The organism is Sorangium sp. So ce363 (genome assembly GCF_051520435.1).
Lineage (GTDB): Bacteria > Myxococcota_A > Polyangia > Polyangiales > Polyangiaceae > Sorangium > Sorangium cellulosum_B.
The window spans coordinates 10,307,501-10,365,171 of record NZ_CP150333.1 but is presented as its reverse complement, the minus strand read 5'-3'; the positions used below and the strand labels follow the sequence as shown (position 1 = coordinate 10,365,171).

The window sequence follows — 57,671 nt, the reverse complement described above, 5'->3', positions numbered from 1 at the left end:
CCTGCATTCCGACTGTGCCCGCGGTGGGCCATGAACGGGTATGGCTCGGCGCGCAGAGGGTGAGCGTCGAGGCGCCCGCCTCGGCCTACCTCGTCTCCGCCTACGGCGACCTCGCCACCGCGAGCCAACCCATCCCGGTCGATATGCCGAGCCATGGTCTCGAGGCGAGCGACGACACCCTCGTCCTATCGGGTCTCGATGGCGGCACGATCACCATCTACGACAGGAACAGCAATCAGGCCGGGGTGTTCGGCCTGACAACAGGCGGCGACGCGCCGTCGCTCGGTCAGATGTTTCCGGCCGGCGATAGCGCGGTCGGCGTGGCGTTCTTCGAGGTCAACACCCCGGAGGCGTGGATCTGGAACCGACAGACCCGCGCCGCCGAGCCGCTGCTCCGGGCGCCCTCGCCCCGGGTCATCGCCGACATCAAGAGCGACGGGCAGACGCTCGTGTGGCTGGAGGCGGGGCCGGCTTCGGACGACGAGCTCTACGGGCCGTCCACCCTCTGGACCAGCCCTTTCGCGGCGGCGAGCGAGGCCCTCGTCCCGAAGAGCCGCCGGCCAGGTCCCCGCATCGGATACCGGATCTCGGCCGCCGGGGAAGGCTTCTACGCGGTCTATGCGATCGGCGAAAACTTGATACATGTCTACCGCCTGTCCGACGCCCATCACTGGTCGTTCACGACGCCACCCGAGCTCTCCACCATCCTGGACATCGCTTACGTGGACGCCCGCGAGGTCTGGGTCTGGGTCCGGGGCGGGGTCGTGCGCCAGGCGATCTCGGAGCTCGGCCCAGGCGATCCCGCCCCCTGAGTTCAGCGCCTCCGCTGGCGCACACCACAGTCGTTGACGCGGCCACCGTGTAGGCAATTCGCGCATACACGCGGCGAGACACACGGCGAGATACGTGACAAACGCGACACGGCCGCATCACGACGTCACCCTTGTTGGCTGCCCAACAGGGAGCATACCAACGGCATCAGGAAGTTCTTGATTCCTCAAGGATAACCGTGCACTTCTACACTGAGGAGTCCTTTTGCCAAAGCCCCCTGGCAAGGAGGTCGGTATGCGCCCACATCGTGCACTGCGCTCCCAGAATCGCCTGCTCTTCACCGCCGCCACGCTCGTTTGCCTCGCTGTCGGACCAAGCGCGGAGGCGGCTCCGTCGTACACCCTCTTCGAGAGCGGTCAGGTCCGACCGCTCGCGCTCTCACCAAGCCGTCACCTGCTCTTCGCGGCCAATACACCCGACGGCCGTCTGGAGATCTTCTACGTCTCGTCGGGTGGTTTGACACACATTTCATCCGTGACCGTCGGCCTGGAGCCCGTCGCCGTCGCCGCGCGGAACGACGGCGAGGTATGGGTCGTCAATCACCTCTCCGATAGCGTCAGCGTCGTCGACGTCTCGTTCCCCTTGCGGCCGCGGGTCGTGCGCACGCTCCTCGTCGGGGACGAGCCGCGGGACATCGTCTTCGGCGGTCCCGGGCGGTCGCGCGCGTTCATCACCGCCGCCCACCGCGGCCAGAACGCGCCGTTCGATCCGCAGCTGACGACGCCCGGGGTCGGCCGCGCCGACGTGTGGGTGTTCAACGCGAGCGCCGTCGCGACCCAACCATCGCTCGGAGGCACGCCCCTCACGATCCTCTCCTTCTTCACCGACACGCCGAGGGCGCTCGCGGTCAGCCCGGACGGGACCTCGGTGTACGCCGCCGGCTTCCACACCGGCAACCGCACGACCGCCGTGCACCGCGCGATCGTGGAGGACGAGGGCGGGATGCTGCCGCCGTTCACCAACTACCTCGGGGAGCCGCAGCTGACGACGTCGCTCATCGTCCAGCACGACGGGACCCACTGGGTCGACGCCGGGGGCAACCCCTGGGACGACTCGGTCATGTTCTCGCTGCCCGACAAGGACGTCTTCGTCATCGACGCCACGGCCAATCCCCCTGTCCAGCGGCCCGGCAGCGCGGGCTTCTTCACCGGCGTCGGGACCGTCCTCTACAACATGGTCGTCAACCCGGCGAACGGGAAGGTCTACGTCTCCAACACCGAGGCGTTCAACCTCGATCGCTTCGAGGGCCCGGGCACCTTCGCCGGCACGAGCGTCCGGGGACACCTGCACGAGAGCCGGATCTCCGTGCTCGGCAGCGGCGGCTCGGTCCTGCCGCGGCACCTGAACAAACACATCGATTACTCGACGTGCTGCGCTCCGGTGCCCAACGCCGAGAACGCGAAGAGCCTGGCCACGCCGGTCGACATGGCGGTGACGAGCGACGGATCGAAGCTCTACGTCGCGGCGTTCGGGTCGAGCAAGGTCGGGGTCTTCCAGACGGCCCAGATCGAGAATGACACCTTCACGCCGAGCCTCGCGAGCCAGATCCAGGTCACCGGCGGAGGGCCGAGCGGGCTAGCGCTCGACCAGCCGCGCGGCCGGCTGTACGTGCTCACGCGCTTCGACAACTCCATCTCGGTCGTCAACACGACCACGAACGCCGAGACGGCGCACATCGCCCTCCACAACCCCGAGCCGGAGAGCGTGGTCCGCGGGCGGAAGTTCCTCCATGACGCGAGCTTCTCGTCGGCCCACGGCGACTCGTCGTGCGCGAGCTGCCACGTCTTCGGCGACCTCGATAGCCTGGCATGGGACCTCGGCAACCCCGACGGGGACACCGTGACGAACCCTGGGCCGTTCACGAACATCAACCCGCCGTTCCCCGCCGATACCTCGCTGAAGCCCATGAAAGGGCCGATGACGACCCAGAGCCTGCGCGGCATGGCCAACCACGGCCCGATGCACTGGCGCGGCGACCGCACGGGCGGCAACGACGCGTCCACCGCGCAGCCGGACAGCGGGGCCTTTGACGAGCGCGCGGCGTTCGAGAAATTCCAGGGCGGCTTCACCAACCTGCTCGGCCGGCACGCGCCCATCCCCGACGAGGACATGGAGGCGTTCACGGACTTCATCCTCCAGCTCTCGTATCCGCCGAACCCGATCCGGAACCTGGACAACTCGCTGAACACCGATCAACAGGCCGGGCGCGATCACTTCTTCCGCGAAGGCGGCGCCGGGACCTTCTCGTGCAATTCCTGCCATACCCTGGACCTGGACGGGAACGCCGGTACCAGCGATTTCCCTGGCTTCTTCGGGACGGACGGCGCGAGCATCGGCCAGGAGAACGGCCAGAGCTTCAAGATCCCCCACCTGCGCAACATGTACCAGAAGATCGGCATGTTCGGCATGGCCCCCGTCCCGAGCCTCTTCCACCTGGGAGACAACGACTTCAAGGGTGACCAGATCCGCGGCTTCGGGTTCATGCACGACGGCGTGATGGACACGCTCTTCCGCTTCCACCAGGCGATCGGGTTCGAGCAGAGCGTGTTCTCGCCGAACGGCTTCCCGCCCGGCGCGCCCGGCGAGCTCCTCCGCGAGCAGGCCGTGGAGTTCATGCTCGCGTTCGACACGAACCTCGCCCCCATCGTCGGGCAGCAGGTCACGCTCGGCTCGCACAACGCCACGGCGGCCTGGCCGCGCATCGACCTGCTCCGCCAGCGCGCCGAGGTCGGGGAGTGCGACCTCGTGGCGAAGCTCCCGTTCCTCCTCGAGGAGACGGGCCTCCTCTATATCGGAGGTGGCCAGTTCACCGCGGCGCGGGCCGCGGCCCCGCCCTTGAGCGATCTCGTCCTGCGCTCGCTCGCCGCGCTCACCGGGCACCCGGTGACGTACACCTGCGTGCCGCCGGGCTCGGGCGCGCGCATCGGCATCGACCGCGACGGCGACGGGTTCCTCGACGGCGATGAGTGCGACGCGGGCACGGATCCCGCGGATCCGACGAGCCACTGAGTCACCGCCGAGGCGGCGGAGTCGAGCCAGCGCCGCGCCGCACCGCCCTCCACGCGGCGCGGCCGGCGCGGCGCCTCAGCCGCGCTCCAGGCGGCGCGGCCGGCGCGGCGCCTCAGCGGCGGCGCGCGCCCATGCACCAGCGCAGCGCTTCCTTCAGGCTGCGCAGCGTCTTGACCTGCGAGAGATCGAAGCCGAGGCCGACCATCGTCTGCGCGACCGGCGGGCGGATGCCGGTGACCACGCCCTTGCAGCCGAGCAGCGTCAATCCATTGATGATCTTGATGAGGTGCTGCGCCGTCGTCGTGTCGACCGAATCGAGCCCGGTGAGGTCGAGGATGGCGAAGGCGGATTGCTTCTCCACCACGCTCGCGAGCAGCGACTCCATCACCATCGCCGCGCGATCCGCGTCGACCGAGCCGATCAAGGGGACGATGAGCACGTCCTGCCAGACCTCGATGATGGGGCTCGACAGCCGCGCGATCGACTCCTGCTGATCCTGCGTCAACCGCAGCTGCTCCCGGAGCTGCTGCTCGACGCGGAGCTGCTGCGTGATGTCCTCGCAGATGGCGCCGACGCCGGTCGTCTCCCCGAGGACGTCCTTCTGGGGAACGAACCTCGTCCGCCAGATCCTGTCTCGCCGGACCTGCTCGACCTGCGCGATCTCCCCGGAGAGGGCGTGCTCGAAGGCAGCGCGCACGTCCTCGGTGTCGCCGCACAGCTCGCGCATGTGCTTGCCCAGCTCGCCTCGCTCCGTACAACCGATCTGCGCGAGCGCCCCGCCCTGCGCGATCACGCAGAGGCCGGCCCTGTCGAACGCCAGGATGGCGATGGGCATGCTGTCGATGCAAGCGCGGAGCAGCTCCCCCTTCACGGCGAGCCTGACATCGTCGGCCAGGTTGATGCCGAACGTCTGGACGCCCACGATCTCGCCGTCATCGTCCCGGCGGGGCGCGTAGTGCACGATCCAGTGCACGCCCCCGGCCACGGTGTCCGTGCGGACCGGCTCTCCCTCGAGGACGCGCTTGCACAGGCCCATGATGTCCGCGTCCGCGCCGTAGAGATCGAACATGTTCATTCCGACGAGCTGATGTCGTTTGAGCCCCATGCTCTCGAGCCCGTTGCCGTCGGAGACGTGGAGCGTGCCCGCCCGGTCGCACCACCAGACGATCGCATCCATCGTCTGGAACACGTCGACGAGGATGCGCGCCTGGTCCTCCCACACCCCGCGATCGGGCTTCACGGCAGCCCAGAGCGCCGTGTCGTCGGCTCGCCACAGCGTCCAGTGCAGCGGGACGCTCTCCCCGCGGGCGCCCACGACGCGCGCCGCGGCGGAGACGCTGCCCGCGGCGGCGCGCGCGCCCGTGATCCGGGCTGACAGCTCGCCCCGATCGTCCTCGTGAACGCGCTCGAGGAGCCGCCCGGACGGGCCAACGCAGCGCTCCCAGGCCGCGTTGCAGGCCACCACCTCCCCCGCGCTGGAGAGCAACGCCAGCGGTGTGGGTGTGCCGTCGAGCAGTGTCTTACACGAGAGCGAAGCGAGCCTGTCGTCCATTGAATCCTTGCAACGGGCCAGAAGCGACGATCCTCGGCGCGCCAGCCCCAGGCCTGTCACGGTGGGTGAACAAACGCTCTGTGAGCGCCGTCCCGACACCGGGTGCGAAGAGGTGGGATGCTGCTCGGATTCTCGGCGCTGGGGTCATCGAGCCTGGCACCATGGCGAGCCGTAACGTGGTGATATCATTTGAGGGCGCCGAGACGCCAGCCTCATCGCTAGACGCGCTGCGGCGGATCGAGGCCCGCGCGACCCCGGTCGGATGGCGAGCGCCCGCTGCCCCACCACATCGCCCCTCCGCGCTCGGCATGAAGCGATGGCCGACAGCGGTTCTGGCGGAAGGAGCGTTCTGCTGCCTGTGCGAGGACGCGAGCGGGCGCGGCGCTCGGGGGGGGGCGCGTGCATCCGCCGAGAGGTCGGCGTGGAGCTCGCCGCGTGGAGAGCGGCCGCCGCTGCACGGCTGCCGAGCGCGAGGCGGGCGCGCGGACACTGGCGGTGACGTGCGCTGGGGGACGTCGTTTAACGCGTCGCGCTCGCCTTGTCGTGCGCGCCAGCGCGCGTTAGAGACCCTGCCGAATGGAACCCGAGGGCCACGAGAGATGCGCTGACTCGGACCCGAGTTTCCGACAACTCCATCCTTGCGAGCGCCTCATCAGCGTCGTGCAGGACCTCTCGCTGGCCCGCGACCTCCAGGCGATCATGCAGATTGTCGATCGGGCCGCCCGCGACCTCACGGGCGCCGACGGCGCTTCCTTCGTGCTCCGCGACGGCGACCTCTGTTACTACGCGCAGGAAGACTCGATCGCCCCGCTCTGGCAGGGGAAGCGGTTTCCGATGTCGGCGTGCGTCAGCGGCTGGGTGATGCTGAATCGGAGGCCAGCGGTCATCGGCGACATCACGCGCGATCCCCGCGTCCCGATCGACGCCTATCGGCCGACCTACGTGCGGAGCATGGCCATGGTGCCGATCCGCGCGCGCGCTCCGCTCGGGGCGATCGGGACCTACTGGAGCTCCATACGAGAGATCCCGCAGAGCGAAGTGTCGCTGCTCCAGGCGCTCGCCGGCAGCGCCGCCGTGGCCCTGGAGAACGTCGCGCTCCACGACGGCCTGGAGAAGGGCAAGGCGCGGACGCGCGAGGTCGAGGCGGCGAACCGCGACCTCGCGGAGAGGCAAAAGGCCCTGGAGGAGCTCCACCGGCAGAACGAGGCGCTGAGCGAGTTCCTCGCGCACGATCTCAGGAGCCCCGCCGCCGGCATCATCCTCGCCGCGCAGGCGCGCCTGAAAAAGCAGGATCTCCCGGAGCCGGAGCGGCGCCGATGGAATGCCGTCCTCACCTCGGCCGAGGTCATCCAGCGCACAGCGCTGAACCTGCTCGACGTCGCGAGCCGCCAGCACGGGATGTTCGTGCTGCGGCTCGCCGAGCTCGACCCGGCGTCGCTGTTCGAAGGTGTGGCCGAGATCCTGGCGCCGCTCGCCGCGTCGCGCGGGCAGCGAATCGAGCTCTGCCCCGCCATGCCGAGCTGTCTTCTCCGCGCCGATGAGGAGCTCGTGCGGCGCGTCCTGCTGAACCTCGTCGACAATGCGCTCCGTCATAGCCCGCCCCGCGGCGCAGTGCGCCTCGAGGCGCGGTGGCTCGACCCGGGCTGGGTCGAGCTCAACGTGTGCGATGAGGGCCTGGGGATCCCGGCCCACCTGCGCGACCGCATCTTCGACAAGTACGCGCGGCTCGCCGACGGGGGCGCGATCTCTGCGGCCGGCCGCGGCCTCGGGCTGACGTTCTGTCGGCTGGTCGTCGAGGCGCACGGCGGCAGGATCGACGTGAGGGACAACGAGGGGCGGGGGAGCCGATTCTGCGTCCAGCTGCCGGCAGGCTGACAGAACAGCATCGAGAGCGCCGAGAGCCGGTGTCGGGGGCCGCTCCTGAAGCATTTCTCGAATTTCTTCGGGAAAATTCACAGGGAGACGGGGAGGCGGGGAGTAAAATCCCACCCGTCTCCCCGTCTCCCTGTTCAAATTCCCCCTCTCTGCTCGAATTCCCGCCAAAGATGCCAGCGAGATGAGGGGGGTTGTCGGGGATCGCTCCACGACGACGAAGCGATGATGTCGTCGATGTCGTGTCATGTGATCTATCGATATCCCACCTCTTCCCGGGCGGCCGAGCGAGAGGCGCGCGCGGCCTCGCGTGCGCGCCTCTCGCTCGGCCGCCCGGCGATGCCTCTCGCGTCTTGCGATTCCGGAGGCGATCAGGTAGCGCAGGATCCACGGTGAGCTCTCCCGCGGACCCCGTGCACATCGCGACGCGCCCGCCGCGGGCGCCCTCCCTCGTGCTCGCGCCGCGGCCGCGAGGTGCCTCATGAGGGAGCGGCTCGAGAGCCTGCTCCTCGTCCTGGCCGTCGGCTCGGCGGTCGCGATCGGGGCGAAGCGCGTCGCGATTCCCTACAACGTCGCGCTCGTGCTCGTGGGGCTGCTGCTCGTCGTCGTCGACGTGCTCCCGAAGGCGCCGATGGACCCGGAGGTCATCCTCATCGCGTTCCTCCCGGTGCTCGTGTTCGAGGGCGCCCTGTTCGCCGACGCGGACAGCCTGAGGGGCGCGAGCCGGCCGATCCTCGCGCTCGCCGTTCCGGGCGTGCTCATCTCGCTGCTCGGCACCGCCGCGGTGGCGACGCAGCTGCTCGCGCTCCCGTTCGCGGCGGCGCTCCTCCTCGGCGCGCTGCTCTCGATCACCGACACCGTGAGCGTGCTGCTCGCCTTCCGCAGCGTCCGCGTGCCGCACCGGCTTGCGGCCATCATGGAAGGCGAGAGCCTCTTCAACGACGGCACGGCGCTCGTGCTCGTGGTGCTCGCGTCGCAGGTCCTCGCGAGCGGCACCTTCGACGGCGCCGAGACCTTCCGCGCGCTCGCCCTGGCCATGGCCGGCGGCGCGGCCGTCGGGGGCGCGTTCGGCGCCGTCGGCGCGTCCCTCCTCCGCCGCACGCCGGATCACCTGACCGCGATCCTCGCCTCCATCGTGCTCGTCTTCGCCACGGCCCTGCTCGCCGAGCGGCTCCACGCCTCGCCGGTCATCGCCGTCGTGGTCCTCGGGGTGATCGTCGGCAATGCCGCGCGCCGCATCCTCGAGCCATCGCGCGTGCTCGCGCTCCAGGGCTTCTGGGAGACGAGCGGCTTCTGCCTCAACGTGGTGCTCTTCGAGCTCGTCGGCATGCAGATCCAGGCGGAGATGCTCGTGCGCGAGGCGGCGTCCATCGGCCTCGCGCTGATCGCCCTGCACGGGGGCAGGGCGGTGGCCGTCTACGGCTGCTTCGGCGTGCTCCGGGCGCTCACGGGCGAGGTCGTGCCCTTCCGCTGGCAGCACGTGATGCTGGTCGGCAACATCAAGGGCGCGCTGTCGATGGCGGCGGTCCTCAGCCTCCCGAGCGGCCTGCCGTACCGCGACCGCCTGATCACGATCGTCTTCGGCGTCACCTTCGTCACGCTGGTCGCGCAGGCGCTGCCGTTCGCTCGGCTGCTCAAGTTCCTGCGGGTCGCGATCCCGACGACGGACAGCGCGCTCGACGCCGCGAAGGCCACGCTCATCGCGGCGCGGCGCGGCCAGTCCGAGCTCGACGATCTGCTCGCGTCGGGCCTCGTGTCCCGCAAGGAGCACGCCGAGCGCCGCGCCGCGTTCCAGCGGCAGGTCATCCACGCGGAGGTGGCGCTCCAGACGCCGCAGGGCGAGGTGGTCCGCGACCACCTCACCGATCTCGCCCTCCTCTCGGCGCAGAAGGCGGCGGTGCTCGACGCGGCGAGGCGCGGCCTCATCGCCGCCGACACCGCGCATGCCCACGTGAACCAGATCGACAGGGCCATGGTGGAGCTCCCCGGCGGACACGCGGCGCCCGCCGCGAACCCTCACGAGCACGAAGGAGAGAGCTGACATGCGCGTTCTCATCGCGGGCGCCGGGCGCGCAGGGCTCAGCGTCGCGGTCCACCTCGCGAAGATGGGCCACGACGTGACGACCGTCGATCGCGACGAGTCGATCGCCAACAGCGCGTTCGAGCGGCACGGCCTCGTCTCGCTCGTGGGCGACGCGACCGACGCCGGGCTCCTCCAGGAGGCCGAGGTGGCGCGCGCCGACGTGGTGGTGGCGATGCTCCGCCGCGACGCCGACAACCTCGCCGTGGCGCTCCTCGCGCAGGCCGGAGGGGCCAAGCGCGTCATGGTGCGCATGCGGGACCCCGCCTACCGGGGCGTGTACGTCCGCGCGGGCGTGGACCAGATCCTCTCCGAGATCGACGTCTTCATCGGCGCGATGGCCACCGCCATCGAGCACCCGGGCGTCCGCCACGCGATGGTGCTCGGCGCCGGCGAGTCGGTCGCGTTCGAGCTCGACGTCCCGGCCGACTCGGTGATCGCGGGCCGCACGGTGAGCACCATCGCGGGCAGCGCCAGCTTCCCTTCGTCGTGCGTCTTCGCCGGCGTCTACCGCCCGGATGGCCGCGTCGAGGCGCCGCGCGGCTCGTCCGTCGTCGCGGGGGGCGCCACGGTGCTCCTCGTGGCCGCGCGCGACGAGCTCGCCGAGGTCATCGCGTTCTTCCTCCGGCGCGAGCCCGCGAGCGGCGGGGTCCACGAGCGCCGCTGACACGAGGCAGGTGTTCTATGACGAGGTGCGCGGGGACCACGGGCTCATGGGCATGGCTTGCGGCGGCGATGGCCGTCCTCTCTGCCTGCGGCGGCGATGACGCCGGGGCCGCGGCGGGCGGCGGCGTCCAGGCCGCCGTCTCGTACTACCGGGACGTCAAACCCATCTTCGACGCGCGGTGCGCGGGGTGCCACAGCGACGGCGGCGTCGCGCCGTTCTCGCTCGAGGGCCACGAGACCGCGGTGTCCTGGGCCGCGCCCATCAAGCGGGCCGTCGTCGAGCGCACGATGCCCCCCTGGCCGGCCGACAACACCTGCGCCGAGTACGTGGGTGACCGCTCCCTGTCCGAGCAGCAGATCCAGACCATCGCCGCGTGGGTCGACGGCGGCGCGGCCCTGGGCGATCCGGCGGACGAGGGCCCGCCGATCGACCCGCCGGCGAGCGGCGCGCTCGCGCGGGTGGACCGCACGCTCGAGATGCCGGTCGAGTACACCCCGCAGACGGGGCCCGACGAGTACCGCTGCTTCGTGATCGACTGGCCGGAGGAGGCCGTGCGGTACGTCACCGGCTTCGGGATCAGGCCCGGCGAGCAGCGCGTCGTCCACCACGTGATCGCGTTCATCGCGGCGCCGGACCAGCTCGCCGAGCTCGACGCCCTCGACGCGGCCGACCCGGGCCCGGGTTATCCCTGCTACGGCGGCCCTGGGCTCAAGCCGCGCTGGCTCGGCGGCTGGGTGCCCGGCGGCGGGAGCATGATCTTCCCGCCGGGCGCGGGCACCCGGATCGAGCCTGGCTCCAGGCTGATCATGCAGGTCCACTACAACACGCTGACGGCGGGCAAGCTGCCGGATCGCACAGCGATCGACGTGATGCTGGAGAGCTCGGTCGAGCGGGAGGGCACGATGCAGCCGTGGGCGAACCCGGCCTGGCTCAGCGGCGACTCCATGCTGATCCCTGCCCTGGAGAGCGACGTCGTCCACCGCTGGGGGGCCGATCCCTCCCGGGCGCTCGCGGGCAGCGAGCCGATCGAGATCCACTGGGTGGGCCTCCACATGCACACGCTCGGCACGCGCGCGCGCCTCGAGATCGAGCGCGCCGGCGGCGGCTCGGAGTGTGTGCTCGACATCCCGCGCTGGGACTTCCACTGGCAGGGAAACTACAAGCTCGCCGAGCCCAAGGTGCTCGAGCCGGGCGACAAGCTGTCGATCGAGTGCCACTGGGACAACACGCCCGAGAAGCAGCCGATCATCGACGGACAGCCGCGGGTCCCCGGGGATGTCGTCTGGGGAGAGGGCACGACCGACGAGATGTGCCTCGGCACGTTCTACATGACCGGGCGCTGAGCGCGGGCTTCCCTGCAGTGGCCCTCGGCAGCGTCGACGAGCGCGAGCGTCGCCGGAGCGCGGAGGTGCGACGCGAGATCCACCTCGTCGGGGACGGCGACGCGCGCTTCCCAGGACGAGCGGGCATCCATGGCCAAGCGCCCCATGAGCTCCACCACGACGCACTCTCCCAGCGGCTCGCAGGCGAGCAGGACGTCGACGTCGCTCATCGCGCCCGCGCATCGGACTGCGCGCGGCGAAGCCGCATCCCCGGCGCACCCAGGCTCACGCAATTACGCGCGTCCTGCCGGAATCATCTCTCTATTTCTGCCGAGCAGAGTGGTTATTTCAAGTGCGCTTGTGCCCGAGCATCGATATCAGAGCCGTGTGGGAAAGCTGGACCGGTTCGCGAAGCAGACGTTCGCGGCGGAAGCGGCGCGGGTCACGGGCGGCGCCGCCGCATGGCAGGAGGCGCCCGAGGTTCGCCTCGATCGGGTGCAGGCCGACGGCTACCTCCGGGTGCTGCGGCCCGACGGCCTGGCTCCCCTGGCTGCGCCCTGGCCGGAGGCTCGGGGACATGACGAAACGCTCGTCGAGCTGAAGATGCCCGGCGATCACGTGGACGTGGTGGAGCTCAAGCGGGCGCTGCTGCGCCGGCAGGCGCGAGAGGTCGAGCGGGTCGAGGAGCGCGTGCCGCCGTGGATGGGGGAGGAGCCGCTGTGGTTCGTCGCTCCCCACGTACCGTCGTGGCTGCACGGCGTGCGGGTGCTGGAGCGGTTTGCGCCAGGCTGTTACCGCATCGGCCCCTCGCCGTTTCAGTTTCTCTGGATCGCGGCCAACGAGCTGCCGTTGCGGGACGAGCTGGTGCCGTTCCTGGTGGCGCGCTCGGGACGGGCCCTGGACGATTTCGCCCGGTGGGTCGCACCGCGGCGGGAAGTGGAATGGGTGCTCTCCATGCTACAGTACATGCCGATGTCACCGTGGACCCAGGAGGAATTGAAGCGGCGGTTCGCTCGCTCCGATGATCCGGAGATCGAGGCGCGCCGGCAGGGGATCCTGCGCACCTTGCTCGCGGATAGCCCGGAGGTGAAGGAGGAGCTCATCGAGGAGGGCCAGCAGGAAGGCCGGCTGACCGAGGCGCGCGCCGCGCTGCGCACGGTGCTGGCGCGGCGTGGGCTCGCGCTCAGTCCCGCGCTGGAGGCGCAGATCGACGGCTGCGTCGACATGCCCACGTTGCACCGATGGCTTGAGCAGGCCGTGACCGCGGCCGGCTCAGAGGAAGCGCTGACGTAGATCGCGACACCTCGCGGCAGCCGCCTCCTTCAGCGTGACGAGGGAGACACCGACTGCCCCATGGCGCGGGACAGCAATTGGGCCTTGCGACGCAGAGCCGCTCCTGAAAACTTTCGTGGGGGCGTTCACGAGACGCGACGATCTGGAGAGACCTGGCCCGGCGGCTTCGGTGGACCAATCGATTGATAGTTCGGTGGGCAGAGGCACCAGTGAAACGACGGTTTCGGGAGGAATACGATCACAGCCCGAGACCCATCACTCCGGGTTCGATGACGATCCTCCTCGTCGCTTGTCCGCGCTGCTGTGAACGTGCCGAGCTGGCCCGCCGCCATGAGCCACCCCAGGAGGTGCTGAGCTGCTCGCGATGCGGACACATCGAGCAGAACCCGAGCGGGTATCGGTACTGGCTCCGGGTCGCGTGCTGCGGCCACACCCTCTATGCGATCAACAGCCACCACCTCGCGCTCCTGGAAATCTACATCGCCTGTCCCCTGCGCGAGCGCCTGCGGATGCATTGGGCCGACCGCGACTACCTGGCCACGCTACCCCGGTGGATGTGTCTCGCCAAGAACCGCAAGAGGGTTCTCCGCGGTATACGGGCCTTGCGGAACAAAATCGTTGATTCATGATCGGGTCGATGGCTACGCGGTTGACGCGGCCTCATGAACCGAATTGAAAGATGCGCCTGTTCGCGCGCCCCGCGATGCGCCCCAAGGCCTTCGGACCCCCCAGGCCGCCGCCGTCCGATGCCCGCGATCCTGCCGGCGCCGTCCGCCACGCCCCACCTCGTCGCGGCCTGACTTCACCGTCGACGGCGTCAGGGCGCACGGGTAACACTGCGTGGAGCCGCGGACCTCCATGACCGACGAACACCCCGCCTTCGGGCAAGCCATCCGTGACGTCATGGAACGCCGCGCCCGCGCCCTGGTGAAGCGCGACCTCGCCGAGCTCGCGCTTCTCCTTGCAGACGACTTCTCGTACGTCAATTCCCAGGGGACCCTCTGGGGCAAGGCCGAGTACCTGACGGCGGTCGAGGGGGGCGCGCTGCACTGGAGCGCGCAGACCGCGGAGGAGGTCAGCGTGCGCAGCTACGGCGAGCTCGCCGTGGTGACCTGCGTGGTGCGCGACGAGGGGACCTGCCACGGCGAGCCGTTCAGCGCGCGGTTCCGCTCCACGCAGGTCTACGCGTGCCGCGAGGGCGTGTGGCGCTACATAGCGGGCCAGTCGACGGGCCTGGATCAGGGTTGAGCGCGGGTGGACTGCGCGGCGTCGGGCGGCGGACCCCACAGGGGACGCTCGGCTCGAGTATAGTCCCCGGGCGCTTGGCGCGAGGCGGGCCCTCGTGAAAGAGAAGATTGCTTCAACCCTCTCGCAGGCCATCCTGCGCCCCGGCGGCGCGGAGACGCAGCCGCGGGCGGGTGACGCCCTGCCGCCGTCGAGCGTAGGCCCGGAGAGCCTCGCCCCGTCGAGCCTCGCCCCGTCGAGCTTCGGCCCGGAGAGCCCCGGCCCGTCGAGCTTCCACCCGCCGAGGCGGTTCGAGGAGTACCGGCTCCTCCAGAAGCTCGGCAGCGGCGGCATGGGCGACGTCTACCTCGCGCACGACACGCTGCTCGACCGCATGGTCGCGGTGAAGTTCATCCGCGCGGCGACCGCGGACGCCGAGGTGCGCGCGCGTCTGCTCGCCGAGGCGCGCGCGGCCGCCCGCATCCAGCACCCGAACGTCGTCGCCATCTTCCGCGTGGGCGAGCTCCGGGGACGGCTGTTCGTCGTCTCGGAGTTCGTCCGCGGCCAGAGCCTCGACCGCGTCGACATACCGATGCCCTCGCGCCGCGTGCTCGAGCTCGGCGCGGGCCTCGCGCGGGGCCTCGCGGCTGCCCACCGCCGGGGGGTGCTGCACCTCGACATCAAGCCGGCCAACGCGGTCCTCACCGCGGAGGGCGAGGCGAAGCTCCTCGACTTCGGCCTCGCAAAGCTCCTCGAGCCGGCCGCGCGGCCCGACACGCGCGGGGCGCGATCCGACGTCCCTGGAGCGCGATTCGACGTCCCTGGAGCGCGATCGGACAGTCCCGGAGGGCGATCGGACAGTCCCGGAGGGCGATCGGACAGTCCCGGAGGGCGATCGGACAGTCCCGGAGGGCGATCCGACGCGCTCGGCGAGGACGCGCTCTCTGGCGGCGAGGCCCTGCGAGGAGCGCAGGGCGACGCCGACGCGGCGATCGCGCCCGGCGATGAGCCGCTCGAGGGCGAGTTCCGCGAGGCGGCCGAGATGGCGGCGCGCCTGCTCGACGTGACGACGAGCGTCGGCGGCGGCACGCCCCACTACCTGCCGCCCGAGCTGTGGCGCGACGAGCTCGCGACGCGCCGCTCCGACGTGTACTCGCTCGGCGCGCTGCTCTTCGAGCTCTGCGCCGGCGTCCCGCCGCACGACGACGTGCCGATGACCGAGCTCCCGCTCGTCGTCCAGACCGAGGCGCCCAGGCCCCTCGCCGCCCTCGCGCCGGGCGTCGATCCGCGGCTCGCGGCCGTCATCGAGCGGTGCCTCGAGATCGACCCGGCCGACCGCTTCGCCTCGGGCGACGAGCTGCGCGACGCGCTCGAACAGCTGCTCGCCAGGAGCCGCCACGCCTCCGTCGCCCCGGAGGGCAACCCCTACCGCGGGCTCCTCGTCTTCGATCTCGAGCACCGCGCGGTGTTCTACGGGCGCAGCTCCGAGACGGGGACGATCCTCGACCGGCTCCGCTCCGAGCCCATGATCGTCGTGGCCGGCGACTCGGGCTCGGGCAAGTCCTCGCTCTGCCGCGCCGGCGTGCTCTCGCTCGTGCTCGAGGGCGCCCTCGGCGGCGGGCGCGCCTTCCAGGCGGCCATGATGGTGCCCGGCCGGCAGCCGCTCGCCGCGCTGGCCGCCGCGCTCGAGCCGGTCCTCGGCGCGCCCGCCGAGCGCATCGCCCAGGCCGTGCGCGCCGCCCCGGGCTCCCTCGCCCGCGACCTGCGCGCGCGACTCGGGGAGCGCGGCGGGCTCGTGCTGTTCATCGACCAGATGGAGGAGCTCGCGACGCTGAGCAGCCCGGGCGAGGCGGCGCTCGTCGGCGAGGTGCTCAGCGCCTTCGCGGCGCGCTCGCCCTCCCTGCGCCTGCTCGCCACGGTGCGCGGCGACTTCCTCGCGCGCGTCGCCGGCATCTCCGGCCTGGGCGACGACATCGAGCGCGCGCTCTACCTGCTCCGCCCGATGTCGGCGGACAAGCTCCGCGAGGCCATCACCGGGCCGGCGCTGGCCAAGGGCGTCGCGTTCGAGTCCGACGCGGTCGTCGACGCGCTCGTCGAGTCCACAGCGCGCGCCGAGGGCGGGCTGCCGCTCCTCCAGTTCGCGCTCGCCGAGCTCTGGGACGCCCGCGCCGCGCCCGACGCGCCGCTCAGCAGCGCCGATCTCGCGCAGATCGGCGGGGTCGAGGGCGCGCTCGCCCGCCACGCCGATCGCGTGCTCGGCCGCATGCCGCCCGTGGTCCACGCGGCCGCGCGGCGGCTGCTCGCCGCGCTCATCACCCCGCAGGGCACGCGGGCGCGGCGCGCCGAGGGCGAGCTCGCGGAGAAGGGCGGCGACGGGGCGGCGCGCGCCGCGCTCGACGCGCTCGTGCAGGGCCGCCTCCTGTTCGCGCGCGAAGGCGAGCAGGGGACGGTCTACGAGATCGCCCACGAGGCACTGATCCACGGCTGGGGGACGCTGCGCCACTGGCTCGAGGAGCAGCGCGAGCAGCGCGCGACGCGCCAGCGCCTCGACGCCTCGGCCGCCGAGTGGGAGCGGCTCGGCCGGCGCCGCGACGCGCTCTTCAGCGCGCGCCAGCTCAAGGAGGCGAAGGGCCTCGACCCGGCCGACCTGCCGCCGCGCGAGGCGGCGTTCCTGAGGGCGTCGCGGCGCGCCGTCCTGACGCAGCGCGCGGTCCGGTGGGCCCTCGTCGTGGGCGTCCCGCTCATCGCCGCGCTGCTCTATGGCACGCTGGAGCTCAGGGCGGCGCGCCAGCTCGCCGCGCGGGCGGACAGGAAGATCCACGAGGCCGCGCTCACCTCGGCCGCCGCGGCGCTCGAGGGCGCCCAGGCCGAGGCGCTCCGCGCGGAGGCGCTCTCGGCGTTCGATCGCCGGCGCCGCGACGAGGGGGAGGCGCTCTGGGAGCTCACGCGCAGGCGCGCCGCCGAGGCCGAGCGGCTGCAGCTGCAGGTGAGCCAGAAGCTGGAGGCGGCGCTCACGCTCGACGGCGCCCGCAACGACGCGCGCGCGCGGCTCGGCGACGTGCTCTACGAGCGCGCGCTCGCCGCGGACGCGCGCGGCCACGCCTCGCTGCGCGACGAGCTGCTCCAGCGCATGACCACGTACGATCCCGACGGCGCGCGCCGGCAGCGATGGAACGCGCCCGCCGAGGTCGCCATCGAGACCGATCCCCCCGGCGCGGACATCACGCTGGAGCGGTACGAGCCCGACGCGGAGGGGCGCCGGCAGCTGGTCGGACAGCGCCTCCTCGGGACGACGCCCTTCGCGAGCCTCGCGCTCGCGCAGGGCTCCTACCTGCTCACCTGCGAGGCGCGGAATCGCACCATCGTGCGTTATCCGTTCCTGGTCCAACGCGGAGAGTCATTGAAGCTCTCCATCCCGCTGCCGCACGCCGGGGACGTTCCTCCCGGGTACATCTACATCCCGCCGGGCCGGTTCCTCTTCGGCGCCGCCCTCGACGACATGTACCGGTGGGCGTTCCTCTCCACCGTTCCTCTCCACGAGATCCGCACAGGCGCGTACCTGATTGCGCGACACGAGACGACGTTCCAGGAGTGGCTCGACTACATCCAGGAGCTCCCGAAGGAGTCCCGCGGCAGCTCCTCCATCCAGGCGGGCAACGGCGCCATGACAGGCGCCCTGGGGCTGCGCCGCCTGCCAAGCGGTGTGTGGCAGCTCACGATCCAGCCCACGGTCCAGGCGTATACCGCGCGGGCAGGAGAGCCGCTCGTGTATCCATCGCGGGCGGTCCGCGCGCAGCAGGACTGGCTTCGTTTCCCCGTCACGGGCATCTCCTTCGCTCAGGCCACCGAGTATGCCGCGTGGCTCCACAGGACAGGCCGCGTGCGCGGAGCCCGCCTCTGCAGCGACTACGAGTGGGAGCGCGCGGCGCGGGGCGCCGACAGCCGCATCTTCCCGCACGGGGACAGGCTGTCTCCCGGCGACGCCAACTTCGATGAGACCTACGGCAAGGAGAGCTCCACGATGGGGCCGGATGAGGTGGGCTCCCACCCCGCCTCACGTAGTCCGTTCGGGGTCGATGACATGGCGGGAAACGTGCTGGAGTGGGCCATTTCTTCGATCGAGATCGACAAAGTGCTGTTGCGAGGTGGTGCTTATATCTATGATCAAACCTCGGTCCGAAGTGACAACCGGACCGTCGTTGATGGCACCTTCCTCGACCCGGTGATCGGGCTCCGCATCTGCGCCTCGTTCCCTCCACCCCCGTGAAGGCGACGAGGCCTGCGGCGCTCGAGCCGACGCGGGCTTCATCGCTCGCGTGATCGGGGCCCGACCGCCCGAGGGAAGACCGTCGATGCGCAAGGCGTCACGGCTTTAGCGGCAGCGTCCGGAGGCGATCATGTTGAAGCGAGGGTTCCTGGCAGGGTCGATGGTCGGGCTCATATCCCTCGGCGCCGGTTGCGCCGCGGAGATCGACGGCGGCGAGGACGAGGAAGCGCTGGCGGAGAGCTCGTTCGCGATGAGCAGGCTCAACGGCATGAACCTCAACGGGGTCCGCTTCAACGGGGTTCGCTTCAACGGGGTCCGCTTCAACGGGGTCCGCTTCAACGGGGTCTCGCTGGACGCGACGACGCTGGTCGGGACGCGCGAGGGCGACGGCGCGCCGGTCGCCGGGGGCGACTTCATCGGCGCGGACATCGAGGCGGTCCTGGACGATGGGTCGTCGGTGGTCGTCCGCATCACGAACGTCGTCGAGCGCGACGGGCTCCAGTACTACACGGTGAAATACAACGCCGGCCCCGGGGTCTGGGTCAACATTTGCGGCGAGGGCCTCGACGCGCTCCCGGTGAAGGGGACGTGGGACGCGGTGACGGGGGCCCACTCGGACGACGGGGGCATGTTCACGTTCGCCTGTCAGGGCGCGGCGATCGGGAAGTGCGCCGAGTGGGGCTACAGGGAATGGGTGGCCGAGGCGGAGTGCAATGAGAGCGGCTGCGAGGACAGGGATCTCTCGTACTTCCATCAAGCGTGCATCCGCATGGTGCGCGCGGACTACTGCGGCGACGGCGTGCCGCACACCCAGACCGGGACGGCGATCGACGTCTGGGATGCGCTCGGCATCCAGACCGAGACGGTGGACTCTGGCATGAGCCTCGAGGCCGAGTGGACGGTGGACGGCGCCGCCTGCATCAAGCACACCCGGTGGAACGGCCTTGGCGGCAGCAACCCGGATCGCGACTACATCCTGGCGCATTGCCCGGAGCGTTGGGCCGGGGACGATCCGAGCTGCGGCGGGAGCACCTCGACCTTCCACAAGGAGAACGGCTTCACGACGCCGCTCGGCCAGCGGCGCATTCTGCGGAACGCGTCGTTCACGACCAACGCGAGCCCCCTGTAGGCGGCGCCGTCGCGCGGGTCCCGTCACGGTCGCGCCCAGGCCGGGGAGTGCCGGAGTGTGTCAGCGCTGCGGCGCGACGATCGAGGGGGGCCGCTGCGCTCTCCGCGAAAACCGCTGGTCTCGACGCGATCGAGCCCCGCGCGGCGGTGGACCATGTCTTGCGATGGGGGCTGGAGCGTCAGGTACAAGCCGCCCTGTTCCGAGCTCCTCGCCGTGCTCATGAGGCAGCGGGCATGGGCTGGAGGTGCACGTCATGCTGCTCGACCGATCCTTTCGACGAACGCTCATCGCCCGTCTCTTGCAGAGCGCTGGCCCCTCGGCGGCTGCAGCGCTCCTCGTCGCAGCGCCGGGCTGCGGGGAGGCCGAGGCCGAGGCCGAAAGCGCCCAGGAGTTCCGTTGCTTCGATTGGTTCAACGAGCTCGGGGCTTGCCTGGACCGCGACGCAGCGCTGGATGAGTTCAGCACCATCTACCGGCCCTGCGACGGCAAGGACGTGGAGCTGGAGAAAGACACGATCGTGTCGGTGGAGAGCGACGCGACCCGCCGTGACGGCGCGTGCTGTTACGAGGTGATCGTCGAGGAGAACACCCTTGACTGCGCCGCGGTGGGACGGCCTTTTTCCCTGGAGGGGCACCACCTCACGGCGGCGCCGCGGCCGGCCGAGGCGGGGTGGCTCGCGCGTGCGACGGCGAGCGGCGCCGGTGGGCAGCAGCCTTCGCTGGCGGAGCTGACGGACGAGGAGCGGGAGACGCTCGCCGGGGAATGGCTCCGGAGCGCGCTCGAGGAGCACGCGTCGGTGGCGTCGTTCGCGCGCTTCGCGCTGGATCTCATGGCGCACGGCGCGCCGTCGTCGCTCGTCGAGGCGGCCCACATCGCCGCGCTCGACGAGGTCGGTCACGCCCGCCTCGGGTTCTCGCTCGCGACCGCGTATGGGGGCGGCCCTGTCGGCCCGGCCGCCTTCCCGATGTCGCCGGCGGTGCCGATCGCCGCGGATCTCGCGGCGCTGGCGCGCGCCGCCGCGGAGGAGGGCTGCGTCGGCGAGACGGTGGCCGCGATGATCGCGGCGGAGAAGCGCGCCCGCGCCGAGGACCCCGCGGTGCGCGCGGCGCTCGAGGTGATCGCGGAGGACGAGGCGCGGCACGCCGAGCTCGCGTGGCTGACGGTGGCGTGGGCGATCGGGGCCGGCGGCGAGCCGGTGCGCCGCGCTGTGGCCGAGGTGTTCGAGGCCGCCGCGGCGTCGCTCGGGCGTCCGCCCCCGCCCGGGGCCGAGCCGGGCGGCGGCCGCGCCGCGGCCGGCGGCCGCGCCGCGGCGCTCGTGGCGCACGGGCACCTCGCCGTGGCCGAGATGCGCGCGCTGCAGGGCGCGGCGCTCGCCCAGGTGGTGCTGCCGTGCGCGCGCGCGCTGGGGCTCTGGAGGCCTGCGGCCGCAGCGGGGGCGGCTCGGCCTGCGGCGAGCGCGTAGCGACCTCCGGAGGCGCTCAGGTCTTCTCTTCGCGGCGGCGAGGATGGCCGAGGGCGTGCTCCTTTGGAATCCACCTCGAGCCAGACCTGCTTGATCTTGCCGTCCTGGGAGTGCTGGCCAGAGCACCGGGCGAGTCGAGGAGAGGCACCGCCAGGACGCCTGAAGGCGCAGAGAGGTGTCTTCTCGGGAGACGCCGAGAGAGACCTCGTGTTCTTCGTGGCAAGGCGCAGGCGGCGATTCGCTCGTTCGCGCGCCGCGCGACCAGGCCGGCGCCATCACCAGGCGCGCAATACCCGCACGTCCCGACCGAAAGCTAAGGTACCACCCGATGCGCAGTCCACGCTATACATGCGCTGGCCATGCGCTGGACACCTGGGAAACGCAGTGCGAACCTCCGAGACCTCCGCGGCGCGTCCGGTGGAGCGAAGCTCGGTGTGGGCGGGACGGTGATCCTGCTCGTGCTCTCGCTGGTCTTCGGGAAGGATCTCCTGTCGGGGCTCGGTCAGGGGTCCGCGATCCCCGGCGCGCAGAGCGGGCGCTCGAGCTCGCCCGAGGAGGAGCGGCTCGTCGACTTCGTCTCCTTCGTCCTCGATGACACCGAGGCCGTGTGGACGCAGGTGTTCAGCCGGACGGGGCAGCGCTATCCGGCGCCCGTGCTGACGGTGTTCACCGACTCCGTGAGGTCGGGCTGCGGTATCGGCGAGTCGGCGATGGGCCCGTTCTACTGCCCGGCGGACCGGACGGCGTATATCGACCTCGGCTTCTACCGCGAGCTCAAGGCGCGGTTCGGCGCGCCGGGCGACTTCGCCCAGGCGTACGTGCTCGCCCACGAGATCGGCCACCACGTGCAGAACGTGCTCGGGACCGAGCGCCGCCTGCGCCAGCTGCAGGCCGCGCGCCCGGGCGAGAAAAACGCGCTCTCCGTGAAGATGGAGCTCCAGGCGGACTGCTTCGCCGGCGTGTGGGCCCACTCCACGGCGAAGCGCGACCTGCTCGAGGCGGGCGACGTCGAGGAGGCCCTCAAGGCCGCGTCCGCGATCGGTGACGACCGGCTGCAGAAGGCCGCGACCGGCAGGGTCAACCCGGAGACGTGGACACACGGCTCGTCGGCGCAGCGGGTCGCCTGGTTCAAGCGCGGCATGCAGGGCGGCCGCGTCGAGGACTGCGACACGTTCGCCGAGGGCTCGCCCTGAACAGGCGCCGTCCGCCCGCGCGCGGGAAGGCGAGGGGAGCGCAAATCGCACGAGCGGCGGCTCGCGACAGCTCCGCGCGACGGTGTACGCTGCTCGCCCGCCGATGGTCTCGCCGCACGGTGCCCCTCGCTCCCCGACGCAAGGCCGCCTCCGCCCTCGTGCGCGTCCCCTTCGCCTTCGCGCGCTCGCGGAGGCGCCGTGAGCTCGCGCGAGTCGCCTGACTCCTGGACCGCCGCGCCGCGGTCGATCCTGGAGGTCATCGAGGACAGCCTCCCCCAGATCGAGGTGCGCCTGCGCTCGCGCGCCATCGCCACGGTCGTCGCGCGCGTCACGGCCGACCTGGGCGACGAGGAGCACCCGAGGCCCGCGCTGCTCGCCGCGCTCGCCCGGTGCGCCGACGGCGCGGCCGCCGAGGTCGACCGGCTGCGCAGCGCCGAGTCCGCGCTCGTGCTCGCCTACCAGTCGGCCGCCACCCCCGCCGAGCGGCGCGAGCTCCTCGCCCGGCAGCTCCGCGTCTGGGCGCGGGAGCGCGAGCAACGCGAGAGGAGCGGCGCCGCCTCCCTGCTCGGCTGGGTCGCCGGGCGCGTCGAGCGGGCCGGCGACCTCTCGGCGCTCGGCCGCAACCTCGACCTCGAGGCGGCCCAGGAGCGCTTCGCCACCGCCATCGCCGACCGCCTCGACGAGATCGAGGTCGCCTACCACGCCCTCACCCACCTCGCGCAGCACCTCGACGACCCGTCCGACGCGGTGCACGTCGCCCGCGACGGCGGCGTCCTCCGGCTCGCCATGGCGCACGCCGAGCCGAGCCGCCCCGCGCCCGTCCGCCGGGCCGCGCTGCTCGCCGCCGTCGCCCTCCTGCACCGCCTCCCGGCGCGCGAGCGCCTCGGCCACCTCGGGCTCGACGCGGCCCGCTCCGTGCTGGCGTGGTCGCGCGGGGTCAACGCGTCCCGCTGGGTGCAGATCGCCGCCCTCGAGATCGGCGTCCTCCTGTTCCCCGACGAGGCGTTCTCCCTGCTGGCCGAGCGCCTCCGCGCGCGCGACGCCGCCGACAAGGACGGCCCCATCCTCCGCCGCAACGCCCTGCGCCTCCTCGGCGCGGCGGCGCGCCCGTCCGCCCCGGTGATCCCGCTCGACCGCGCGGCGCGCCTCGCCGGCGCCCCGTGGGATCCGCGCCGCTGGAACGGCGCGCAGGCCAGCCGCGCCAGCCGGTCGAGCATCGCGCCCGAGGCCGCCGCCGCCTCCGGAGGCGCCCGCGAGGGCTCCGAGCCGCCCGACACGCCCGCGCCCGACTCGGCGCCCCGGCTCAGCGCCGATCCCGCCGCCGGCGCGCCGCCCGCCCGCGTGGCGCCCGCGGGCGCGGACCCGCTCGCCATCGCGCTGCTCGCCCGCGACGACCCGAGCGAGCACGTCCGCCAGGAGCTCGTGCGCCAGCTCGTCGAGCTCGGCGGCGCGGAGGCCCTCACGGCGCTCGTCGAGATCGCCGAGGGCGACGGGTCGCCTCGCGTCCGCGGGTACGCGCTGCGGGAGCTCTCGCGGCGCGCGACCGACCACGCGGACGCCGCCCCGTTCGCCGAGCGCGCCGTCCGGTTCGCCCTCGCGAAGCCAGGCCCGCCGCTCGCGTCCCGCGCGGCCCTCGAGGCGGTGCGCACGCTCTGCGCCGGGCCCTACGCCCCGCTGCCTCCGGGCACCTTCGTCGAGCTGCTCGCCGAGTTCGCGAGCCGCCCGGCGATCTCGCCGGACCTGTCGGACGAGGCCGCCGCCGCGCTGCGGCTGCTCGAGGTCGAGAGCCGCCCGGTCGCCGAGCACATCCGCCAGACGCTCCTCGCCGCTGCGTCGGAGCTCCTGGAGGGCGAGAGCGCGCCGGTCGAGCTCCCGGCCGACGCCGAGCCCAGGGACGTCGAGCGCGCGCTCGTTGTCGCGTCGCGCGGCGACATGACGTACACGCTGCGGCGCCGCGGCCGGGGACGGTACGTGCTCACGCGCGGCGAGCCGCGCGGCTTCCGCCTCTGGCGGCTCATCCACGAGATGCGCACGCCGATGCCGGACAAGCGCAAGGGGTGGATCCACACGAACGGCCGCCTGTTCGCGGGCGAGCTCGTCGCGCCGCCGGTCGGCATGGCGGAGGTCACGCCGACGCGCGTGCCGGGCGAGCGCCACGTCTACCCGCCCGTCGGCGGCTGGGGGCCGTTCGTCCCCCGCGTCGACGACCTGCTCGCCGCCGCCAGCCTGAGCCAGCGCGAGATCCGCCTCATCACGGCGCGCGGCACGGTCACGGTGCGCGGCCCGGCCAAGCTCGCGCACCGGCTGCGCGCCCGCGCCCTGCTCACGCTGCGCTACGACCGCTACGCCCAGGCCCGCATGCGCGCGCTCGTGGCGCAGGAGCCGGCCGAGCAGAAGAAGTTCACGCTGATGACGGGCGAGCTCGGCTTCACGGTCGCGCTCGGCGACACCGAGGGCGAGGTCGAGGGCCACGCGTACGCGATCGAGCCGCACCTGCCGGGCAAGTACCTCGCGGTCGCGCTGCCGCCTTTGCTCCAGAGCGGCCGCGACTGGCTCGCCGGCCCGTCGGTGCCGGTCTGGATCGACGGCTTCTTCTCGTACCTCGTCTCGCCGGCGGGCAACGTCCCGACGCAGCTCGCGTGGATCGTGTTCCTCGTCCTCGCGTACATGGTGCTGCGGGCCGCGTGGATCGCGGCGCAGATCGAGCGCGCCCGCCGGGGCATCCCGCTCACGATCGGCGGCTGGGGCACGCGCGGCAAGAGCGGCTCGGAGCGGCTCAAGGCCGCGCTGTTCCACGCGCTCCGCTACGACGTCGTCGTGAAGACGACCGGCTGCGAGGCGATGTTCATCCACGCCATGCGCGACCTGCCGGCGCAGGAGATCTTCATCTACCGCCCGTACGACAAGGCGACGATCTGGGAGCAGCGGAACATCCTCACGGCCGGGCGGAACCTCCGCGCCCAGGTGTTCCTGTGGGAGTGCATGGCGCTCCAGCCGCTCTTCGTGGACACGCTCTGCTCCGAGTGGATGCGCGACGAGATCACGACGCTGACGAACGCCTACCCGGATCACGAGGACATCCAGGGCCCCGGGGGCGAGGACGTCGCCCGGGTGATCGCGCGCTTCATGCCCACGGACGGGCTGTCGTTCACGACGGAGGAGCAGATGCTCCCGCTGCTCAAGGACCAGGCGCAGCGGAAGGGGACGAACCTCGTCGCGATCCCGCCGATCGACGCGGACCTCCTGCCGGTCGACCTCCTGGATCGGCTCCCGTACCAGGAGCACCCGCGCAACGTGGCGCTGGTGCTGGCGCTCGCCGACCATTTCGGCGTCGATCGCGAGTTCGCGCTGGTCGAGATCGCGGATCACGTGATCCTCGATCTCGGCGTCCTGAAGACGTACCCGACGGTGCAGTACCGGGGGCGGAAGCTGACGTTCTCGAACGGGATGAGCGCGAACGAGCGCGCCGGGTTCATGTCGAACTGGACGCGGCTCGCGTTCGACAAGCACGACATGGACGCGACGCCCGGCAAGGCGACGGTGATGGTGGTGAACAACCGCGCGGACCGGGTCGCGCGGTCGCGCGTGTTCGCGCAGATCATCGTGGAGGACATCGGGGTCGATCACGTGGTGCTGATCAACTCGAACCTCGGCGGGATGATGCAGTTCATCACGGAGGGGCTCGACGCGCGGCTCCGGGACATGGTGATCACGGGCGACGGGGGCAAGGAGCGCGCGCTCGAGCGCTTCGACGAGCAGATGAAGAAGCTGGGCGTCCCGGCGCGGGCGGGCGCCTTCGAGGAGGATCTCACCCGGATGCTGCGCGCGCTGCCGGCGATCGACGAGGCGGCGGCGGCGGCGATCGTGGGCGGCCCCGGGGTTCTGGGGAAGAAGGGGGAGCCCGAGGCGATCGAGGCGGCGGTGAAGCAGGCGCTGGAGGCGCACGCGCCGCCGGCGGGGGAGGACGACATCCGCCCGGACATCGTCCACCACGCGGCGCGGCTGGCGCGCCGCCTCGCCCGCCGCGACAAGGCGCGCGCGGAGGTGGAGGCGGCGCTGTCGCGGGGCGCGGACGCCGAGGCCAACCAGGCGTTCCGCGCGGCGTTCCGCGAGCTGTGCCTCGATCGCATCGCGGTCCTCTGGAACGCCGACGCGAAGGGAGACAAGGTGATCGACTTCATCACGCGCGAGATCCCGCCAGGGTTCGACGCGCGGCTGATGGGGTCGCAGAACATCAAGGGGACCGGGCTCGACTTCGTCTACCGGTGGCTCTCGATGGATCGCGTGAGGACCGCGATCGAGCGGATGCAGAGCAACGCGTCGGCGCGGCGCGAGGTGCTGACGTTCTTCCTGTCGTACTCGGATTTCGGCCTGATCGATCTGCGCGAGGCGCTCGCCGCGACGCGCGCGGCGAAGGAGCAGGGCGGCGCCGGGTGGGCGGAGCACGCGAACCTGATCGACGGGGCGATCCGCAGGCTCGAGGCGCTCGACAAGGAGAAGACTGCGGCGCTCGTGGTGACGGGCAAGACGGGGGTCGGGACGAAGGTGCTGCTCCGGGTAGAGCAGTTCGTCGATCACATGGACTCGGTGCGCCGGACGCGGTGGGCGAAGATCGTGATGGACGACCTGTTCGCGATGCGTATCGGCCACGGCCAGGCCGCGCTGCTGCTGCGGGAGATCGTGGGGCGGCAGAAGGGCGGCTGGCTTGCGAAGGATCTCGCCAAGTGGGTGGAGAAGCGCAGGGCGTGGCTGGAGAGCCGCCGGAAGAAGCAGCCGAAGAAGGCCGAGCCGGCCGCGCCGCCGGGGGCGGCGGCGGAACCCGGGTAGGGGAGTAGGGGAGCAGGGGAGGGCGCGCCGGGGGCGCGTGGCGGGCGGCAGGCGGGGCGCCTCGCCCCCGGGGGGCGGATGCCCTAAGCTGTCCGTCAGATCAGATGGGACATCCTGCCAGGCGCACCGGCCTCTCGCCCGCGGAGTACCTCGCGTTCGAGCGGGCTTCCGAGCAGAAGCACGAGTACGCGAACGGCGAGATCTTCGCGATGTCGGGCTGCACCCGGGCGCACAGCCTGCTGGCCGGGAACATCCAGCGCGAGCTCGGCAATGCGCTGCTCGAGCGCGCCTGCGAGGTCCACACCTCCGACATGCGCGTCAAGATCACGCCCACGGGGCGCTACGTGTACCCTGACGCGTCCGTCGTCTGTGGCGATCCCGTGTTCGAGGACGCAGAGATCGACACGCTCCTCAACCCGAACGTCGTCGTCGAGGTGCTCTCCGATTCGTCGGAGGCCTACGATCGCGGCGACAAGTTCGCGCAGTACCGGAGCGTCCCCTCGATCGCGGAGTATGTGCTCGTCTCCCAGAAGGAGGTGCGCATCGAGCACTTCCAGCGGCAGCCGGACGGCCGGTGGCTGCTGTCGATCCTGGGCCCCGGCACGCAGCTCGAGCTCGAGTCGGTCGGCGTCGTCATCGACGTCGATCGCGTTTATCTCAAGGTGCCGCTCGCGCCCTCCGCGGGCGATTGAGCTGTGGCCCGGGGAGGCTCCGGGGGCGTCTCGTGCGGTGCGCTATTTCGCACGACGGACTCGCCCGCGCTCCTCTCGCACTCCATCACGTGGCGTCGTGGAAGATGATGCCCACCGTGTGGCGATGCCCCGAGCGCACGCGGCTGACGCCGTGCCGGACGTTGACCCGGTACACTCCCCGCGTGCCCTGCACGGGTCGATGACGGACCGCGAACACCGTTGCATCGCCCTGGCGCAGCGGCACCACCATCGGTCGAGACTGCATGCGCGGGCGCTGCTCCGTCATCACGAGCTCGCCGCCCGCGAAGTCGCGCTCGGGCTCGGAGAGAAGCACCGCGACTTGGAGCGGAAATACGTGTTCGCCATAGAGGTCCTGGTGCAAGCAGTTGTAGTCACCCTCGCCATACTGCAGCAGGAGCGGTGTCGGCTGGACCTGGCCCGCGGCGTGGCAGCGCTCCACGAAGCGCGCGTGCTCGTCCGGATACTGGACCTCGAGGCCCATCGCCGCGCTCCAGCGGTTGGCGACGGGCACGAGGCGCGGGTAGATGCTGGTCCGCAACGAGGCGATCAGCGCGGGCAGCGGGTGCGCGAAGTATTTGTACTCCCCGCGCCCGAACCCGTGCCGCTCCATCACCACCCGGCTGCGAAAGAGCTCATTGCACGCGTACAATGCAGCCAGATCGTCGCACTCGGTCCGGGCGAGCAAGCCCTCGATCACGGCGCAGCCCTGCGCGTCGAGGTCCCGCGACACGCGCGCCCAGTCCCCCGCCGCCACCCGCTCGTCCACGCGGCTCGCGACCGGGACGTCGTCGCGGCGCGCGCTCAAGCGCCCGCCTCCCGGTCGAGCAGCGCGCGCTTGCGCTCGACACCCCAGCGATAGCCCGACAGGCCGCCATCGTTCCGCACCACACGATGGCACGGGATCGCCACGGCCAGCGCGTTGGCCGCGCACGCCTGCGCCACGGCCCTGACCGCCCTCGGAGCGCCGATGGCGCAGGCGATCTGCGCATAACTCGCGGTCGTACCGCCAGGGATGTCCCGCAACGCCTGCCAGACGCGCTGCTGGAACGCCGTGCCGCGGATGTCGAGCGGCAACTCGACCGAGGCGCGGGGGCGCTCCACGAGGCCCACCACCTTTGCGACGAGCTGCTCGAACCCGGCATCGGCGCCGAGCAGGTGGGCCCGAGGGAACCGGCGCTCGAGATCGTGCGCCAGCTCCGCCGGGTCGTCGCCGAGCAGGATGGCGCAGACGCCTCGCGCCGTGGCGGCGACCAGGATGGAGCCGAGCGAGCACTCCCCGATCGCAAACCGGATCTCCATCTGTGCACCTCCGGCGCGGTACCTCGTGGGCGTCATGCCCAGCACCTGGTTCGACTGCTCGTAGAAGCGCCCGCCCGAGCCGTACCCGGCTGCGTAGATCGCCTGGGTCACGGTGCCGTTCTTGCCGAGCTCGGCCCTCATCCGCCTGGCGCGGTGCGCCGCTGCATAGGCTTTCGGCGTCACCCCCGTCACGGCCTTGAAGACACGATGCGTGTGGAAGACGCTCAGCCCCGCATGGCGCGCCAGCTCCTCGAGGCTCGGCACCTGCTCGCTGCTCTCGATGAGCCGGCACAGCTGGGCGACCTGGGCCGCCTGGCGCTCGGCCAGAGGGGGCTGGTCGGGTTTGCAGCGCAGACACGGCCGGAAGCCCGCCCGTTCGGCGGCGGCCGCGGTCGGATGAAAGCCGACATTCTCGGGCCTCGCGGGCCGGGCGCCGCAGGATGGACGGCAGTACACGCCTGTCGTCTTGACCGAGTAGAAGAACTTGCCATCGGCGCTCGCGTCGCGGGCGATCACGGCTGCCCAGCGAGGATCGCTCTTCACCCCGACGGCGAGCGCATGGGCCTTTCCCGACATGTCGTCTGCCTCCTTCCGGCACTTCTTGCGGGTCACGAGGCGAGCTTAACGCGCGCGAAGATCGCCGCACTCCGGGTCTTGCTCTCGAATCCGTCGGTGCCCGCGGGCCCCTGGCCAGATGCAGCAGCCGATCGAGGCGGTCGGCGTCTCCGTTGCCCCGCGGTTGGCAGCCGCCATGATGCCAAGGCTCCCGCCGGTGACGATCGCGAAGCCGTGCTCGCCGAGGCGCCTTTTCGATAATTTAACGTTCGGACGGCCCCAGCTCGCCGACGTCCTGCGCGGGCCATGCGCCGCGTGCGGCGAGGTCAGCTGCCGGGCTCGACGCGGGAGAGGATCCCCTCCAGCGCCTCGACAGCGCGCATCGGAAGCCGCACCGAAACGGCGGTGGAGACCGCGGTGGGCGCCGGGTTGATCTCGATGGTCGGGACCCCGGAGTGCGCGGCCTCCAGGACCGGCCTCGTGATGTAGGGGAACAGGCTCGACGTCCCGATCGAGACGACCACGTCGAAGCCCCGCGCGAGCTCCCGCCGGAGGATCTCGACCTTCTCCAGGGGGAGCATCTCCCCGAAGAGGACGACATCGGGCCTGAGCACGGCGGCGCACGCCGGGCAGCGCGGGCACGGGGCGAGCTCCGCGTAATCGTCGACGTGCGCCTCGTAAGGGCAGCGTGTGCAGAGGATGCGGTGGAGATCTCCGTGGATGTCGATGACGTTCGTGGAGCCTGCGCCACGGTGAAACCCGTCGACGTTCTGGGTGAGCACCCAGCAGCGCGCGAGGCGGCGCTCGATCCGGGCGATCGCCGCGTGCGCTGCGTTGAGCCGCGCGCCGCGGCACGCGCGCTCGATCTGGTGCACGTACTTCCACGTGACCTCCGGGCGCCGCTGGAACATCTCGCCCGAGAGCGCCTCCTCGATGGCGAGCCCCTCGTCGGTCGCCTTCTCGCTGTAGAGCCCTCCGATCCCGCGGTAGGTGGGGATGCCAGAGGCCGCGGAGACCCCCGCGCCGGTGATGAAGAGGGCTGAGCGGGCCGAAGCCAGGAGCGCGCTTGCTCGTTCGATCGACATCGGGCGCCAGTCTACCCGTGTCGCCCGGGCTCGCGCCTGCGGATTGGCCAGGGGCGCGAGCGGGAGGTGCGCTGGCGCAGGGCCGGCGATGGTCGGCCGCGGCCGCGCCGTCCGGGCCCGTGGCCCGGTGCGCTGGCCGCGGCCGCGTTCGGCGCGGACCCGGCCAGCCCGGGCGCGACTACAGGCTCTTCCCGTCGAATTTCATCGTCTTGAGCGTGTCGATATCGACATCGTCCAGGCAGCGGACGTTGATGGCGCACATCTCCTGTCCGTTGGGACCGACTCCCCGCGCGAACGACTCGACGCCGCAGACCGAGCAGAACACATGGTGAATGACCTTCTTGTTGAACTGGTAGTCGGTGAGAACGTCGCCACCCTCCTTGAGCGTGAGCTGGTCCACCGGCGCGAAGGCCAGCATCGCGCCCAGCTTCGAACAGCGCGAGCAGTTGCACATGACCACGGGACTGCTCAGGTCCACCTTGACCTCGTAGCGAACCTTCCCGCAGTGACAGCCACCTGTATAGGTCTTGATCTCCGTCATGCGCGCATGGTGCCACAGGGAGCTGGCTGCGTGACGCAAAAATGCGATGTGTCGCGGCGGGTTACGCGGGTTACGCGGGTTACGCTTGCGCAAAAGATGTTCCGCGCCGAGGCATCGCAGCGGCAGGTCGCCGGCGCCGGTCTCGGCCGCGCTGCATTGCATTCTGTCGGAAACTTTTCTCGGCCCAGGCTGTCCAACGATGCCGCTTCTCGGCGAGGGGCCGTGCCCCGCCTACTGCTCCTCGTAGTTCCACGTCAGCCCGCCATCGACGAAGTACGTCGAGCCGGTCACGTAATCGGCGTCCGCCGAGGCGAGGAACACGGCGAGCCCGGCCACGTCCTCTGGCTTTCCCAGGCGGCCCAGCGGGATCTGGCCGAGCAGCGCGCTCAGCTTGTCGCGATCCTTGAGCAGAGTGGCGTTGATCTCCGTCTCGATCGCGCCCGGCGCGATGGCGTTCACGGTGATCCCGGTGCCGCGCAGCTCCACGGCGAGCGTGCGCGTGAGCATGCGGACGCCCCCCTTGCTGGCGCAGTACGACGCGAAGTGGGGAAACGGGAGATCCTCGTGAACCGAGCTGATGTTGATGATCTTGCCGGGCCGCCCCGCCTCGCGCAGGTGACGGACCATCGCCTGGCTCCCGAAGAACACCGCTTTGAGGTTGGTGTTCATCACCTGATCGTAGTCCTCCTCGGTCACCTCCCAGAACGGCGCCCGCTTCTCCAGCCCGGCATTGTTGACCAGCACGTCCAGCCGGCCGAAGCGCGCGACGGCCTCCTGGAAGAGCCCCCGCACGCTCTGGACGGAGGCGACGTCGACGGCGAACAGATGACCTCGCCTTCCTGCGGCCTCGACCTCTGCGAGGGCTTCCTCGGCGCCCTCTTTGCTCTTGTGGTACGTGAGCGCCACGTCGGCGCCTTCCCGGGCGAACCGGACAGCGATGCTGCGGCCGATGCCCCGGCTGCTCCCTGTGACCAGCGCGATCTTGCCTTGCAGTCTCATGGGGACCTCCTGTCTTCACGAGCATTGTGCCCACCACGAGCATCGTGCGCACCGCCCCCCCGCGGGGATCGCCAGGAGATAGAATACCGCGCATGCGCATCGCCTCCCTGCTGCCGTCCGCGACCGAGATCGTCTGCGCGCTGGGCGCGCAGAGCGAGCTCGTCGGTGTCTCTCACGAGTGCGACTTTCCCGAGGGGCTGACCGGCCTCCCGGTGCTCACGCGCCCGCGGCTCAGGCCGGCGCGCTCCAGCCGGGAGATCGACGCCGCGGTCCGCGACGTCCTCCGGGACGCGCTCGCGGTCTACGACATCGATCTGGACGCCCTCCGGGAGGCGCGGCCGGACGTGATCGTGACGCAGGACCTCTGCGACGTCTGCGCGGTCTCGTTCGATGACGTCCGCGCGGCCGTCGCCCGCCTTGCGCGGCAGGACGTGCGCATCATCAACCTGCGCCCGACGCGGCTCGACGACATCTGGGCCGACATTCGCCGCGTCGCCGAGGGGATCGGCCGCCCGGCAGGCGGCGAGGCGCTCGTCGAGCGGCTGCGCGCGCGCGTCGCCGCCGTCGCCGCGCGCGCGGCCGCGGCGCCGGGCAGGCCGCGCGTGCTCGCGGTCGAGTGGATCGAACCTGTCATGATCGGCGGCACATGGATGCCGGAGCTCATCACCCTCGCGGGCGGGGAACCCCTCGTGACGCGACCCGGCGAGCACGCGCCCACGCTCTCGCCGGCCGCGCTCGCCGCGCTCGATCCCGACGTGGTGATGATCAAGCCGTGCGGCTTCACCCTCGAGCGCACGCTCGATGAGCTCGATCTCCTCCCCCGTGTGCTGCCCTGGGCGACGTATCGGTCCGTGGCGCAAGGCCGCGTGTACATTGCTGACGGCAACGCCTTCTTCAATCGCCCCGGTCCCCGCATCGTGGAGTCGCTCGAGATCCTCGCGGCCTGCGCTCACCCGGCCCTGTTTGCCGATGCGCGCCGCGCGCATGCCCGGTCGGTGGTGCGGATCGACGCGGAGCTCCGGCGGCACGCCTTCGAAGACGAGTGACGCCGGCGCTCGACGCCTGCGGCTGTTCTATCGTGTGGCTCGGCCGGCCGCCCTGGACGCCGGCGGGCGCGCCGCCTGCCGCGCCGAGTCGAGCTCCTTGCGGAGCGCCGCGAGCTCACGCTCGAGGGCGGCGATCTGCTTCTGCTGCATCTGGATCGCTGCCACGGCCATGCTCGTGTACCCGTACAGGTCGACGTGGTCGCCGTCGCTCGCGACCGCCGGGCTCGCCGGATTGTCGTCGATGATGAACCCGAGACGCTCGCGGCCGTGCCCGCCCTCGTGGTTATAACGCCAGGTCGCGAGCGGCGTGGCGACGAGCTCGTCGCGCACGCGCGCGAGCTCGGTCTCCTGCAGGTACCGGATATCGTGCTTGTACCGGGCGCGGGATCTGGGGCAACCCTCCGGCCGCTGCCTCGGATCGTCGCTCGTGCAGAGCAGCTGCGCGTTGCAGTCGTTCGCGGGATCGCATGTCGCGTCCGGTGCGGCGCACGGCTCCCCCTCCTTCTCGTCGGTGCATGGCTTCACCCCGTCGCGGGGCCGGTGCCCGCTGCATACCGGATCGCCGCACGTGAGATACCATCTCAGCTCCTCCGTCCCGCCGCCGGTGCCAGCGCCTGCGCCGCCGCCGCCATCCCCCGTGCCGCCGGCGCCGGCGCCCGCTCCGCCGCTGCCATCCCCCGCGCCGCCGGTGCCGGAGCTCGCTCCGCCGCTGCCCGCGCCCGCGCCGCCGCTGCCCGCGCCCGCGCCGCCGCTGCCCGCGTTCGCTCCGCCGCTTCCGCTATCCCCTCCGCCCGAATTGCAGCCTGCCGCTGCGGCGAACGCGAGCGCGCAGAGGAGCGCCATCGTCCCTGTACCGTGAATGCGCATGAGAGACCTCCTTGGAACGACTGTCCCTGACCCACGAGGGCAGGATGTCGAACAAGGGCAGGAGGCGGCAAGAACCGTGCGCTGTCGGCCGTCTCCGCTTTTGCAACGCGGATGCTCGCTCCTCGGGTATCCTGGGCGGCATGTCTCCACGTCCCGCGCTGGCGTCTTTCGCCCTCGTGACGGGCATCGTGCTGCTCCTGGGCGGCACCGCGCACGCGGCCTGCGTCCTTGCTGGCGTCGCGAAGAAGGGCGTTATTCCGCACGCGGATCGGGCTGCTCATCTCGCCTTCATCAGCCTCGCCCAGTGGACCGCGGGCGCGCTCGATGTGCTCGCCGCCCGCGGGCTGCAGCGAGGCGAGCCGTGGACGCGCGGGCCGCTGACGATCTCGGGGCTCCTCGTGATCGGCTGGGCAGGCGTCGGGCTTCCGCTGCTCCTCGACGCCTCGCTGACATTGCGGGCGATGCTCGCCCTCTACGCGGCCGCGCACCTCGGCATGCTGGTGGCCCTGTGGGGCTGGCGAGGAGCTCGCCTGGAAGTCGGCGCGCCTCCGTGACCGACAGCGGCGCGCGCCCGGCTCACCCGCCGAGGCGCCGCTCGCCGGGCCGGCGCGAGGCCCAGACTCAGTGTTTGCCGAGGCGCCTCACCTCTTGCCCTGCGAGCAGCGCGTGCGCTTCCGCCAGCACCTCGGGGATGCGGTGCCGCTGCGGCGCGCCCGCGAGGGCCTGCGCGAGGTCGAGCTCCCGCACGCGATCGGCCCGGTTCCCAGGGAACCAGTGGTCGCCGCTGCCGAGGAGGTTGTACCGCATCTTGCCGTAGGCCGTCATGTCGAGCGCGCGGGCGAAGTTGTACAGCCGCAGGATCTCGCGGATGTTGACGTGCCCGGGGACGGCTTCCCAGTCGGGGAGGCCGACGTGCCATGTGTCGAGCCACGCGCGGCCGAGCACCCGCTCGAGCTCTTCGTCGAGCCTGCGCAGGATCGGCGCCAGCGCGGCCTGCGCGGCGCCCTCGCCGTCGAGCAGCGGCAAGGCCTTCATGTGCTCGTCGAAGTCGGACGGGCGCGCCGCCCCGACGCTGATCGTGTGGACCTCGGGGCGAGCGAGGCAGAACAGATCGTTGAACACGATCGGCGAGAGCGGGTCGCAGAGCCGCACGAGCTTGTCGCTCGGCTCGTACAGCTTGCCCCCCTTGTCGGTGGGGCTGATGATGAAGACCCCCATGTCCTGCTCGGCCGCAGCCTGGATGGCCGGCCAGGCGAGCTGATTCACGTAGTACCAGTGCAGGTTGACGTAATCGCAGCGGCCGTCCTGCACCATGGCGGTGATCACGCGCGGCGCCGCGTGCGTCGAGAACCCCACCGCGCGCACGCGGCCTTGCCGCTTCAGCTCGAGCGCAGCGTCCAGGCAGCCACCTTTGCGCAGCGACCACGAGAGGCGCGTCTCGTCGTTGACGCCGTGGAGGGCGAACAGGTCGACGTGATCGAGGCGGAGGAGCTTCATCGACCGCTCGAACGTCGCAAGGAACTTCGCTGGATCCGCCTCGGGGCTGACCTTCGTCTGGACGATGAGCCGCTCGCGCGGCAGCGTCGGCAGGATCTTCCCGAGCTGCTCCTCGCTCGTGCCGTACCCTCGCGCGGTCTCGATATGATAGATGCCAAGCTCGAGCGCCCGCTCGATGCACGCCTCGAGGTTGCGCTGGCTCGCGGGCGAGATGGGGTCCTTGTCGTTCCAGGATTGCTGGTACCGCATCCCTCCGCACGAAAGGACAGGCATCTTGAGCTCGGTGCGACCGAAGCGGCGGTAGAGCATGCGTGTTGACCTCAGGCTCGGAAGGAAGGCTTACCGTAGGGTGCCACTCTTCCGCAGCCGCCGCAACGCGAGGAGGGCGAACGGCGAGGCGAGCGTCAGCAGCCGCCACGGAGACCCGCCGCGGGGGTCGCCGGCGTCGATGGCGCAACCGCCGCTGTCCGCTCCTCCCTCGTCCGGCGCGCCGCCGCCCGCGGAGCCCGCGGAGGCAACGCCGCCGCCGGCGCTTCCCGCGCTTCCCGCGCTGCCGGCGCTGCCAGCGCTCACGGCCGTGCCGGCGCCGGTCCCGCTGCTGCACGTGCCGCTCGGGCAGCCCTCGCCGGGCGCGCAGAGGCCTGGGTCCTCGTCGACCTCGCCGTCGCAGTCGTCGTCGAGCGCGTTGCACACCTCGGCGCTCGGTTCGCCGGGCGTGCATGACCCGGGGGCGCATGCGGTCGCTTCCCGCGCGCACATCCCGACGCCGCACACCTCGCGCACGCCCTCGTCGATGCGGCCATCGCAGTCGTCGTCGGCGAGATTGCATGTCTCGGTCGCGTCCGGGTGGACGTCGGGGGACCTGTCGTTGCAGTCGTTGGAGCTCGGCGCGTACCCCTCGGGGGGGCACTTCGCCGTGACCGTCGCGCCGAAGAACGAGCCATAGCCGTCGCCGTCGGCGTCTTCATACTGCGTGGTGACCTCGAGCTCCTCGTCGACCTCTCCATCGCAGTCGTCGTCGATCTCGTTGCAGGCTTCTTCCTGATCGGGATGGATGTTGACGCTGTAGTCGTCGCAATCGCCGCCGCGCTCGGCGTGATCGGCCGGCCGGGTGCAATCGACCCTGGGCACGCTGGAGTCGCCGTAGCCGTCGGCGTCGCGATCGAGGTAATACGTCGTCCCGGTGCATCCGTAGGCAAACGCGGTGTCGGCGGACGAAGCGCCGTCTCCGCGCGGGCCGTTGTCGCCGTTGGCCGCGAGGGCCCACACCTGGACGACGACCCCGCCCGGCGCGCCCGGCGCGATCCACTGCGCGTCGAAGCGGACGGCCCCGCCGCTCGCCCGCTTCGGCGCGTCGTGGACGAGCTGGTGCTCGTCGATGAGCTTGGTGCCTTGACCGTTGATGGGGGAGAGCCGACCTGTCTCGGTGAGGAGATAGATGCCCCCGGCGTTGATGTTGGCAGACCGGATCTGCACCTGCAGAGTCACCGTCTCGCCGGCCGCCGGGTTCTTGGGGCTATAGTCGATGGTGATATCTGGCTCCGCGCCGCCGGTGTGGCAGCCGTTGCACCCCTCCACCGCAAGCCCGGCGCGGCGGGCGTGGGCCTGCGGCGCAGCCAGGGTGGTCAAAAGGGCCAAGCTCACCGGGAGGACCGGTGAAATAAGCGATGTACTTCGCATGCGCCTCGCCGCGCAGCCCAGGCTCGCGAGCTCCGCGCGCTCCGCTGCGACGCTCAGGGATAGCTGCCCTCGCCGGGTGCGACAAGTGCATTTGCACGGAGTGTAAACTTGCGCCGTGACCATCCAGAGATGCTGTTTTTCGACGTTCCTCGGACGGCGGTTGTCGCGACGTGCATTCGCCGCTCGCTGCGACGCGTTATCCGGATTCGAGCCGAACGTGCTGCGGCCTTGTCACATCGCAGACGACACCGTGGTACTTGAGGAGCCCTTCGTCGAGCGTCACCACGGTGGCATTCGCGCGGCGGGCGGCCCACAGATACACGAGGTCGGTCGCGTTGGCGAAGGGCCTGCGGCCGCGCATGCGCCTCGTCAGCTGGTCGAGGAACTCCGTGATGGCGCCGGCGTCCACGGGCGCGACCAGCTCGATCGCGAGGCCTCCCAGCGGGCTCGTTGCCGCGGGCGCGGCCCGCCGCGACACCGCGAGCCGTTGCTCGGCGACGTACACCTCCAGCCATAGCTCGGGCGGCGCGAGCACGCGCGCCGCGCCCGAGGCCACGGCGGCGCGGGCGCGCTCGAGAAAGGCGAGCGCGTCCGCGTGCCCGGGCTCTGCGGGCTTCATCGAGGCGATGGCGACGGAGCTATCGAGAACGATCCGCATGAGGCCTCCTCGGGACGGGCGCACCCTCGCGCCGCTCCAGATCTGCCCGGCGGTCCGGGTGGGTTGGTGACATCGAGACCCGGTATCCAGGGCCGCGGCCGGATGGAAGGTCCACCGGCAGCAGGGGCCGAGGCCGCGTGGAGGGGACAGGGCGATGGCACATGCTGGCACGGCGGTGCTCTCCCGGCGCCCAGAGACACGTGTGTTCGCCCGGTACATGCCTTGCTTGTCGCCGTCCATGCGAAACTTCCTGCTTCGAATCCTGGTCGCATCCCAGTGGGGCGCGAGCCTTGCGCTGGTGTCGGGCTGCGGCACGCACATCGAGTCCGGCTCCAGCTCGAGCTCGCCTGGAGGCGCGACGTCGGGGGTGAGCTCCGGCTCGAGCTCGCCTGAAGGCGCGACATCCAGCTCCAGCTCCAGCTCGAGCTCGACGGCAGGCGCGACATCGGGGGCCGGCGGAGGCGGAGGTGGCGAGGTCGATCCTCCTGACGCCTCGGCGCCGCTCGAACCCTATCCGGATCCGACCTGCGTCGGGCCGTTTCATGACGGTGGCTATTACGGCCAGTGTTGCTACGAGGTGCACTGCACGGCGCCGGTCGGCGGCGCCTGCCCTGCGGCCTCCGAGGCTGCGCCGCACCTCGACGACCTGCCGCCCGGCTCGGGGACGTGTACGTGCAGCGCCGAGGGCGAGGGCGCGGCCGGGTGGATCCAGGGCCCCTACGCGAACCGAACGGCGTCGGATCCGGCGAGCTGCTGCTACCTCGTCGGTTCCATCTCCTGTGAAGGGCGCCCTCTCCTGGTCCGGGGCGAGCCCCGCGTCGCGCCGCTCGCGCACGCCCCGAGCGCGTGGTCGCAGACCGACTTGCGGCGCTTCGAGCGCGCGCTCGCCGACACCGACCTGAGCGCGCTCGCGCCCGCGGCGCGCCGTGAGCTCGCCCGGCGCTGGGCCGAGCGTGGCCAGAACGAGCACGCCTCGGTCGCCTCCTTCGGCCGCTTCGCGCTCGCGCTGATGGCCCAGGGCGCGCCTCCCCAGCTGCTCGAAGCGGCGCACCGCGCGGCGCTCGACGAGGTGCGGCACGCGCGCGTCGCGCTCGCGATCGCCTCGGCGTACGCGGGGGAGCCGGTGGGCGTCGGCCCGCTGCCCCTGCAGGGCGCGCTCGACGACCTCGGCTCGCTCGAGGCCATCACCCTGGCGACCGTCGTGGAGGGCTGCGTCGGAGAGACCCTCTCGGCCATCGAGGCGGAGGTCGCGGCGCAGGCGGCGGAGCCGCCGGCGGTGCGCATGGCGCTCCAGGCGATCGCGCGCGACGAGGCCCGCCACGCGGAGCTCGCCTGGGCGTTCGTCCGCTGGGCCGTCACGACGGGCGGCGCGCGCCTGCGAGAGCGCGTCGCCGCGGCCTTCGCGCGCGCGCTCGACCAGGTGGGCACCGGAGCTCCGGGCATGGCAGACGGCGATCTCCCGCCCTCCCACGGGTTCCTCGCCGAAGGCGAGCTCCACCGGCTGCGGCGGCAGGCCGTGGCCGACGTGCTCCGCCCCGCCGCCGCCGCGCTCGTCGACGAGCGTGGTTCATCCGCCGGACGAGAGTTCAGCGGCGCTCGCGGGAATGCCGTGCTGCGCGGCGGCGCGACGTACCTGTCGACGTGACCTGGCGCCGGGCAAGCGCCGTTCTCGTCGGGGCCGCGCCGGGCCCGACCTCGCGGACGCCGGCGCGCTGCCGAGACGGCGCGCCTGCGACGGCCAGGATCCTGGCGCGCAGTCAAGCCCTGGGCACGATCTTGCTTGTGCGTCGCGGCGAGGTGGAACGACATGGCTACACTCTCGACGTCCGCATGGGTGCTGCATGAGCTCGGTCTGGCCGCGGGGTTCGGTGGCCCCCTCTTCGGCCGGCTGGCGTTGCGCCAGGCGGTCAAGGACATCCATTCCGAGGCCGAGCGGGGCAAGGTGCTCTCTGACGCATGGCAGCGGTACAACCTCGTCAGTGCGATCTCGCTCGGCACCGCCGCGGCCACCTGGTTCATCGGGCGGACGGTGATCTCGGGGCGATCGATCGACCGTGAGACCCGCGATCTGGTGCGCTTGAAGGACATCCTCCTGGGCGCGACGCTCGCCACGAGCGTCGCCAGCATGCTGGGCGGACAGCAGATGCGCGAAGAGGCGCCCGACGGCGGGGTGCCCCTCCTCAAGGAGGGTGAAGCGCCGGCGCCGCGCCCGCCCGCGAAGGCCGCGGCGCTGCAGCGGCTCCTCGGCGTCATGGGGCCGCTCAACATCGCCCTCACGGCGGGGGTGATCGGCGTGACCACGGTCCTCGCCATGAAGTCCGGTCGTTCGGCGAAGTGGAGCCTCCTCTCCCGGCTGCTGCCTTGAGCTGCGCCCTCCCGGGAGCGGTCGCCGGAGAGAGCCGGCGCGCCGCCCTGGCTGCTGCCCACTGGCGCCCACCTGGGCCGCGCCAGCGCGCGGCGTCGCGCTCGTGATACGGTGGGCCGATGAAGGTAACGACCATGTTGGTGCTCGCCCTCGTCGCCGTGGGCTGCAGCGACGAGCACGGCGAGGAGGGTTGCCCTGAGCTCTGTGAGCAAGCCGTGGAGTGCCCGGGGGACGCCATGACGGAGCAGAGCTGCCTCGCGATGTGCAGCGCCGACACGGAGGCCGCCGAGGAGGCAGGCTGTCACGACGCCTGGGAGTCGTATCTCGAGTGTCGGAACCACGCCGAGGACCACTGCGATTCTGCGAAGTACGACGAGGAGTGCAGCATCCAGAAGGAATCGCTGAGCAGCTGCCTGGACCGCAGCTGAGCCGGGGTGCCGGCGGGCGCTCGACCGCGTGAGCGCCGCCCGCCCGGCCCGCGGCTACTCGAAGCGATGGACCTCGCGCCCGCTCGGGAGCTCCTCCGGGATGAGCGCCTCGAGCCGCTTCGGCGTCGCGCGCGGGTCGAGCAGCGCCTCTCCCACGAAGGCGCAGAGCCAGCTGATCTCCTCCTCCGTGAGGTCGATCGGCTCCTGCAGCAGCGGGTCGACGGCGGCGAGGACCGGCGCGAGCGGGCCCATCTCACCCCGCAGATCGCGATCGAGGTGCTTGTTCGTGTACTCCGTGGCCGACGTGTAGACGTCGAGGTGGTGGCGGATGGCGCCTTCCAGCGACGTGAACGAGCCGTTGTGGAAGAACGTGGGCTGGAGGGCGACGTTGCGCAGCGGCGAGGTCCTGAACTTGTACCGATCGGCCGGATCCCCCGTGACCTGCTCCAGGCCGAAGTCCTCATCGGCGTTCGGGCCGTCGAAGACCACGTTCGAGTGCGCCGGATCGTCGGTCGGCGCGATCTGCGGCACGCCGATCGCGTGCTGCTGGAAGTCGCTGAACATCTCGTTCGACTCCCCCGACACCGCGTGGCACCTGACGCACCCCGCCTCGCCGAAGAAGAGCAGCGCGCCGCGCTTCTGCTCCAGCGTCATCGCGTGCCGGCGGCCGCGGGCGAACCTGTCGATGGGCGCGTCGGCGAACGTGAGCGACATCTCGAACTCGGCGATGGCGGCCGCGATCATCTGGTAGGTGATGTCGTCCCCTCGCTTCACCGCCCGGAAGCTCTTGGCGAACCGCTTCCGGTACGCCTTCACGTCGTTCACGCGCGCCGTGACCTCCTCGCGCACGACATCGTGCGATTGCGGCGCCTCGTACCCGGTCATCTCGGTGATCTCGGTCGGCGGGATGAACGCCTGGGCGTTGAGCAGGTGCGGCAGGGAAGAGAGCGACATCCCCTCCGGCGCGGTGAACGAGAACCCCTGGCTGTTGTCGAAGGGGTCGCCGGACACGGCGAAGAACCGCGAGTTCCACATCAGCGTGGGGTAGAAGGCCGTGTTGATGATGGTGGGCGAGCGGCGCTGGTTGCGCGGCCCTGTGCGGTGCGGCCCGACGACGCCGTTGTTGTCGATGCCGATGGCGATCGACTGCGTGTCGGCGAAGCCCGCGGTCGGCGCGTGGCAGCCTGAGCACGAGTTGTCGTCGTTCAGGCCGAGGACGCTGTCGAAGAAGAGGTCACGCCCGAGCTTCGCGAGCTTCTTGTCGAGCTTCCGCCCGAGCCGCGACTCCAGCGTCGACTCGATCTCTCCGGTGAAGCCGTGTCGGGCGAGCACCTTGGCGAGCCGCTCATCGACGGAAGAGCCCTTGGCGCGCGCCGGCCGCGCCAGGACGAGCGTGAGGACGAGAAAGGCCGTCAGGGCGGCGAGCGCGCGCCCGAGGGATCGCAGGGTCATGGTGCCTCCAGGTCCCCCGGCGGGGGAGGCGCACATCGGGGTGCGCGCTTGAGATCAACCAGTCCTGCCCAGATCCTGACCGAGCGGCGGTGAATGGGATGTTGGGAATCTAAACTCGTGAGCTGTATATCGGCAAGACAAATTAGACAAATATTCCATGATTCAAAGGGCTTACTGCGTGTCCTCGCGTATTCATGCGTATCCATGCGTATCCCCCCGTACTCTTGCGTGTCCCCGCGTATCCCCGCGTGTTCTTGCGTATACGACGGTCTGTTCACCGCGTTATCTGCGGTTGTCGCGCCTACATTTGGCGGGGGCGCCGCGGTGCGGCGGGCGTGGCGTCGTTGTAGGTGCGTGGCCGGCGCTCCGCGTCGGTGCGGCGCCCGCGCGCAGCGCGCCTCCGAGGTCGCGTGACACTCATGCTTTGTGGGGCGCGATGGGCCGTCGTATGCTTGAGGACATGGGCCGGACAGCACCTCTGGCGGATCCGACGGCGCTCGTGGGGGGCGCGCTCACCGGCGGATATCGGATCGTCCGCGTCCTCTCCGCGCAGGGCTTCGGTGTCGTGTTCGAGGCCCGGGGCCCCTCGGGTCGCCGCGTCGCGCTCAAGGTCTTGCGGCCCGAGGTCGTCACCGAGGACACGCTGTCACGGCTCACCCGCGAGGCGAGCGTCACCGCGAAGCTCGACAACGCGCATGTCGTCCCGATCGTCGATGCCGGCCACGACCTCGAGCGCGATCTCGCCTACCTCGTGATGCCGCTGCTCGACGGGACCGACGTCGCCGCCCTGCTCGCCGAGACGGGGCCGCTCGGGCCCGAGGTCGCCGTGCGGATCGCGCTCCAGGCCGCTGCGGGGCTCTCGGCGGTGCACGCCGCGGGCCTCGTCTACCGCGACGTGCGGCCGCCGCGCATCTTCCTGGAGCACCTCCCGAGCGGAGAGATCCTCGTCCGCGTCTTTGGCTTCGGGCTCTCGAAGGGCTGCGACACGGCCACCTCCGCCCCTGGCAAGGCGGCGAGGAGCACGGGTCCTCTGCGCGACGAGTCGGGGCCGCGGGACCGCACCGCGGACGTGCGGGGTGACGTGTTCGGCCTGGCGGCGACGCTCTACGAGATGCTCTGCGGCGTCTCGCCGTGGGCCGAGCTCGACGTCACGGCGGACACGGCCGAGCTCGGCCCCGCGGACACGGCGGCGGACGCGCCGGCGTCGTCCCTTTCGCGGTTCCCGTCGATCCAGGATCGCGCCCCGTGGATCGAGGCGCGCCTCGCGACCGCGCTCTCGCTCGCGCTGCACAGCGACGTGGACCGGCGCTATCCGTCGATCGAGGCGTTCGCCGAGGCGCTGCGCGCCGCGTCGCACAGCGAGGAGCGCGTCACCATCGACATGCTGAGGCCGCTCGATCCCGAGTTGCGCGAGGCCATCGCCGAGCGCGCCGGCGCCGAGACCGATCCGCTGGTCGGCCGCGAGCTCGGCGGCCGGTACGCGGTGCGCCGGCTGATCGGGCGCGGCGGGATGGGCGCCGTCTACGAGGCGGAGTCGCCTGAAGGGCGGCGGGTGGCGGCCAAGGTCATCTTCAAGAGCGCCGTCGGGCAGGACGACCACGCCGTGCGCCGCTTCATCCGCGAGGCGCGTGCGGTGACCGCGATCCAGAGCCCGCACGTGGTCAAGACGTTCGAGCTAGGCACGGATCTCACGCTCGCGACGCCGTTCATCATCATGGAGCTCCTGCACGGCGTCGACCTCGCCAAGCTCCTCAGGATGCGCGGGCCGCTGGAGCCGGAGCCCGTCGTGCGCGTGTTCATCCAGGCGGCGCGCGGGCTCGCGGCGGCACACGCCGAGGGGATCGTGCACCGCGACATCAAGCCGGCGAACCTCTTCCTGCACGCGCCGTTCGAGGGCACGGCCCAGAGGCCGTCGACCTCGATGGCGCCGCCGTCCACCCGGCGCGGCCCGCTCGCTTCGGCGCCGCCGTCCACCCGGCGCGGCTCGCTCGCTTCGGCGCCGCCGTCCACCCAGCGCGGCTCGCTCGCGGCGGGGCCGCCGTCGGTTCGGCGCTCGTCCGGCTCGGTCCGCCCGCCGCCTTCGGGGCGGCGCCCGTCCGGCTCCATCCGCCCGCCGTCGTCGAGCGATCGCAGGATCGTGGTCAAGGTGTGCGATTTCGGCATCGCGAAGCGCACGGGGGATGGCGTCTCGCACGAGCTCACGCGCGCCGGCGGCGTGCTCGGGTCGCCCATCTACATGTCGCCCGAGCAGGCGAAGATGGCGAAGGACGTCGATCACCGCTCCGACATCTGGAGCCTCTCGGTCTCGCTCTACCAGGCGCTCTGCGGGAGCTGCCCCTGGGATCCCAACGCCTCGCTCGCCGAGCTCCTGCTCGCGATCTGCACCGAGCGCGTACCGCCGCTCTCCGGGGCCGCGCCGTGGGTCTCCCCGGCGCTCGCGGCCGTCGTGCACCGCGGCCTCCTGCGGGATCCTGCGGAGCGCTGGCAGAGCATGGAGGAGCTCATCGCCGCGCTCGAGCCGCACGCGGAGGGCACCGGCGTCGTCACGCTGGATCAGCTGCGGGGCATCGACCCCGAGCGGCGCGCCGGCGCCACCCCGATCTCCGCGCTGCGCGAGTCCAGGCTCTCGCGATCGGCCGAGGGGGAGGAGCGATCCATCGGCGGCAGCTCCTTCACCGCGGTGAAGGAGCCTTCCGGCGCGGCACGGCGGCGCTTCGTCGGGGCGGCGGTCACGGTGGTCGCCCTGGCCGCGATCGGCGGCGGTCTCGCGCTGCGCGCCTCGACGGGCAACGAGCCGCTCGCGTCGCCCGCCGCGCCGAGCGAGCCCGCGCTGCCCGTCGCGCCTGCGTCCTTCACCGCCGTCGTGACGCTCCCGAAGGAGGCGGCGGCGCGGGTCAACGGCGCGGCGCGTCCGGTGAGCGACGGCCGGCTCGACCTGACGGGCAAGGCCGGCGACACGTTCGAGATCGAGGTGACCCGCGGCGGCGCGACCACGAAGGAGACGGTGTTCATGCTGAGCGACGGCACGATCCGCCCTGATCGCATCGATCTCCAGCCGCCCGCGCCGGCCTCTGCGTCGGTCGCGGCCTCCGAGCCTGCCCCGCGCCGTGACAGGAAGAGCCGCGCCCCGCGCGGCGCTCTTCCCATGGCCGAGCCTGCCACGCCCTCCGCCACGGGGGCGCCTGCGGCTCCGTCGGCGCCGACCGCGGTGGTGCCGGTCGACCGGTGGTGAGACCGATGCCGCGCGCCCGTCGCGCCCTGCGGCGCTGCTTTGCGGCCTGCGCGCTCGCCGTGGCGAGCGCGGCGCCTGCGCCTCCGGCCCGCGCGCAGCCCCCGCCGGCGGCGGCTGTCCCGGGCGCGCCACCCGAGCCGCCTGCCGCGTCGCCCGCGTCGCCCGCGTCGACGGACGAGGCGCTCGCCCGGGCCAAGGCGCTCTTTCAGGAAGGGAACGAGCTGCGCAAGATCGGCGACTTCCAGCGCGCGCTCGAGCTCTACCTGAGGTCGCGTCAGGTCGTCGCGTCGGTGCCCAACACCCTCAACGCCGCGTTCTGCCTCGATCAGCTCGGGCGTTACGACGAGGCGCTCGAGCTCTACGAGGCGCTGCTCACGGAGCTCCGCGCGGAGCTCGGCGAGCCGGAGCGCCGGAGCGTCGCGTCCGCGATCGCCACGCTGCGAGCGCGGATCGGCAGCGTCGTCGTCTCGTCGAACGTCGATGGCCTGGTGCTCATCGACGGGAAACAGCGCGGCCGGCTCCCCCTCGCCGGCCCGATCCGGCTGCTCCCCGGGGATCACACGCTCCGTGTGGTCAAGGACGGCTGGCACACGTTCGAGCGGATCGTGACCGTCGGGGTCGCCGAGACCAGGTCGGTGGACGCGAAGCTCGATCCGCTCGCCAGCACGGGCCGGCTGAAGGTCGAGGACGAGCGGCTCATCGGCGCCGATCTCACCATCGACGGCGCGCTGATCGGCCAGCTGCCGTGGGAGGGCGCGCTCGCGCCTGGTCCGCATTTCTACTCGGTGCGCAAGGGCAATTTCGGCTCTGCGCCCCGCGAGGCGAACGTCATCGCGGGGCAGCTCGCCGTCGCCACGGTCGAGGCGGGGCCGCTCGGCGAGGAGGTCCGCGTCGTCGCCCAGCCGCTGAGCGCGGATCTGACCATCAACAGCGTCCCGGTCGGCAAGGGGCAGTGGCGCGGGGCGCTGCCGCTCGGGCGCCACACCTTCGAGGCGCACGAGCCGGGCTATTTCTCGCGCACGCTGCGCGCGACCGTCGACAAGACGACGAGGGGCGACATCGTCCTGCCGCTCGCCATCGACGACGCGCACCCGCGCTGGGGTCGGAGGGTCGGCGTCTTCCGGCTGGAGGCGACCGGCGGCTATGCCTTCGCCTCGTCGCTCGAGAGCGACGCCGAGCGGAGCTGCGGCAGCTACAGCTGCTCGGGCATCTCGCGCCCGTCCGGCGTTCTGGCCGGCGTGCGCGGCAGCTACGAGTTCCCGATCGGCGCCGCCATCGAGCTCACGGCCGGGTACCTGAGCCTCCACACGACGCTCGATCGCTCGCTCGACGCGACGTACGCCGCGCCGCGCGGGGGCGACGAGAGGCTCCCCATCCGCTACAGCTTTCACGACGACATCGGCATGGCCGGCGTGACGGTGATCGTCGGCGGCAGCTATCATTACGGGCTGTCGTCATGGCTCGACGTCGGCGGCGCGCTCGGGCTCGGCGTGGTGCTGGCCGAGATGAGCGACGAGGTGACCGGCACGGCGTCCGACGCGGAGAGGACCGTCAGCGTGGCCGTGCAGAACGCGGGCAGGGCCGTCCGCGCCGCCGCCCCGTTCGCGATGCCCGAGCTGAGGCTCCGGCTGAAGCTCGGGCGCCTCAGCGTCAGCGCGGGCCTCGGCGTCGGCTTCTTCCTCGTCGACGGCCCGCCGCTCGAGACGGGCAACACCTACGTGGTCGGGGCCGAGTGCGACGAGGCGCACCCCACGGTCGACTGCGCGCCGGGCAAGAAGGTCGTGTTCGAGGAGCTCGCCCACGGCACGTTCACGATGTTCTTTCCGAACGTCTCCGCGGGATACCGGTTCTGAGCGCCGCCGCGCGCGGCGCTCACCGGTTCGCCTGGTCCCTCGCGACGCGCGCCTGCTCGCGCACGAGGTCGAAGAGGGCCGCTGCATCGAGCAGCGACGTCGTGAGCCGGCCGAACTGGATCACGTCGCCCACCGAGACCTCCTGCGGCTCGCTTTCGGAGAGCAGCTTGCCGTTCACGCGGGTCCCGTTCTGCGAGCCGTTGTCGATGAGCACGAGCTGCCCCTGCTCATTCCGCCGGAAGTGCGCGTGCAGCTTGGACACCGAGGGGTGGCGCAGCACCACGTCGCAATTGCGCGTGCGGCCCACCGAGATCTGGTCGAGATAGGGATTGCCCTTCGCCTTGACGAGCTGGAACACCTCGCTCGCTGGGCCGGGCGGAGGCGGCGGTTTCCGGTGCGCCGCCGGCGATGCGGCGACCGTCCGGAATGCGATCTGCTGGTTGTCCGGACCAGCCTCGGACACCACGAGGAGCAGGTTCGTCACCTGGCGGACGAAGCGGTCCCGAGGCATCACACGCGCTAGTTCGATGATGTCCCCTGAGTCTTCCACGATGTGTCGAGTATAAGCGATCCGGCGCCGCGAACCGTCCAGGGAGGCACTTTTGCCGTGGCGTCCCGCCCATGCACGGGGTCCCGCGCACGTGGAACCGCGATGCCGCCCGCACGTCATCGCAGCGCAGCGCAGCGCGAGGCACCCCGGGCCCCCCGAGCGCATCTCGGCATGCAGCGCGCGATGCCGCGACGTCACGCGCTGCTCTGTTTACCGTGTTGCTTACCGTGTTGCTTACCGTGTTGCAGTAATTCTCTGGCGTTGATGCGAGCTCAACGGGCAGCTTGTGCTCGAACGTGCCGGGATCTGGCGTACCTTCCGCGCCTATGCACGCACCCGTTCGTGGACGCATCTCGGTCAACCCCCGTGGCTTCGGGTTCCTGAACATCGAGGCCTCTCCGGAGAAGGCGGGGGGGCCGGGCAGGCCGGGCTGGGCTGCCCTCGGCTCGGCGACCGCCTTCATCGCGCCGCCCGATCTGAACCCGTTCCTTGACGGCGACGTCGTCGATGCGGTGGTCGTCGAGGCGGAGCCGGGCCGCTTCAGCGCGTCGCAGCTCGCCCTCGTCCAGCGCGATCGCTCCGAGCTCTTCGGGACGGTCGTATCGCACGCGAAGCGGCCGCACCTCCGGGTCGATCGCCTCGTCTCCAACACGGACTGGCCGTTCAAGCCGGGCAGCGCCGACGACCTCCCCGAGGGCGCCGCGGTGGTCGCCACCATCGAGGGCGCGGCGGTCGTCCCGGCGCGCGTCGTCGCGTCGGGCGCCGACCTCGGCATCGAGCGGTGCCTCGCCCGCAACGGCGTGCGCGCCGTGTTCTCGGGCGAGGTCCTCGAGGCGTCGCGCGCGGCGGTCGCCGCGGTGTCGGTCGAGCGCGAGCTCGCGCGCGGCCGCCGCGACCTGCGCGACGTCATCACCGTCACGATCGACGCGCCCGTCACCACGGACATCGACGACGCCGTCGCCGTGCTGCCCGCCGGGCCCGACGGGGCGCTCCGCGTCCTCGTCTCGATCGCCGACGTGGACGCGTTCGTCCCCGAGGGCTCGCCGCTCGATCTCGAGGCCCGCGCCCGAGGCACGAGCGTCTACCTGGCTGGCCGCGTCATCCCGATGCTCCCCGACGCCATCTCCAGCGAGGCGGCGAGCCTGCTCCCGGGGGTCGATCGGCTCGCGGTCACGGTCGAGCTGCGCATCGACCCCGAGGGGGGCATCACGTCGATCGACCTGCACGAGAGCGTGATCCGCTCGCACGCCCGCCTCTCGTACGACGCCGTCGAGGAGTTCCTGACGACAGGCCGCTCCGCCGGCATCCCCGAGGCGGCCCGGCCGGTCGTGCGCTGGCTCCGCACCGCGGCCGCGCGGCTGTCGACGGTCCGCGCGGCGCGCGGCGGCGTCGAGCTCGATCGCGAGGAGGCGTACGTGACGCTGGACGCCGAGACGCGCGAGCCGACCGCCGTCTCGCCGCGCTCCGACACGGGCGCGCACCGCCTCATCGAGCGGCTGATGGTGGCGGCGAACGAGGCGGTGGCCAGCTGGCTCGTGGCGCGCGGGCTCCCCTGCGTCTTTCGTGTCCATGACGAGCCGACCGAGGAGCGCGTCCGCGCGCTCGAGCAGTTCGCGCACAACTTCGGCGTCGAGGCCGGCTTCGGCGCGCGCCTGAGCCCCCTCGGCCTCGCGGCGTTCGAGGCGCAGTACAGGGGCTCCGAGCTCGCGCCGGCCATCCGCACCGTGCTCGGCAAGGCGCTCGGCCCTGCCCGGTACACGGGCGCCGGAGGCCTGCATTTCGGCCTGGGCGCCCCGCTGTACCTGCACTTCACGTCCCCGATCCGCCGCTACGCCGACCTCGCGGTGCACCGCGTGGTCAAGCGCTATCTCCAGGGCCGCCGCGACCAGCGCGTCGACTGCGAGGCGCTCGCGTCGCTCGCCCACCACCTGAACGCGCGCGCGCGCAGCGCCGCCAAGGCCGAGACGGAGCGGCACCGCATGCTCGTGGCGCGCCTCTTCGCCTCCCGCGTCGGCGAGGAGATCGAGGGCTACATCGTATCCATCAAGCCGTTCGGCCTCGTCGTCCAGATGGTCGAGTCCGGCGCGACGGGCACGATCGCGCTGGAGGCGCTGCCGGGCGGCCCGTATCGGATCGACGCCGCCGCCCAGGCGCTGGTCGGCGCGAGCCGTCGCTACGGCGTCGGCGAGCCGATCCGCGCCGCCATCGCGGCGACCAACGAGGAGCTCGGCCGCGTCGACCTCGTCCCTGCGGGCGCTCGCGGCGCCCCGTGACCGGGGCCGCGGCTCCGGTCTACGGCGACAGGAGCACGACGAACGCGTCGGTCCCGTTCGCCCCGTGCTCGCCGAGGCCGAAGTCGATCTTCCCCTCGGCGGTGCCGCAGAGCGCGATGACCCCCGTGCTCGGCGCGATGGCCGCCGCGTTCGACTTCTGGTTGCCGGCGGCGCCGAGCACCTTCCCCCAGAGGTGGTTGCCATCGGCGTCGAGCTTCGCCACGAAGGCGTCGAAGCCGCCGCCGCCGGGCAGCGGCCCGCCGCCGAGGTCGACCACGCCCTGGACCGAGCCGGTCACCACCACGCCGTTCTCCGCGTCCGCGACGATCGACGTGCTCTCCTGGGTGCCGTCTCCGGCGAACCACCGCGCCCACACGGGCACGCCGTCGGGGGCGAGCGACGCCACGAACGCCGTCTGCACATCGTTGGCGGGGAGCGTACCGGCCGCTCCGAAGTTGAGCGCGCCCATGTACGTCCCGGTCACGAGCACCGCGCCCGAGGGAGCGACGGCGATCCCGGTGCCCGCCTGCGACGCCGTGTCTCCATAGTCCGAGAGCCAGACGCCGTTCCCGCTGCTGTCGAGCTTCAGGACGAACAGGTTCGGCCCGAGCCCGGTGTTCTTCACCTGCCGGGGGCCGACGGTCAGGGTGCCGTTGTACCGGCCCGTGACGAGCACGCTGCCGTCGTTGCCGACGGCGGCGCCGGTGGCGAACTGGTTCTTGTCGTCTCCGTAGATCCTCGTCCACAGGACGGCGCCGAGCGGATCGTACTTCCGCACGAAGATGTCGGTGCCGCCTGCGCTCTCGGCGCAGGCTGGGACGGGCGACGACGAGCAGAGCAGCTTTCCGCTGAAGTAGCCGGCGATCGCGATGTTTCCGGCGGGGTCCACCGCGATCGAGCGCAGCGTCTGATCGGCCGCGTCGCCGAGCTGGCGTGCCCAGCCTTGCTCGCCCTTCTCTCCGGTCATCGTGACCACGAAGGTGTCGAGCGCGTTGACGCTGCTCAGCGTCGTGCCGCCGAACGTGAACGAGCCGTAGAACGTCCCGCCGAGCACGAGGTTGCCTTCAGGCGTCACCGCGAGCCCGTTGAGCGTCTCGGCGCCGTTGCCGCCGAACCTCACGCTCCAGCGGTGCTGTCCGGAGGGGTCGAAGCTCGCGACGTACACGTCGGAGGTGCCGATGCTGACGAGGGCGCCCGCCTCCTTGCCGGTCAGGTTGATGGTCCCCGAGAAGGTGCCGCCGATATAGATGTTTCCCAGCGCGTCGACGCCGACGCTGGTCGCGCTCTGGGTGTTCTGATCACCGTAGAGGGCGGCCCAGAGCGGCGTGCTGCAGGCGAAGCCGTCGCAGTCCTCGTCGGTGTCGTCCGTGCACGTCTCTCGTTGCGGGGTGACCTGGCCGCCGCACGGCCGCCACGACGTGCCCGAGAGATCGCACATCTGCAGCCCCACCGCGCAGAGCCCCACGCCGCTCGTCCCCTCGGGGCCGCTGTAACAAGTCTTGATCTGGCCCGGGGTACACACGCACCCCGCGTCGGGCTCGTTCGTCGCGCCGTCGCAGTCGTCGTCCACGGTGGTGCCGCAGTCCTCGGGCCTCGGGACCACGGCGCCTTCGCACTCGCCGAAGCTCTGGCCGTCTGGCTGGCACCTCCGCACGCCCGCCGCGCACACGCCGACACCCTCGGTGTCTGCCGGGCCGGGATAGCAGGGTTGCACGTCGCCGGAGCTGCAGAGCGGCGGCGCGCCTCCGCTGCCGCCTCCACCGTCGCCGCCGGCGTCGGGACGTGGGCCGATCGGCACCGGGTCCGAGCACGCTCCCGAGAGCGTGAGCGCCAGCGCAGACCCGACGAGCATCGATCGAGCGCGCGGGGTTGTCCTCGTCACCATGAGGGGGCGGAGCTCCATGTTCGGCGATCTGGCTTCAGTCCTGGCGTGATTTTCTCGTCCGCTGCTTCTTCTTGGTCAAGTCGATGATGAACGTGCTCGCGGGCGGCGCGCTCGCCGGAGCGTTCGGCGCTTCCGGGCGCATCGTCTCTGGCTCGTTCACGTTGCTCCGCGATCCTGGCTCGTTCACGTTGCTCCGCGATCCTGGCTCGTTCACGTTGCTCCGCGATTCGTCGGTGCTCTCCGAGGACGGGGAGAGCTGGGTCGGCCCGGCGCTCGCGCTCTGGGCCGGCAGCAGATCGTGCTGGACCGCGTCGCTCTGGGGTTCGTCGCGGAGCGCCATCCAGACCGCGAGCACGCTCACGATCATGAGCGCCACGCCGCCGAGCGCGAGCGGGATCACGAGCTTCGGCGGCAGCCTCGGCTGAGCGTGGCGCGGCGCCCACGCGGCGGCCGGCTGCTCGCCGTAGGGCGCGCTGGCGCTGTGCGGCGGCGCGGGCGCGCCGTAGGCCGAGCCGGTGGTGTGCAGCGACGAGCCGGTGTTGTGGAGCGAGGCGGGCGCGCCGTGCGGTACGCCGGCGCTGTGCCGCGGGGCAGGCGCGCCGTAGGCCGGGCCGGCGTTGTGCAGGCCGGAGCCTGTGTTGTGGAGCGAGGCGGGCGGGCCGTGGGGCGCGCTGGCGCCGTGCGCCGGGGCGAGCGCGCCGTAGGCCGGGCCGGCGTTGTGCAGGCCGGAGCCTGTGTTGTGGAGCGAGACGGGGGCGCTGTGGGGCGCGCTGGCGCCGTGCGCCGGGGCAGGCGGGCCGTGGGGCGCGCTGGCGCCGTGCGCCGGGGCAGGCGGGCCGTGGGGCGCGCTGGCGCCGTGCGCCGGGGCAGGCGGGCCGTAGGCCGGACCGGTGTTGTGCAGGCCGGAGCCTGTGTTGTGGAGCGAGACGGGGGCGCTGTGGGGCGCGCTGGCGCCCTGCCAAGATGGGGGCGCGCCGTGCGCTCCGGCGTGGCCGGCGCCGGTGTTGTGCAGGGCCGACGGCGGTCCATTCGGAGCGCCGGGGACGGCCTGCGCCATGCCGGGGTGGCCTCCGTGCGCCTGGGCAGCATCCATGGCGCTCCCGCGCGGAGCTCCGGGCGCCGCCATCGTGGCGGCCTCCCACGAGGACGCCCCGCTGTTGCCTGGGCCGAGCTCCGACCCGATCGCGGGCGCCGAGCCCATCTCGTTCCACCTCGCGCCCGACGGGGCCGCGGGCCGCGGCGGAGGCTCGGCCTGCGCGTCCGCCGAGGCGGCCGCCGACAGGAGCATCGGGGAGAGCGGCGGCGCGCCCGCCGACGGCACGTCGCCCGCCGCGAGGCGCGCCGACGCGTGCGGCGGCGCCGCTCCATGCAGGAGCGCGCGCACGTCGGCCTGCATCGTGCGGGCGTCCGGGTAGCGCCGGTCGCGATCGAACGCGAGCGCCCTGTCCACGACGAGGCACAGCCCGTGCGGCGTGTCCGGCGCGACGCTCGCGAGCGGCGGCGCCGCCATGGTCGCCATCTTCACGAGCAGCTCGGACTCCGTGCGCGCCTCGTGGATGCGCCGCTTCGCGATCACCCGGAACATGGTCGCGCCGACGGCGAAGAGGTCCGCCCTGTGGTCGACCGAGATGCCGCGCACCTGCTCCGGGGCCATGTACGACACCGTCCCGAGCGTCGCGCCCGTGCGGGTCCGCATCGCCGTCTTCACGCCGTCGCGCATGCGCGCGATGCCGAAGTCGAGCACCTTGAGGCGCCCGGTCTTCTCGACGAAGAGGTTGTCGAGCTTGATGTCGCGGTGGATGATCCCCTGCCCGTGCGCGGCGCCGAGCACGTCGAGCAGCTCGTCCATGAGCCGCAGCATCTCGCCCGGTTCGATGCTGCCGAGCCGCTGGAGCCGGTCGGCGAGCGACTCGCCGTCGAGGAGCTCCATCACGAGGAACGGCGCGCCGTCCTCGGTCACATCGATGTCGCGGATCTCGACCACGCCGGGGTGCTGGAACCGATTGACGGCCTGCGCCTCGCGCTCGAACCGGGCGCGCAGGTCCTTCGAGCGCGCCACCTCGGGGTGGAGGATCTTGATCGCATCGCGCCGCCCGATCTTGTGGGTCACGGCATAGACGGCGGCCATCCCGCCGATCCCGACGAGGCGATCGATCGTCCATTTGCCCCGCAGGGTCGTTCCTACGCGCCTTTCGCAGGCCGCCCTCTCGTCGTCCATGCCCCGATCGAATGTCACAGCGTGCGGGATCGAGGTCAAGGTGAGAGCCGCGGCGGAAGCGACCTCGGCGCGCCTCTCCGCGCCGACGAGCCTACCAGCGATCCGCGCTCAATCGGGGACGGGGTGCACCCCGTCGCGCACCCAGGGATCGATGGTCCGCCGGAACGCCGCCTCGGTCCGGAGCCCCGCCAGCACGGACGCGAGCCCCCACTGCAGGCGATTCACGAACGTGAAGTCCTGCGGCATCTTCGGCACGTGGGGGATGGTGGGCATCTTCTCCCCCTCCTTGAGGGCGAGCCCCCGGATACCGCGGGTCAGGTACGCCACCGTCTCGCGCGCCTTCTCCGGGGAGCACTTCCAGGTCCCGTGCGTGCACAGCGGGACCATGAGCTCCATCGTGTAGCTCCGGTAGAGATCCCAGCTCTCGTCGGCCGGGTCGTAGCCGAGCACCTCCACGCACGCCCGGTCGAACTCCTTCCAGTCCGCGTCCATGGCGGCGCGCATGTAGCGCTTCATGCCCGCCACGAGGTCGGGCGGGAGCTGCTTCACGCAGCCGAAATCGAGGATCGTGACGCGGCCATCCTCGTGGAAGCGGTAGTTGCCCGGGTGCGGGTCGGCGTAGAGCCAGCCGTACCGGAGCATCGAGCGGAAGGTGAAGCGCCAGATGGAGAGGCCCGCGCGGTTCTTCGCCTCCTGGCTGCCGCGCTCGCAGAACTCGGCGTAGCTCATGCCGTCGACGAGCTCGAGCGTGAGGACGCGCCTCGTGGTGAGGCTGTGGTGGATGCGCGGGATAGAGACGTCCTCGTCCCCGGCGTTCATGCGGCGGAACAGGTCCGCCATCTCGGCCTCGCGCGCATAGTCGAGCTCGGACAGGAAGACCTTGCGGAGCTCGTCGACGGTCTGCCGGGCGTTCAGCTTCTTGGCGAGGGGCGCCATCATCGCCTCGAGCATCGAGACGCTCTTCAGGTCGTTCTCGATGGCCCTGTCCATGCCGGGGTACTGCACCTTCACCGCGACCCGCTCCCCCGACCTCGTCGTGGCCCGGTGCACCTGTCCGATGCTCGCCGCCGCGAACGGCTCGCGCTCCCAGGCCGCGAACACGTGCTCGGGCGGGGTGCCGAGCTCCTCGTGGATCATCTGCTCCGCGGCCTCCGGCGACAGGGGCGGCGCCTTGTCGAGCAGCTTCTTCAGCGTGGCCTGGAACTTCTCCTCGTATCCCGGCGGCGCGAGCCCGTCGATGTAGCTCGCCATCTGGCCGAACTTGAGCGGCAGGCCCTTCATCTCGCCGAGCGTCTTCAGCATCGCCTCGGCGGTCTTCTTGACCTCCTGGGCCATCCTCCGCCGCGCTTCGGCCTCCTCCTCCTCGGTCCGGGTCGCGCCGAGGACGCGCTTCGCGCCCTCGATGGCGAACGGGATCGTGCGGGGCGCGAGGCCGGCGAGGCGCGCGAGGCGCCCCAGCTTGGAGGTCGGCGGATTGTCTCGGGGTTTGTCGTCGGCCATGCGGGACTGACTCGCTAGGGTGGAAATGTCGGCGGCGGGGTCATGCGCCCGCGCGGCGCTTCGGGGCCGCGCGGATCTTCGGAACCGGCCACATGGAGACGGTGTTCCTCAGCTGCTGAGCCTGCTCGGGAGAGATATCCCCTTCCACGTGGACCCGGGCGCGCCGGTCCTCGACCACGACCCGCACCGCGCCCCGCCCGACCGGCGCTGCGCGGAGGACGTCCGTGATGTCGTCGAGCAGCCGCTGCGGCATCCGGCCCCGGAGCAGCCGGACGTTGCGCCCCTCGACGCGCACGCAAAATAGCTCATTCGCGCGCAGGAGCGCCACGACGAGCGGTACGACGAGGGCGAGCAGGGCGACGGGGATCAGGAAGGACATGGGTGGCCGCCCACGACGAGAGCTCCGCCCCAGGCCCACCGCGGGCCTCGATCGTGAACCGGTGCCGGCCGTTGTCAACGAGGGAGACGCGGCGGGCAGCGCGGCTGGAGCGCGCTGCGCGGCTGGAGCGCCGGCGAATGCCGCACCGGCTGCGTGGGCGTGGCTGGAGCGCGCCCGAGTTCGCCGCGCGGCTCGGGGGCCCTGGCCAGCGCGCCGCGCGGTGCCTACCTTAGCTAGCCATGACGAGCGCCGCGCCCCAGCCTGCCGCCATCGATCCGCGCCTGGATCTGCACGACGAGATCAGCCGCCTGAAGCGGGAGAGGAACGCCGTCCTCCTGGCCCACTACTACCAGGACGGCGACATCCAGGATCTCGCAGACTTCCTCGGCGACTCGCTGCAGCTCGCCCAGCAGGCGAAGAAGACGACCGCGGACGTCATCCTGTTCGCCGGCGTGCATTTCATGGCCGAGACGGCGAAGATCCTGAACCCCGAGCGCATCGTCGTGGTCCCCGACCTCGCGGCGGGCTGCTCGCTCGCCGACGGCTGCCCCGTCGACCGCTTCCGCGCCTGGCGCGCCCGGTACCCCGGCGCGGCCGCGATCTCGTACATCAACTGCTCCGCCGAGGTGAAGGCCGAGAGCGACTACATCTGCACGTCATCGAACGCGGAGAAGATCGTCCGCGCGATCCCGGAGGGGCAGGAGATCCTCTTCGCGCCCGACAAGAACCTCGGGCGCTGGCTCGTCGAGCGGACGGGCCGCCCGATGCGCCTGTGGCAGGGCAGCTGCGTCGTTCACGAGACCTTCAGCCTGCGCAAGATCGTCGCGCTGCGCGAGCGCCACCCGGACGCGAAGCTCATCGCGCACCCGGAGTGCGAGGAGCCGATCCTGCGGATGTCCGACTACATCGGCTCGACGACCGCGCTGCTCAAGTACACGACCGCGGACGACGCCCTGAAGTACATCGTCGCGACGGAGAGCGGCATCGTGCACCAGATGCGCAAGGCGTCGCCGCACAAGGAGTTCATCGAGGGGCCGCCGGAGGGCAACTGCGCTTGCAACGAGTGCCCCTTCATGCGGCTCAACACGCTCGAGAAGGTCTATCTCGCGCTGCGCGATCTCGCCCCGCGCCTCGAGATGGCTCCCGAGCTGCGCGAGCGCGCGCGCGTCCCGATCGATCGCATGCTGGCCCTCAGCTGAGCTCGCCGCACGACGCGGCGATCACAGCACGAGGGAGAGGCCGAGCGTCTGGACGAACGAACCTCGGGCCTGCGGCAGCGCGCCGACGTTGCGCCGCCGCCCCTGGGCGTCGATGGCCTGGCCTTCCCGGGTGGCGTCGCCGCCCCGGCCGAGCAGGAAGGCGCCCGAGGTCTCCAGCTCGATCGTGAGCCAGCGGCGGATGATGTCGAACGACACCCCGAGCCCCAGCGGGATCTCGACGTACGACGCGCCGCGCTCGCGGACCGTGAACTCACCCCCGGGGTCGGAGACCCGCATGCGGTCGAAGTCGAACCTGTCGTAGCCGACGCCGACCGACAGCCACGAGCGGGCGCGCTCGCCGAGCGGAAGCGTGGGCGCGAGGCGCGCGCCGAGCGCGAGGGTGCGCACCGCGGGCGCGCCGTCCTCGCGTGGCTCTGCCGTGATCGGGCCGGGCTGCGCGAGCGCGCCCGCCTGGAGCGCGAGCTCGTGCTCGGCGTGCACGAAGAAGGCGGAGAAGCGCAGGTAGTCGAAGATCTCCCAGCGCGCGTGGGCCCCGACGCCGACCGCGGGCTTCAGGCGAATCCCCGTCGGCTGGCCCGCGGCGTCGTCCGAGCCGAACCGGTTGACGAGGGCGATGTCCGCGCCGACCTCGATGTGCCTGGCCCACGG

The 57,671-nt window shown here is 71.8% G+C and carries 42 protein-coding genes (2 of these 42 running past the window's edge); 24 read left to right on the top strand and 18 right to left on the bottom strand.

The window, feature by feature from the left end; all coding sequences use genetic code 11:
* Window positions 1-812 carry the 3' portion of a hypothetical protein gene (locus tag WMF12_RS38940; protein WP_437853354.1) on the top strand. 550 nt of this gene lie to the left of the window's left edge, so the window shows 812 of its 1,362 coding nt (coding positions 551-1,362); its start codon lies off the left edge, out of view; the stop codon is at window positions 810-812.
* A 253-nt stretch (window positions 813-1,065) separates the two neighbouring features.
* Complete coding sequence (locus WMF12_RS38935; RefSeq protein ID WP_437853352.1) at window positions 1,066-3,840, top strand: hypothetical protein; 2,775 nt, start codon at window positions 1,066-1,068, stop codon at window positions 3,838-3,840.
* Window positions 3,841-3,952: 112 nt separating this feature from the next.
* On the opposite strand, the gene WMF12_RS38930 is transcribed toward WMF12_RS38935, so the two are convergent.
* Complete coding sequence (locus WMF12_RS38930) at window positions 3,953-5,392, bottom strand: PAS domain-containing protein (RefSeq protein WP_437853350.1); 1,440 nt, start codon at window positions 5,390-5,392, stop codon at window positions 3,953-3,955.
* A 660-nt stretch (window positions 5,393-6,052) separates the two neighbouring features.
* Between WMF12_RS38930 and WMF12_RS38925 the strand changes: the two genes are divergently transcribed.
* The 4 genes from WMF12_RS38925 to WMF12_RS38910 all read left to right on the top strand — a co-directional run bounded on the left by WMF12_RS38925 (window position 6,053) and on the right by WMF12_RS38910 (window position 11,354).
* Window positions 6,053-7,267 (top strand): ATP-binding protein, encoded by a 1,215-nt coding sequence (locus WMF12_RS38925; protein WP_437853348.1) that lies wholly within the window; start codon window positions 6,053-6,055, stop codon window positions 7,265-7,267.
* A 478-nt stretch (window positions 7,268-7,745) separates the two neighbouring features.
* Window positions 7,746-9,305, top strand: coding sequence for a cation:proton antiporter (locus WMF12_RS38920; protein WP_437853346.1), 1,560 nt, complete (start codon window positions 7,746-7,748; stop codon window positions 9,303-9,305).
* Between the two features lies 1 nt (window position 9,306).
* Window positions 9,307-10,011 (top strand): potassium channel family protein, encoded by a 705-nt coding sequence (locus WMF12_RS38915; RefSeq protein ID WP_437853344.1) that lies wholly within the window; start codon window positions 9,307-9,309, stop codon window positions 10,009-10,011.
* A 17-nt stretch (window positions 10,012-10,028) separates the two neighbouring features.
* The gene (locus WMF12_RS38910) at window positions 10,029-11,354 is read left to right on the top strand and encodes a monooxygenase (protein ID WP_437853342.1); all 1,326 of its coding nucleotides are present in this window, start codon (window positions 10,029-10,031) and stop codon (window positions 11,352-11,354) included.
* Here WMF12_RS38910 and WMF12_RS38905 read toward each other — a convergent pair.
* Window positions 11,336-11,485 carry a hypothetical protein gene (locus WMF12_RS38905; protein WP_437853340.1) on the bottom strand — a complete coding sequence of 50 codons (150 nt, stop codon included), beginning with the start codon at window positions 11,483-11,485 and terminating at the stop codon, window positions 11,336-11,338. The genes WMF12_RS38910 and WMF12_RS38905 overlap by 19 nt on opposite strands.
* Here WMF12_RS38905 and WMF12_RS38900 point away from each other — a divergent pair.
* The 9 genes from WMF12_RS38900 (at window position 11,484) to WMF12_RS38860 (ending at window position 27,420) form a co-directional block, all read left to right on the top strand.
* Window positions 11,484-12,626, top strand: a complete 1,143-nt coding sequence (locus WMF12_RS38900; protein WP_437853338.1) for a hypothetical protein — start codon at window positions 11,484-11,486, stop codon at window positions 12,624-12,626. The genes WMF12_RS38905 and WMF12_RS38900 overlap by 2 nt on opposite strands.
* Window positions 12,627-12,895: 269 nt before the next feature.
* Window positions 12,896-13,255 carry a hypothetical protein gene (locus WMF12_RS38895; protein ID WP_437853336.1) on the top strand — a complete coding sequence of 120 codons (360 nt, stop codon included), beginning with the start codon at window positions 12,896-12,898 and terminating at the stop codon, window positions 13,253-13,255.
* Window positions 13,256-13,484: 229 nt separating this feature from the next.
* Window positions 13,485-13,874, top strand: coding sequence for a nuclear transport factor 2 family protein (locus WMF12_RS38890; RefSeq protein WP_437853334.1), 390 nt, complete (start codon window positions 13,485-13,487; stop codon window positions 13,872-13,874).
* A gap of 94 nt (window positions 13,875-13,968) precedes the next feature.
* Window positions 13,969-18,117, top strand: coding sequence for an nSTAND1 domain-containing NTPase (locus WMF12_RS38885; RefSeq protein WP_437853332.1), 4,149 nt, complete (start codon window positions 13,969-13,971; stop codon window positions 18,115-18,117).
* 130 nt (window positions 18,118-18,247) lie between these two features.
* Window positions 18,248-19,246, top strand: coding sequence for an ADYC domain-containing protein (locus WMF12_RS38880; protein WP_437853331.1), 999 nt, complete (start codon window positions 18,248-18,250; stop codon window positions 19,244-19,246).
* Window positions 19,247-19,499: 253 nt separating this feature from the next.
* Entirely contained in the window at window positions 19,500-20,708 is a 1,209-nt protein-coding gene (locus WMF12_RS38875) for a hypothetical protein (RefSeq protein WP_437853329.1), read from the top strand.
* 359 nt (window positions 20,709-21,067) lie between these two features.
* Window positions 21,068-21,901: a KPN_02809 family neutral zinc metallopeptidase gene (gene ypfJ / locus WMF12_RS38870; RefSeq protein ID WP_437853326.1), complete on the top strand. Its 834-nt coding sequence runs from the start codon at window positions 21,068-21,070 to the stop codon at window positions 21,899-21,901.
* Window positions 21,902-22,099: 198 nt separating this feature from the next.
* Window positions 22,100-26,728, top strand: coding sequence for a capsule biosynthesis protein CapB (locus WMF12_RS38865; protein ID WP_437853324.1), 4,629 nt, complete (start codon window positions 22,100-22,102; stop codon window positions 26,726-26,728).
* 104 nt (window positions 26,729-26,832) lie between these two features.
* Window positions 26,833-27,420, top strand: coding sequence for a Uma2 family endonuclease (locus tag WMF12_RS38860; protein WP_437853322.1), 588 nt, complete (start codon window positions 26,833-26,835; stop codon window positions 27,418-27,420).
* Between the two features lie 85 nt (window positions 27,421-27,505).
* Here the strand turns inward: WMF12_RS38860 and WMF12_RS38855 are convergent, their stop codons facing one another.
* From WMF12_RS38855 to WMF12_RS38835, 5 genes are all read right to left on the bottom strand, one after another.
* A complete protein-coding gene (locus WMF12_RS38855; RefSeq protein WP_437853321.1) occupies window positions 27,506-28,246 on the bottom strand; it encodes a 2OG-Fe(II) oxygenase in 741 nt (246 codons plus the stop codon).
* The gene (gene ada / locus WMF12_RS38850) at window positions 28,243-29,316 is read right to left on the bottom strand and encodes a bifunctional DNA-binding transcriptional regulator/O6-methylguanine-DNA methyltransferase Ada (RefSeq protein ID WP_437853319.1); all 1,074 of its coding nucleotides are present in this window, start codon (window positions 29,314-29,316) and stop codon (window positions 28,243-28,245) included. The genes WMF12_RS38855 and ada overlap by 4 nt, the downstream gene beginning before the upstream one ends.
* 305 nt (window positions 29,317-29,621) lie before the next feature.
* Window positions 29,622-30,380 (bottom strand): NAD-dependent deacylase, encoded by a 759-nt coding sequence (locus WMF12_RS38845; RefSeq protein ID WP_437853317.1) that lies wholly within the window; start codon window positions 30,378-30,380, stop codon window positions 29,622-29,624.
* Between the two features lie 178 nt (window positions 30,381-30,558).
* Window positions 30,559-30,921, bottom strand: a complete 363-nt coding sequence (locus tag WMF12_RS38840; RefSeq protein ID WP_437295241.1) for a GFA family protein — start codon at window positions 30,919-30,921, stop codon at window positions 30,559-30,561.
* A gap of 231 nt (window positions 30,922-31,152) precedes the next feature.
* On the bottom strand, window positions 31,153-31,920 hold the full coding sequence (locus tag WMF12_RS38835) for an SDR family NAD(P)-dependent oxidoreductase (RefSeq protein WP_437853315.1): 768 nt from the start codon (window positions 31,918-31,920) through the stop codon (window positions 31,153-31,155).
* A 92-nt stretch (window positions 31,921-32,012) separates the two neighbouring features.
* Here WMF12_RS38835 and WMF12_RS38830 point away from each other — a divergent pair, with 92 nt between their 5' ends.
* Window positions 32,013-32,966, top strand: coding sequence for an ABC transporter substrate-binding protein (locus tag WMF12_RS38830; protein ID WP_437853313.1), 954 nt, complete (start codon window positions 32,013-32,015; stop codon window positions 32,964-32,966).
* Window positions 32,967-32,993: 27 nt separating this feature from the next.
* On the opposite strand, the gene WMF12_RS38825 is transcribed toward WMF12_RS38830, so the two are convergent.
* Window positions 32,994-33,833, bottom strand: coding sequence for a hypothetical protein (locus WMF12_RS38825; RefSeq protein WP_437853311.1), 840 nt, complete (start codon window positions 33,831-33,833; stop codon window positions 32,994-32,996).
* Between the two features lie 140 nt (window positions 33,834-33,973).
* On the opposite strand from WMF12_RS38825, the gene WMF12_RS38820 reads away from it, so the two are divergent.
* Window positions 33,974-34,387 carry a hypothetical protein gene (locus WMF12_RS38820; protein ID WP_437853309.1) on the top strand — a complete coding sequence of 138 codons (414 nt, stop codon included), beginning with the start codon at window positions 33,974-33,976 and terminating at the stop codon, window positions 34,385-34,387.
* A 67-nt stretch (window positions 34,388-34,454) separates the two neighbouring features.
* Here the strand turns inward: WMF12_RS38820 and WMF12_RS38815 are convergent, their stop codons facing one another.
* The 3 genes from WMF12_RS38815 to WMF12_RS38805 form a co-directional block, all read right to left on the bottom strand.
* On the bottom strand, window positions 34,455-35,639 hold the full coding sequence (locus WMF12_RS38815; RefSeq protein ID WP_437853307.1) for an aldo/keto reductase: 1,185 nt from the start codon (window positions 35,637-35,639) through the stop codon (window positions 34,455-34,457).
* 30 nt (window positions 35,640-35,669) lie between these two features.
* The gene (locus WMF12_RS38810) at window positions 35,670-36,959 is read right to left on the bottom strand and encodes a putative metal-binding motif-containing protein (protein WP_437853306.1); all 1,290 of its coding nucleotides are present in this window, start codon (window positions 36,957-36,959) and stop codon (window positions 35,670-35,672) included.
* 247 nt (window positions 36,960-37,206) lie between these two features.
* Window positions 37,207-37,668 carry a PIN domain-containing protein gene (locus WMF12_RS38805; protein WP_437853304.1) on the bottom strand — a complete coding sequence of 154 codons (462 nt, stop codon included), beginning with the start codon at window positions 37,666-37,668 and terminating at the stop codon, window positions 37,207-37,209.
* 238 nt (window positions 37,669-37,906) lie between these two features.
* Between WMF12_RS38805 and WMF12_RS38800 the strand changes: the two genes are divergently transcribed.
* The 3 genes from WMF12_RS38800 (at window position 37,907) to WMF12_RS38790 (ending at window position 40,461) form a co-directional block, all read left to right on the top strand.
* Window positions 37,907-39,313: a hypothetical protein gene (locus WMF12_RS38800; RefSeq protein WP_437853302.1), complete on the top strand. Its 1,407-nt coding sequence runs from the start codon at window positions 37,907-37,909 to the stop codon at window positions 39,311-39,313.
* A 162-nt stretch (window positions 39,314-39,475) separates the two neighbouring features.
* A complete protein-coding gene (locus tag WMF12_RS38795; protein WP_437741748.1) occupies window positions 39,476-40,033 on the top strand; it encodes a hypothetical protein in 558 nt (185 codons plus the stop codon).
* Window positions 40,034-40,152: 119 nt separating this feature from the next.
* Window positions 40,153-40,461: a hypothetical protein gene (locus tag WMF12_RS38790; protein WP_437853300.1), complete on the top strand. Its 309-nt coding sequence runs from the start codon at window positions 40,153-40,155 to the stop codon at window positions 40,459-40,461.
* A 54-nt stretch (window positions 40,462-40,515) separates the two neighbouring features.
* On the opposite strand, the gene WMF12_RS38785 is transcribed toward WMF12_RS38790, so the two are convergent.
* Complete coding sequence (locus tag WMF12_RS38785) at window positions 40,516-41,913, bottom strand: cytochrome-c peroxidase (protein WP_437853298.1); 1,398 nt, start codon at window positions 41,911-41,913, stop codon at window positions 40,516-40,518.
* Between the two features lie 460 nt (window positions 41,914-42,373).
* On the opposite strand from WMF12_RS38785, the gene WMF12_RS38780 reads away from it, so the two are divergent.
* Both WMF12_RS38780 and WMF12_RS38775 read left to right on the top strand, forming a co-directional pair.
* Complete coding sequence (locus WMF12_RS38780) at window positions 42,374-45,145, top strand: protein kinase domain-containing protein (protein ID WP_437853296.1); 2,772 nt, start codon at window positions 42,374-42,376, stop codon at window positions 45,143-45,145.
* A gap of 5 nt (window positions 45,146-45,150) precedes the next feature.
* Complete coding sequence (locus WMF12_RS38775; RefSeq protein WP_437853294.1) at window positions 45,151-46,998, top strand: PEGA domain-containing protein; 1,848 nt, start codon at window positions 45,151-45,153, stop codon at window positions 46,996-46,998.
* 19 nt (window positions 46,999-47,017) lie between these two features.
* Here the strand turns inward: WMF12_RS38775 and WMF12_RS38770 are convergent, their stop codons facing one another.
* A complete protein-coding gene (locus tag WMF12_RS38770; protein WP_437853292.1) occupies window positions 47,018-47,548 on the bottom strand; it encodes an FHA domain-containing protein in 531 nt (176 codons plus the stop codon).
* A 326-nt stretch (window positions 47,549-47,874) separates the two neighbouring features.
* Here WMF12_RS38770 and WMF12_RS38765 point away from each other — a divergent pair, with 326 nt between their 5' ends.
* Window positions 47,875-49,821: a ribonuclease R family protein gene (locus WMF12_RS38765; protein ID WP_437853290.1), complete on the top strand. Its 1,947-nt coding sequence runs from the start codon at window positions 47,875-47,877 to the stop codon at window positions 49,819-49,821.
* Window positions 49,822-49,840: 19 nt separating this feature from the next.
* Here the strand turns inward: WMF12_RS38765 and WMF12_RS38760 are convergent, their stop codons facing one another.
* The 4 genes from WMF12_RS38760 to WMF12_RS38745 form a co-directional block, all read right to left on the bottom strand.
* Window positions 49,841-51,724, bottom strand: a complete 1,884-nt coding sequence (locus WMF12_RS38760) for a hypothetical protein (RefSeq protein ID WP_437853288.1) — start codon at window positions 51,722-51,724, stop codon at window positions 49,841-49,843.
* 16 nt (window positions 51,725-51,740) lie between these two features.
* A complete protein-coding gene (locus tag WMF12_RS38755; RefSeq protein WP_437853286.1) occupies window positions 51,741-53,924 on the bottom strand; it encodes a protein kinase domain-containing protein in 2,184 nt (727 codons plus the stop codon).
* 108 nt (window positions 53,925-54,032) lie between these two features.
* Entirely contained in the window at window positions 54,033-55,424 is a 1,392-nt protein-coding gene (locus WMF12_RS38750) for an ABC1 kinase family protein (protein ID WP_437853285.1), read from the bottom strand.
* 40 nt (window positions 55,425-55,464) lie between these two features.
* The gene (locus WMF12_RS38745) at window positions 55,465-55,803 is read right to left on the bottom strand and encodes a DUF3634 family protein (protein WP_044966758.1); all 339 of its coding nucleotides are present in this window, start codon (window positions 55,801-55,803) and stop codon (window positions 55,465-55,467) included.
* A 239-nt stretch (window positions 55,804-56,042) separates the two neighbouring features.
* On the opposite strand from WMF12_RS38745, the gene nadA reads away from it, so the two are divergent.
* A complete protein-coding gene (nadA, locus tag WMF12_RS38740; RefSeq protein ID WP_012240033.1) occupies window positions 56,043-57,002 on the top strand; it encodes a quinolinate synthase NadA in 960 nt (319 codons plus the stop codon).
* Between the two features lie 21 nt (window positions 57,003-57,023).
* Here nadA and WMF12_RS38735 read toward each other — a convergent pair whose 3' ends face one another.
* Window positions 57,024-57,671, bottom strand: the 3' portion of a protein-coding gene (locus WMF12_RS38735) for a hypothetical protein (protein ID WP_437853283.1). Its footprint extends 186 nt past the window's final position; the window shows 648 of its 834 coding nt (coding positions 187-834); its start codon lies off the right edge, out of view; it ends in the stop codon at window positions 57,024-57,026.

What these genes read in the sequence shown, in the direction of transcription:
- WMF12_RS38935 (WP_437853352.1), top strand. Translation starts at nt 1,066, where the DNA reads ATGCGCCCACATCGTGCACTGCGCTCCCAGAATCGCCTGCTCTTCACC.
- WMF12_RS38930 (WP_437853350.1), bottom strand. Translation starts at nt 5,392, where the DNA reads ATGGACGACAGGCTCGCTTCGCTCTCGTGTAAGACACTGCTCGACGGC.
- WMF12_RS38920 (WP_437853346.1), top strand. Translation starts at nt 7,746, where the DNA reads ATGAGGGAGCGGCTCGAGAGCCTGCTCCTCGTCCTGGCCGTCGGCTCG.
- WMF12_RS38915 (WP_437853344.1), top strand. Translation starts at nt 9,307, where the DNA reads ATGCGCGTTCTCATCGCGGGCGCCGGGCGCGCAGGGCTCAGCGTCGCG.
- WMF12_RS38910 (WP_437853342.1), top strand. Translation starts at nt 10,029, where the DNA reads ATGACGAGGTGCGCGGGGACCACGGGCTCATGGGCATGGCTTGCGGCG.
- WMF12_RS38900 (WP_437853338.1), top strand. Translation starts at nt 11,484, where the DNA reads ATGGCCAAGCGCCCCATGAGCTCCACCACGACGCACTCTCCCAGCGGC.
- WMF12_RS38905 (WP_437853340.1), bottom strand. Translation starts at nt 11,485, where the DNA reads ATGGATGCCCGCTCGTCCTGGGAAGCGCGCGTCGCCGTCCCCGACGAG.
- WMF12_RS38895 (WP_437853336.1), top strand. Translation starts at nt 12,896, where the DNA reads ATGACGATCCTCCTCGTCGCTTGTCCGCGCTGCTGTGAACGTGCCGAG.
- WMF12_RS38890 (WP_437853334.1), top strand. Translation starts at nt 13,485, where the DNA reads ATGACCGACGAACACCCCGCCTTCGGGCAAGCCATCCGTGACGTCATG.
- WMF12_RS38880 (WP_437853331.1), top strand. Translation starts at nt 18,248, where the DNA reads ATGTTGAAGCGAGGGTTCCTGGCAGGGTCGATGGTCGGGCTCATATCC.
- WMF12_RS38875 (WP_437853329.1), top strand. Translation starts at nt 19,500, where the DNA reads ATGCTGCTCGACCGATCCTTTCGACGAACGCTCATCGCCCGTCTCTTG.
- ypfJ (WP_437853326.1), top strand. Translation starts at nt 21,068, where the DNA reads ATGCGCTGGACACCTGGGAAACGCAGTGCGAACCTCCGAGACCTCCGC.
- WMF12_RS38860 (WP_437853322.1), top strand. Translation starts at nt 26,833, where the DNA reads ATGGGACATCCTGCCAGGCGCACCGGCCTCTCGCCCGCGGAGTACCTC.
- ada (WP_437853319.1), bottom strand. Translation starts at nt 29,316, where the DNA reads ATGTCGGGAAAGGCCCATGCGCTCGCCGTCGGGGTGAAGAGCGATCCT.
- WMF12_RS38845 (WP_437853317.1), bottom strand. Translation starts at nt 30,380, where the DNA reads ATGTCGATCGAACGAGCAAGCGCGCTCCTGGCTTCGGCCCGCTCAGCC.
- WMF12_RS38840 (WP_437295241.1), bottom strand. Translation starts at nt 30,921, where the DNA reads ATGACGGAGATCAAGACCTATACAGGTGGCTGTCACTGCGGGAAGGTT.
- WMF12_RS38835 (WP_437853315.1), bottom strand. Translation starts at nt 31,920, where the DNA reads ATGAGACTGCAAGGCAAGATCGCGCTGGTCACAGGGAGCAGCCGGGGC.
- WMF12_RS38830 (WP_437853313.1), top strand. Translation starts at nt 32,013, where the DNA reads ATGCGCATCGCCTCCCTGCTGCCGTCCGCGACCGAGATCGTCTGCGCG.
- WMF12_RS38825 (WP_437853311.1), bottom strand. Translation starts at nt 33,833, where the DNA reads ATGCGCATTCACGGTACAGGGACGATGGCGCTCCTCTGCGCGCTCGCG.
- WMF12_RS38820 (WP_437853309.1), top strand. Translation starts at nt 33,974, where the DNA reads ATGTCTCCACGTCCCGCGCTGGCGTCTTTCGCCCTCGTGACGGGCATC.
- WMF12_RS38815 (WP_437853307.1), bottom strand. Translation starts at nt 35,639, where the DNA reads ATGCTCTACCGCCGCTTCGGTCGCACCGAGCTCAAGATGCCTGTCCTT.
- WMF12_RS38805 (WP_437853304.1), bottom strand. Translation starts at nt 37,668, where the DNA reads ATGCGGATCGTTCTCGATAGCTCCGTCGCCATCGCCTCGATGAAGCCC.
- WMF12_RS38800 (WP_437853302.1), top strand. Translation starts at nt 37,907, where the DNA reads ATGCGAAACTTCCTGCTTCGAATCCTGGTCGCATCCCAGTGGGGCGCG.
- WMF12_RS38795 (WP_437741748.1), top strand. Translation starts at nt 39,476, where the DNA reads ATGGCTACACTCTCGACGTCCGCATGGGTGCTGCATGAGCTCGGTCTG.
- WMF12_RS38790 (WP_437853300.1), top strand. Translation starts at nt 40,153, where the DNA reads ATGAAGGTAACGACCATGTTGGTGCTCGCCCTCGTCGCCGTGGGCTGC.
- WMF12_RS38785 (WP_437853298.1), bottom strand. Translation starts at nt 41,913, where the DNA reads ATGACCCTGCGATCCCTCGGGCGCGCGCTCGCCGCCCTGACGGCCTTT.
- WMF12_RS38780 (WP_437853296.1), top strand. Translation starts at nt 42,374, where the DNA reads ATGGGCCGGACAGCACCTCTGGCGGATCCGACGGCGCTCGTGGGGGGC.
- WMF12_RS38775 (WP_437853294.1), top strand. Translation starts at nt 45,151, where the DNA reads ATGCCGCGCGCCCGTCGCGCCCTGCGGCGCTGCTTTGCGGCCTGCGCG.
- WMF12_RS38765 (WP_437853290.1), top strand. Translation starts at nt 47,875, where the DNA reads ATGCACGCACCCGTTCGTGGACGCATCTCGGTCAACCCCCGTGGCTTC.
- WMF12_RS38760 (WP_437853288.1), bottom strand. Translation starts at nt 51,724, where the DNA reads ATGGAGCTCCGCCCCCTCATGGTGACGAGGACAACCCCGCGCGCTCGA.
- WMF12_RS38755 (WP_437853286.1), bottom strand. Translation starts at nt 53,924, where the DNA reads ATGGACGACGAGAGGGCGGCCTGCGAAAGGCGCGTAGGAACGACCCTG.
- WMF12_RS38750 (WP_437853285.1), bottom strand. Translation starts at nt 55,424, where the DNA reads ATGGCCGACGACAAACCCCGAGACAATCCGCCGACCTCCAAGCTGGGG.
- WMF12_RS38745 (WP_044966758.1), bottom strand. Translation starts at nt 55,803, where the DNA reads ATGTCCTTCCTGATCCCCGTCGCCCTGCTCGCCCTCGTCGTACCGCTC.
- nadA (WP_012240033.1), top strand. Translation starts at nt 56,043, where the DNA reads ATGACGAGCGCCGCGCCCCAGCCTGCCGCCATCGATCCGCGCCTGGAT.